This window comes from Rathayibacter sp. AY2B3, assembly GCF_002931755.1.
Classification (GTDB): domain Bacteria; phylum Actinomycetota; class Actinomycetes; order Actinomycetales; family Microbacteriaceae; genus Rathayibacter.
The window spans coordinates 51040-94623 of sequence record NZ_PSUG01000004.1; the positions used below are offsets into that span (position 1 = coordinate 51040).

Sequence of the window (43584 nt, forward strand, 5' to 3'; positions counted from 1 at the left end):
GTCGAGCGCGAGTGCGACGACTTCTGCACACTCGCGGGGGCGCCCGAGTGGCTGCTCGTCGAGTCTCCGAGAGTTGTCGTAGTCGAGCGCGAGTGCGACAACTCCTGCGCACTCGCGAGTGCGACGACTTCTGCACACTCGCGGGAGTGGGCGAGGAGCGCGCGCCCGCGAGTGGGCGCGCACCCGCGAAGGGCCTCACACAGGAGCCGCGGCAGAATGTGGACATGCGCAGCCTCGAAGTCCTCCTCGATCCGGAGTCGGAGGCTCGCGTCCGCAGCCAGTGGGAGGCGCTCGAGGCGGCCGGCATCCCGAGCCTCGCGCTGCACACGTCGGCCAGCAACCGCCCGCACCTCACCCTGGTCGCCGGGCCCGAGCTGACCGCCCCGGAGCCGGGCGCGCTCGGTCCGCTGCCGGCGACGGCCGACCTGGGCGCCGTCCTCCTCTTCCCGCACGCCGGGCGCTTCGTCCTCGCCTGGGGAGTGGTCCGCTCGCCCGCCCTCGACGCTCTGCACGACCGCGCCACGCGCCTCGTTCCGGGCGGCGTCGACACCTCGCTGCCGAGCGCCTGGACGCCGCACATGAGCGTCTCGCGGCGCCTCCGCGCCGAGCAGCTCGGCGACGCCGTACCCGTCCTCGGGGAGCCGGTCACCGTCGGCCTCGCGGGCGTCCGCTTCTGGGACGGCGACTCGCGCACCCTCACCGACCTCTGAGCCGGACGCCGCAGAAGCGCCCGACGTTCCCTGCAGCAGCCTCCCCAGCCCCCTCCCTCCAGCCCTTCTCCACCGTTCCGCGGACCCCCGGGGCCGCGTCGGAGGCGGCGGGTAGAGTTCCCCGGGTGACAGAGCCCACCGCGACAGCCCTCCCCGCCCCGCCGCTCGCCGACCCCTCGGCGGAGTCCCGCGGCGGCGTCCGGAGCGACGCGGCGAGCGGCGCCCCGGGATCCGGATCCTCCGAGGCGCAGGCGATCCTCGAGAAGGTCTTCGGCTACGGCTCGTTCCGCGGCGAGCAGCAGGCCATCGTCGAGCAGGTCATCGGAGGCGGCGACGCCGTCGTCCTGATGCCCACCGGCGGCGGCAAGTCCCTCTGCTACCAGATCCCCGCCATCGTGCGGCCCGGCACCGGCGTGGTCGTGTCCCCGCTCATCGCACTGATGCAGGACCAGGTCGACGCCCTCCGCGCGAACGGCGTCCGCGCCGAGTTCCTCAACTCCACCCAGGACGCGGGCGAGCGCGGCCGCGTCGAGCGCGCCTACCTCGACGGCGAGCTCGACCTGCTCTACGTCGCCCCGGAGCGCCTGGGCAGCGAGGGCATGAAGCAGTTCCTCGCCCGGGGCCGGATCGCCCTCTTCGCCATCGACGAGGCCCACTGCGTCAGCCAGTGGGGCCACGACTTCCGCCCCGACTACCTCGCACTGGGCGAGCTCGCCGAGCGCTGGCCCGACGTCCCGCGCATCGCCCTCACCGCGACCGCCACCGAGGCGACCCACCGCGAGATCACCTCGCGCCTGCACCTCGGCGCGGCCCGCCACTTCGTCTCGAGCTTCGACCGCCCGAACATCCAGTACCGGATCGTCAACAAGGTCGAGCCGCGCAAGCAGCTGATCGACTTCCTGCGGCGCGAGCACGCGCACGACGCGGGCATCGTCTACGCCCTCTCGCGCAAGAGCGTCGAGGCGACGGCCGAGGCGCTGCGCTCGGCGGGCTTCGACGCCGTCGCGTACCACGCGGGCCTCGACTCGCGGGTGCGCGCCGCCGCCCAGTCGCGGTTCCTCCGCGAGGAGGGCGTCATCGTCTGCGCGACGATCGCCTTCGGCATGGGGATCGACAAGCCGGACGTGCGGTTCGTCGCGCACATCGACCTGCCCAAGTCGGTCGAGGGCTACTACCAGGAGACGGGTCGCGCCGGCCGCGACGGACTGCCCTCCACCGCCTGGCTCGCCTACGGCCTGCAGGACGTGGTGCAGCAGCGCCGGATGATCGACGAGTCGCCGGGAGACCTGGCGCACCGTCGGCGGATGTCCGCGCACCTCGACGCGATGCTCGCGCTCTCCGAGACGGTCCAGTGCCGCCGGGTGAACCTGCTCGCCTACTTCGGCCAGGAGAGCACGGCCTGCGGCAACTGCGACACCTGCCTCGAGCCGCCCGCCTCCTGGGACGGCACCGTCGCGGCGCAGAAGTTCCTGTCGACGGTCGTCCGCCTCAAGCGCGAGCGCAACCAGCAGTTCGGCGCCGGGCACATCATCGACGTCCTCCGCGGCAAGACCACGCCGCGCACCACCCAGCACCAGCACGACGGCCTGGCCAGCTGGGGCATCGGCGCCGATCTCAGCGACACCCAGTGGCGCGGAGTCGCCCGCCAGCTCCTCGCGCAGGGCCTCCTCGGCGTGAACGACGACGGCTTCGGCACGCTCGTGCTCACGCCCGCGTCCGGCTCCGTCCTCAGCGGCGAGCGCAAGGTCGAGCTGCGGCAGGAGCCGGAGAAGCCGGCCCGCTCCAGCGGATCCTCCCGCTCCGGGCGGTCCACCGTCGCCGAGCTGTCGGGTGAGGCTCAGCCGCTGTTCGAGCGGCTCCGGGAGTGGCGCGCCGCGCAGGCCCGCGCGCAGGCGGTCCCGGCCTACATCGTCTTCAACGACGCGACCCTCCGCGAGATCGCGACGGCCGAGCCGGCGACGATGGACGCGCTCAGCATCATCGGCGGCGTCGGCCAGAAGAAGCTGCTCACCTACGGAGAGGCCGTGCTCGCCGTCGTCGCGGGGGAGAGCCCCGAGATCGCCGTCCCGGAACCCGGTGAAGAGGCTCCCGCTCCGCGCCGTGCGCCGGCCGCCCGTGGCGGGTCCTCCCGCTCGGGAGGAGCGAAGCCCTCGTTCGGCCGCGAGTCGTCCGGTCCGCCGGTGTCCGCCGCTCAGCCGCCGGAGGACGACTGGGTGCCGCCGGACGAGCCCGACTGGGAACCCGGCTGGGACAGCTACTGATCCGGTCCTGAGACACGGCCGCCGCGCTGTCGGCCGTGGCGGGCGTCCGCCCTTCGTCGGCGGCGAGCGGGATCGTCCTCAGCCGGCGGCGCCCGTCGACGCCATCCACCCGCCGATCAGCGTGCAGCCGAACGAGACCGCCAGACCCGCGACCGGTACCCAGAACGCCAGCCGGCGGCGCACCAGCAGCACGATCGAGACGACGACTGCCGCGAGGAACGGCACCCACACTCCTCCCGCAGCGAGGACCATCCCGCCCTCGATCAGGCCGATGTCGCAGGCGCTCGATCCGCCGCACGAGTCGCTGGCCATCGCGAAGAACAGCCCGAAGAACGACAGAAGCAGCGTCACCGCGGAGGCGACGAGGATCAGGACGATCGTCAGCACCACGTCCCACACGCGGGCGGGGGGCCGGGTCGGGGCCGCCGTGCCCGGCGCATCCGGCGTCCCGGAGCCCGGTACCCGGGTACCCGACGCTCCCGCCGTTCCTGAGGCCGCCGCACCGACAGGAGCTGGGGGGCCGGCCGTGGGCGACGCGGGCACCGGAGGCCGGGCCGGCGGAGGGGGAGGCAGTGGCGGCTCACTCATGACGAGAGACTAGCGATGCGGTGCCCGCGGAGGCGCCCCTTCCTCCGCACCGAGCCGCACCCTCCTCCGCTCCGCACGCCGCCGCCCGGAACCTCCGCGCGCCCCGCCTCCGCCTGGTCGGTTCCGACAACGCGCTTCCGCCTCCACCCGGCGCCGTTTGTGCCCGGGCGACGGAACGTTTCCGCCGCGCCGCCGCGCGTCCTACCGTGCGAGGACCGCCTCCGCTGCCGCACCCGCCGGCGCACGACGCACCGGGAGCGGCCCGAACCGCAGACGGTCGAAGGGACACGAACACCATGGTCAGCACCGCTCCCCACCCCCGCTCCGCCGCCGACGCCGCCGATCGGGCGGCCACCGGACGCACGCGGGCCCGGCGCTCCGGCTCGGGCCCCATCGCGCCCACGCCGCCGGTCGACTCCCTCGGCTCCGAGGTCGACGCGCGCCTGGACGAGGACGGCGCCCCCGCCGTCGACGTCGCCGCCCTCGGGGAGACCCTGCTCGGCGCCTGGCGCGAGCAGCGCCTCGCCAGCCGCGCCCTGACCGCCCGCCCCGAGCTGCACCGCACCGACGGCCTCCCGATGAAGGAGCACCGCCTCCGCGTCTCGGAGCAGATGCGCGTGCTCGCCGCCGAGGGCGGCGTGCACCGCGCCTTCCCGGTCGACCTCGGCGGGGAGGCCGACCACGGCGGGAACATCGCCGGCTTCGAGGAGCTGGTCACCGCCGATCCCTCCCTGCAGATCAAGTCCGGCGTGCAGTGGGGGCTCTTCGGCGCCGCGGTCCTGCACCTGGGCACCCGCCCGCACCACGAGAAGTGGCTGCCGGGGATCATGAGCCTCGAGATCCCGGGCGCCTTCGCGATGACCGAGACCGGGCACGGCTCCGACGTCGCATCGATCGCCACGACCGCCACCTACGAGGACGGCGAGTTCGTGCTGAGGACCCCGTTCCGTGCGGCCTGGAAGGACTACCTCGGCAACGCCGCGGTGGACGGGCGCGCGGCGGTCGTCTTCGCGCAGCTGGTCACCCGGGGCGTGAACCACGGGGTCCACGCCTTCTTCGTCCCGATCCGCGACGAGCAGGGCGCGTTCCTGCCCGGTGTCGGCGGCGAGGACGACGGGCTCAAGGGCGGTCTGAACGGGATCGACAACGGCCGCCTCCACTTCGACGGCGTCCGCGTCCCGCGCGAGAACCTGCTGAACCGCTACGGCGACGTCGCCGCCGACGGCACCTACTCCTCGCCGATCGCGAGCCCGGGCCGCCGCTTCTTCACCATGCTCGGCACGCTCGTGCAGGGCCGCGTCTCGCTCGACGGAGCCTCGGTCGCCGCGGCGAAGATCGCGCTGACGGTCGCCGTCACTTACGGCGACCAGCGCCGCCAGTTCACCGGCGGCGGTGAGCGGGAGGAGGTGCTGCTCGACTACCAGCGGCACCAGCGCCGCCTCCTGCCGCGCCTGGCCACCACCTACGCCGCCGCCTTCGCGCACGAGAAGCTGCTGAGGGCGTTCGACGAGGTCTTCTCCGGCGCGAACGACACCGAGCAGTCGCGGCAGGACCTCGAGACCCTCGCCGCCGGGCTGAAGGCGCTCTCGACCTGGCACGCTCTCGACACGCTGCAGGAGGCGCGCGAGGCCTGCGGAGGCGCGGGCTTCCTCGCGGAGAACCGGCTGACGCAGCTGCGCGCCGACCTCGACGTCTACGCGACCTTCGAGGGCGACAACACCGTGCTCCTCCAGCTGGTCGCCAAGCGCCTGCTGACCGACGTCGGACGCCGCTTCAAGGGCGCCCAGCCCGCGGAGCTGGCGCGGTACGCCGCCTCGCAGGTCGCGGGGGCGACCGTCGACAACTCCGGTCTGCGCCGTCTGGCCCAGGTTGTCGCCGACCGCGGATCGACGGCCCGATCGGTCGGCCAGCTGCGGGAGGACCAGCGCGAGCTGCTCACCAGCCGCGTCGAGAGCATGGTCGCGGGGATCGCCTCACGGCTGCGTCCGGCGTCGAAGCTGCCCGCGGACGAAGCGGCCCGCCTGTTCAACGCGCACCAGAGCGAGCTGATCGAGGCGGCCCGCGCGCACACCGAGCTGCTGCAGTGGGAGGCGTTCACGGAGGCCCTCGCCGGCGTCGAGGACGCGGGCACGCGCACCGTCCTCACGTGGCTCCGCGATCTGTTCGGCCTGGGCCTGATCGAGAAGCACCTCGACTGGTACCTCATCCACGGGCGCCTGTCGTCGCAGCGCGCGGTCGCGGTGACGTCGTACATCGACCGCCTGCTCGCCCGCATCCGCCCGCACGCCGCCGACCTGGTCGCGGCGTTCGGCTACGGGCCCGAGCACGTGCGCGCGGCGATCGCGACCGGCGCGGAGGCGGAGCGCCAGGAGGAGGCGCACGCCTGGTACGAGGCCGCCCGGGCCTCCGGCACCCTCCCCACTCCGGAGAAGCGCCGCTGACCCCCTCCGCGAGATGCCACCTGTGGCGGTCGCCCCCGGCGTGTCGCAATCACAGGTGGCATCTCGCGGGGAGGGGACGGGCAGGGGCGCGTCAGGACGCGAGGAACGCCAGCGCCTGGTCGCGCTCGGCGCGCAGCTCGAGCACGGACTCGTCGATCCGCGCGCGGGAGTGCGCGTCGATCTCGAGCCCCTCGACGATCCGCCACTCGCCGTCGACGGAGCGGACCGGGAACGAGGAGATCAGCCCCTCCTCCACCCCGTAGGAGCCGTCCGACTCGACGGCGGCCGAGGTCCAGGACGTGCCGTCGACCCAGTCCCGCACGTGGTCGATCGCGGCGGAGGCGGCGGACGCGGCCGAGGAGGCCCCCCGGACCTCGATGATCTCGGCGCCGCGCTTGGCGACGCGAGGCTCGAACTCCGTGTGCAGCCACTCGGGGTCGACCAGCTCGGGCACCGGCCGCCCGCCGACGGTGGCGTGCGTCGCGTCGGGGTACTGCGAGGCGGAGTGGTTGCCCCAGATCGCGACGCCCTCGATCGCGTCGACGGGGGCGTCGAGCTTCGCGGCGAGCTGCGCGAGCGCCCGGTTGTGGTCGAGGCGCGTCATCGCGGTGAAGCGGCCGGCGGGGATGTCCGGAGCGCTGCGCCGCGCGATCCAGGCGTTGGTGGGCCGGGTTGCCGACGACCGGCACGGGGATGTCGGAGGCGGCGTGCGCGTTCAGCGCGGCACCCTGGGGTCCGAAGATTTCTGCGTTCGCGTCGAGCAGGTCGGCGCGCTCCATGCCCGCGCTGCGCGGCCGGGCGCCCACGAGGAGGGCGACGCTCGCGCCGTCGAACGCGGCGGCCGCGTCGTCCGTCGCCTCGATCCCGCGGAGGAGGGGGAAGGCGCCGTCCTGCAGCTCGAGCGCCGTGCCCGCGGCCGCGCGGAGGCCGGAGGGGATCTCGAGCAGGTTCAGGCGGACGGGGACGTCCGGCCCGAGGAGCTGACCCGAGGCGATGCGGAACAGGAGCGCGTAGCCGATGGCGCCCCCCGCTCCCGTGACCGTGACCGTGACCGGAGTGCGCTGCTGGTTCATGCGCCGAGCGTATTCCCGCCGGCTGGGGGAGGGGGAGGAGTCAGCCCGACTCCGGGCCGTCGGCGGGCGGCGCCGTCGACCCGCGGAGCACGAGCTTGTTGCGCAGCCGCATGTGCGGCTCGGCCACGCTCCCGCCGTCGATCAGGGTCAGGAGAGCCCGGGCGGCCGCGCGCCCCACGCGGTGCAGCGGCTGCCTCACCGTCGTGAGCGCGGAGACCACGCAGGAGGCGTCGGGCACGTCGTCGTAACCCACGACCGACAGCTGCCCGGGCACCGAGAGGCCCAGCGCCCGGGCCGCCTCGATCACGGCGATGGCGGAGGCGTCGTTCGCGGCGAAGACCGCCGTCGGCCGATCGGGCAGCAGCAGCAGCTCGTGGGCGGCGACGAGGGAGGGGTCGTGCCGGTAGTGGCCGACCCGCACGAGCGCGGGGTCGTAGGGGAGGCCGGCGTCTGCGAGCGCCCGCTGGTACCCCGCGCCGCGCCGGTGCGACGACTCCAGGTCGGGGCGGCCCGCGACGAAGCCGATGCGGCGGTGGCCGAGCCCGATCAGGTGGCTCGTCGCCAGCTGCGCGCCGCCGAAGTCGTCGGTCGCGACCGAGTGCAGCTCGGTCTGCGCGGTCAGCGGATCCACGACCACGAGCGGCAGGTCCGACGAGGGGATCACGCCGGAGGGCGTCACCAGGATCGCTCCCGATACGTGCGCCTCGGTGAAGCGCCGCAGGGACTCCTGCTCCCAGCCCGCCCTGCCCGGGCGGCTCGCCCCGCTGCCGGCGAGGAGGTCGAACCGGGTCCCCCGGAGCGCCGTCGCCACTCCCTGCAGCACCTCCGTGCCGAACGGCTCGAAGTCGCCCAGGAGCACGCCGATGACGCCCGAGCGCTCCGCGCACTCCGTCGTCAGAGCCTCGTGCTCGGCCTCCGCCGTCGCCGCCCCTGCGGACATCCTCGTCCCCTCCCGCCGTCCCCGCCCGGCCGCGGCGGAACGCGGTGATCGCCTCGCTGCGCTGCTCCGGTCGGTTGAGAACACGTCCTTGCAATCGGGTATGTTCCCGGTAACATTGCCCGCAAGACTAGCTGAGGGAAAGCTCAGCAGTCGAGAGCGACAAGTGTCGAGCAGCCTTTCTCCCCTCAGTGCTGAGGGGGTCGAGAGCTGGAGCTCGCGTGGCCACGCTGTGGAAGCCGCCGCGCACGAGCCGTCCGCCACTCTCCGCGCGTCCTGCGCACCAGGCGCGGCCGAACGCCCCTCGGGCTGCGCCGTGCTCCGTCCTCTCGCGGCCTCGAGCCGCGCCACCACTCCGCGCCGTCCGGCGCTCGACCTGATCGGCGACGATGCCGATCGAGTGAGGAACACCATGTCCACGCGACGCACCCCCCGACCCCTCTGGCTCGTCCGCTCGGGCGCCGCTCTCGCCGGCTGCCTGCTCCTGTCCGGCGTCGCCGCCGCGGCCGCGGCCGCCGACACCGAGTACGGATCCGAGGACGTCGACGTGAACGTCAGCATCGAGGAGCTGGAGCAGCCCGGCGCCCTCTCGATGTCGATCGACGGCACCTCCGCCACGCTCGCCGAGGAGGGCTCCACCCCGACGGTGCGCGCCTTCACCGGGCAGCTGCCCGACGTGACCGTGACGGACACCCGGACCGTCGACGAGATCCCGGACGGAGCCGGGTGGTACGTCCTCGGCTCGGCGAGCGCCTTCACCGGCGACGCGGACCAGGAGGACATCTCCTCCGACCACCTCGGCTGGACGCCGGTCCTCGTGGACGGCGGCGAGTCGGGCCTCGTGTCCGAGGGCGACCCGGTCGACACGATCCTCGACGAGGGCGCCGACGCCGTGGGCCTGTTCGACCAGGAGCTGCTGGCGCTGTCGCTCGACTCGCAGGAGACCGCGACGGACGGGTCCTGGACCGTGTCCGCGGGCCTCACCCTGAAGACCGAGGCCGACGTCGCCCCCGGCGACTACTCCTCCGTCCTGACGCTGTCGCTGTTCGAATGACCCCGATGCGCGCAGTCGCCTCCACGGCGATCGGCGCCCTCCTCGCGGCGGGCCTGCTCGCCTCCGGTGCAGCTCCGGCGACCGCGGCCGGCGCGTGGTCGCCGAAGGCCTCGTACACGTCGACGGACCGCGGCGACGGCACCTACTCCGTGCCGCTGCTGAACGCCGACGTGCCCGACGTCAGCGTCGAGCGCGTGCCCGCGTCCGAGAACGACGAGGGCCGCGACATCTACTACATGATCAGCACCACGATGCACCTGAGCCCGGGTGCTCCGATCATGAAGTCCTACGACCTCGTCAACTGGGAGATCGTCAACTACGTCTTCGACCGGCTCGAGATCGGCGACCGCTTCTCGCTCCGCAACGGGCAGAACTCCTACGGCAACGGCCAGTGGGCCTCGTCGCTGAGGTACCACGACGGCCGCTACTACGCGGTCTTCAACACCAACAACCTCGGCGGCTCCTACCTCTACTCGACCGACGACATCGAGGACGGAGCCTGGACCCGCACGGCCCTCGGCCGCGCTTTCCACGACCCGTCGCTCTTCTTCGACGACGCGGACGGCGGCACGCCGTACATCTTCTACGGCTCCGGATCCACCAGCGCCGTGAAGCTGAGCGAGGACCTGACGACCGTCGTCGCCGAGTACCCGAACATCCTCCGCACCTCCGACTACCCGGGGGCCGGCTACCTCGGCGGCCTGTTCGAGGGCGCGCAGGTGCAGTACATCGACGGGCAGTACTACATCGTCATCATCACCTGGCCCTCGGGCCAGGGCCGCCAGGTGGCGCTGTTCCGCTCCTCCGAGCTGCTGGGCCGCTACGCGACCGCCGACGGCAGCAACCCCTACGAGGGCAAGGGCGTGCTGAACTCCAGCGGGTTCGCCCAGGGGAGCCTCGTGCCGATCGCGAAGGAGGACGGCTCGACCGCCTGGCACGGCATGTTCTTCCGCGACAGCTTCCCGACCGGCCGCATCCCCGGGCTCATCCCGGCGACGTGGAAGGACGGCTGGCCGACGTTCGGGACGAACGGCTCGGTGCCGGTGGGCGGGAGCTTCCCGAAGCCGATCCGCCTCAGCCCCGAGGAGGAGCTGTTCGAGCGGCAGAAGAGCATCGTCGTCTCGGACGACTTCGACAACGACGCCCCGGCGAAGGCCTACCAGGACGAGTCGTGGACGATCCCGCCCGCGCCCTCCTACGACGCGTCGCTGCTCGGCGTGCAGCTGCTGCAGAATCCGGGAGCGGAGTCGGGGACGGCGTCGTGGGCCGGCCAGTTCGGCGCGACGCTGTCGGCCGACACGACCGACCCGGCGTCCGGCACCGCCGCGCTCCGCGTGGGCACCCGCACGCTCAACGGCTCCGGCCCGAGCCAGGTGCTCGCGAACACGCTCCAGCGCGGCGTGACGTACACCGTGTCCGCGAAGGTGAAGTACACGACCGGCCCCGCGTCGGTCCGCTTCAACCTCTGCGCCGACTTCGGCGCCGGACCCGTGACGATGGCCTCCGCCGCCGTCGCGCAGGGGCAGTGGACGACGATCACGGGGACCTACACGGTGCCCGAGACCGCGAACGTCGGCAGCGTGAAGTTCGCCGTCGAGACGCCGTGGGGCAACCCGCAGCCGGCGTCCTCGAGCACCGAGTACCTGCTCGACGACGTCTCGCTCGTCGGCGCCGCTCCCACCCTCGAGCGCCCGACGGCTGCCGAGATCGAGCCGAACGGCTCGACCCTCGCCCTCCCCTGGCAGTGGAACCACGCCCCCGACAACCGCTACTGGTCGCTGACCGAGCGCGAGGGCTGGCTCCGCCTCACCAACGGGAAGGTGCTCAGCGGAACGGCCGCGCACACGCGTCTCTCGGGCTCGCCCGAGATGACGTACCTGGAGGAGGCGCGCAACACGCTCTCCCAGCGCATCGTGGCGCCGAAGCAGTCGGCGGAGGCGGCGTTCGACGTCTCCGGGATGAAGGACGGCGACGTCGCCGGGCTCGCGGCCTACAACCGCGGCTTCGCCTACGTCGCGGTCAAGCGCGAGGACGGCGTGAACACCGTCGGCGTCGTGAACCGCAGCCAGCCGTTCGCGACCACGTTCGACCAGGCGGCCGTCGAGTCCTTCCTCCCCGGCAGCACCGCCGCCCTCGGCGACGCCTCGCAGGTGCGCCTGAAGGCCGACCTCGAGCTCTCGGCTCCGGCCGGACAGCTCTGGACGACCTTCTCGTACAGCCTCGACGGGACGAGCTGGACGAAGCTCGGCAGCCGCGTCGGCCCGCAGACCCTCGACGGTCAGCTCACGCACTTCATGGGCCACCGCCTCGGGCTGTTCAGCTACGCGACGAAGACCGCCGGCGGCCACGTCGACGTCGACGAGTTCCTCCTGAGCGACACCCTCTCCTCGGAGGGGAAGGCGCTCGACCGCTCGCAGCTCGACGCGGCCGTCGCTCACGCGGCGACGCTCCGCTCCGACGACTACCCGGCCGACGCCTGGTCCGACCTCCAGTCGGTCCTCGCGAAGGCGCAGGCGGTCGGCACCGCGGGAACGCAGAACCAGATCGACGCCCCGGAGCGCGCGCTCAGCTACCAGCTGGCCCGCCTCGGGACGCTGAAGGAGGCGTCGCTCGATGTGACCGCCGCCGCCGCGACCCGCTGCATCGCGGGGAAGGTCGTCGTGACCGTGCGGGCGACCAACGCCGACGACGTGCCCGTCGCCCTCCGGATGGAGAGCGCCTCCGGCACGAAGACGGTCGCCGCGCTCGCACCCGGCGCCACGACGAGCCACGCCTTCACCACGCGGGCGGCCTCGGTCCCCGCCGCCGAGGTGGTCGTGACCGCGACCGCCACCCTCGACGGCGAGCCGGTGACGACCACGGTGAGAGCGCCCCACCCGGCCGCGTCCTGCGGCTGAGCACTCCGGGGGCGGCCCGCGCGGCCGCCCCCGCCCCCGAACGCGTCAGCGGCACCCGTCGCCGACGATCTCCTGCACGACACGATCAAGGAGGATCCGTGAGATCACCACAACGAGAAGCCGCTCCGAAGGGGCGGTTGCGGCTGAGGCTGCTGGCCACGGCCGCGCTGACCGCGCTCCTGGTGGCCCCCTTCGCCGCCCAGACCTCGTCCGCCGCTGAGGCGGAGCTCATCGTCAACGGCGGCTTCGAGAGCGGCATCAGCAGCTGGTTCGTCAACAACGGCAACGCCGCCGACGCCGGCACCATCGCGACGACCACGGATGCGCGCACCGGCACCGCCGCAGCGCTCGTCACCGGCCGCACGACCACCGGCGCGGGCGCCATGCAGGACCTCAGCGGCAAGGTCGTCGCCGGCCAGACCTACCAGGTCAAGGCGCAGATCAAGTACGAGAACGCCGCGAGCCCCGCTACCAAGCAGTTCTTCGCCACCATGCACTACGGCGGAGGCACCTACACGAACCTCGCGAGCGTCACCGCCACCAAGGGCCAGTGGGCGACGATCAACGGATCGTTCACCATCCCCGCCGGGCAGAGCGTCGCCACCGCGCGCCTCTTCTTCGAGACGCCGTGGACCGCGACGCCGTCGGCCGCGCCCGAGACGCACCTGATGGACTACAAGCTCGACGACGTCTCGCTGGTCGGAGCGGCGCCTCCTGCGCCCGCCTCGCGCACCATCGAGGTCGTGGGCAAGATCCCGGGCGACCACAACCCGCTCATGGGCTGGAAGTTCGGCGCCGACGGCTTCGGCTTCGTGGAGAACGGCCGCGTGTACATGTACATGACGAACGACACCCAGGGCTACGCGCCGAACCCCGCCACGGGCGTCTCGGCCGGAATCGACTACGGCAAGATCAACCAGATCACCGTGATCTCCTCGGACGACCTCGTCAACTGGACCGACCACGGCGAGATCCAGGTCGCCGGCTCCACCGGAGTCGCGCCCTACACCGGCAACTCGTGGGCTCCCGGCATGGCGAAGAAGACCGTGAACGGCGTCGACAAGTACTTCCTCTACTACGCCAACGGCGGCGGCTCCAGCAACGTGATCACCGGCGACTCGCCGGTGGGCCCGTGGACCAGCCAGCGCACCTCCACGCTCATCAACGCGTCCACCCCGGGCGCCGAGGCGGTCGCGTGGAAGTTCGACCCGGCACCGCTCGTCGACGACGACGGCCAGGGCTACCTGTTCTTCGGAGGCGGACCCGCCTCGACCGCGCTCCCCGCGGCCGAGCGCTTCAACAACCCGAAGAACATCCGAGTGATCGAGCTCGGCGACGACATGATCTCGACCCAGGGCACCTCCGCCGTCGTGGACGCGCCCGTCGCGTTCGAGGCGGCCCAGGTGTTCAAGCGCCAGGACAAGTACTACCTCTCGTACTCGTCCCACTTCGGCGGCAACGACTTCGGCGGCAACCAGACCCGCGAGCCCGGCTACCCGGGCGGCGGCGAGATCGGCTACATGATCTCGGACGACCCGATGTCCTGGCCCAAGGAGAACTACGCCGGCGTGATGTTCCCGAACCAGAGCCGCTTCTTCGGAAACGGCACCGGCGGCAACAACCACCAGTCGGTGTTCGAGCTGGGCGGCAAGTACTACTTCACCTACCACGCGCCGACGCTCAACAAGCGGATCAACGGCGACACCACCCAGGGGTACCGCAGCCCGCACATCCAGGAGCTGCAGTTCAACGCCGACGGCACGGTGCAGCAGGTGGTCGGCGACTACAAGGGCGTCGACCAGGTGAAGGACTTCGATCCGTACCGCACCTTCCCGGCCGAGACCATCGGCTGGAGCAAGGGCATCGCGACCGCGCCGCTCGGCACCCCCGCCGCGGGCGCGACGCAGAACCTCGTGCTGAAGGACCTCGACAACGGCGACTGGACCGCGCTGTCCGCCGTCGACTTCGGGGACACCGGAGCCGCGACGTTCACCGCGAAGGCCAAGGCGCTGCAGGCCGGCGGCACCGTCACGGTCCGCCTCGACTCCGAGACCGGGCCCGTCGCGGGCACCGTCGCGGTGAACGGGACGACCGGCGAGTGGACCGACGTCAGCGCCGCGCTGACCGGAGCGACCGGAGTGCACGACGTGTTCTTCAGCTACTCCGGACCCGCCGGCGACCTGTTCGAGCTCGACACCTTCGCCTTCACCGAGGGCGAGGCGGCTCCGGCGCTCGACATCACGGCGAGCGCGGCGACCCGCTGCATCGCGGGCAAGGCGATCGTCACCGTCCAGGCGAGCAACGGCTCCGACGTCCCGGTCGGCGTGACCTTCACGTCGACGTCCGGCACGAAGACGTTCACCTCGGTGGCGCCCGGCAAGACCGTGTCGCACGCCTTCACCACCCGTCAGGCGGACCTGCCGGCCGGTGCGGTGACCGTCGAGGCCACGGCCACGAGGAACGGCGCCCCCGTCGAGACGGAGGTGAGCGCTCCGTACGCGGCGCGCCCGTGCTCGTAGCGCACGGCTGAACCACCGGGGAGCGCCCCCGGCCCTGCGGGGTCGGGGGCGCTCCTGCGCGAGGGAGGGGGGATCTCGACACGCCCCGTGCGGGGCTGCTCGATCAGCGTGCAGGGAGGGCGCGGCCCGCCGTCGGCGGGTGCTCCTCGTGCCGGCCCCGCAGCGGCGTGTCGGGACCCCCGCTCGATCAGCCGCTGCCGGCCAGGCGCATCGTGCCGCCGGCCTGGGCGGCGAAGGCGCGGGCGGTCGCCGCGACGGTGCCCTGCATGACCCGCGCCGCGGCGGTCGGCGCGAGGTCCGCCGGGCGCGCGAGGCTGATCGTCCGGGTCAGGGTGGGCTTCTCGAGCGTCGGCTCCTCGATGCGGATCGAGCGCAGGCCCGGGCGCCCCTGCAGCACCATCGCCGGCACGACCGCGACGCCCAGGCCCCGCTCGGCGAAGCGCAGCACCGCGTCCATCTCGGCGCCCTCCAGCACCACGTCCGGCTCCAGGCCCGCGGCAGCGAACGCGGCGTCGGTCGTCCGGCGCAGGTCGTAGCTGGAGTTGAACACGATCTGCGGGAGGCGGGCGACCGCCGCCAGGTCGAGCGCGCCGGTCGCGGCGAGGGGAGGCTCCGCGGCGGAGGAGACCACGACGAGCTCCTCGACGAGCAGCGGGGTCACCGTGAAGGCGCCGGGAGCGGCCGCGGTCGAGGTCGTCACCAGCGCCAGATCGAGCTCGCCGCGGGCCAGCCGGTCGAAGAGGCTCCGCGACCCGTCCTCGGCGAGGTGCAGCTCCACGGCGGGATGCGCGGAGTGGAAGGCGTGCAGCACCTCCGCGACGAGGCTGATGCAGAGCGTCGGCGTCGCGCCGAACCGGACCCGGCCGCGCTCGAGCCCGGCCAGCTCGGCCAGCTCGCGGCGCACCGATCCGGCGTCGGCGAGCATGCGCCGGGCGAGCGGCAGCAGCAGCTCGCCGGCCGGCGTGAGGGTGCTGCCGGAGCGCGCCCGGTGGAAGAGCTCCGAGCCGAGGTCCTGCTCCAGCGCGGCGATCCGGCGGCTCAGCGAGGGCTGCGCGAGGTGCAGCTCGTCGGCGGCGCGGGTGAAGCTGCCGAGGCGGGCGACCTCGACGAATCCGGTCAGCTGCTCGAGATCCATGACCATACCCTACGTGCATGGCGGTGCCCAGCATTATGCATTGGAGTAATCGAAGCGCGGTGCCTAGCGTGGAGGCATGACCACTTCAGAGACCACCGCACCGGAGCGTCGGATCTCCACCTCCGTCCTCGTCATCGGCACCGGCGGATCGGGCCTGCGCGCCGCGATCGAGCTCGCCGAGGCGGGCGTCGACGTCCTCGCGCTCGGCAAGCGCTCGAAGTCGGATGCGCACACCTCCCTCGCCGCCGGCGGCATCAACGCCGCCCTCGCCACGATGGACCCCGACGACAGCTGGCAGCAGCACGCGGCCGACACCATCACCGAGTCCTACCAGCTCGCCAACCCGCACACGGTCGAGATCGTCACCTCCAACGCTGCCCGCGGCATCCAGGACCTCGAGCGCTACGGCATGCCGTTCGCCCGCGAGGACGACGGCCGCATCTCGCAGCGCTTCTTCGGGGCGCACACCTACCGCCGGACCGCCTTCGCGGGCGACTACACCGGCCTCGAGATCCAGCGCACGCTCGTCAACCGGGCCGCCCAGCTCGAGATCCCGATCCTGGACACCGTCTACGTCACCCGCATCCTCGTCAACGAGGACGGAGCCGTGTTCGGCGCCTACGGCTTCGACCTCGTCGACGGCACCCGCTACCTGATCCATGCGGATGCGGTGATCCTCGCCGCGGGCGGCCACAACCGCATCTGGCGCCGCCCCTCCTCCCTCCGGGACGAGAACACGGGCGACTCGTTCCGCCTGGCCGTCGAGGCCGGCGGGCGGCTGCGCGACCCGGATCTGGTCCAGTTCCACCCGTCGGGCATCATCGAGCCCGAGAACGCGGCGGGCACGCTGATCTCCGAGGCGGCCCGCGGCGAGGGCGGCATCCTCCGCAACGGCCTCGGCGAGCGCTTCATGGGCAAGTACGACGCCGAGCGCCTCGAGCTCTCGACCCGTGACCGCGTCGCCCTCGCCTGCTACACCGAGATCAAGGAGGGTCGCGGCACGCCGAACGGCGGGGTCTGGCTCGACGTCTCGCACCTGCCGCGCGAGACGATCATGACCCGGCTGCCGCGGGTGTACCAGACGATGCTCGAGCTGCAGATGCTCGACATCACGAAGGACCCGATCGAGATCGCGCCCACGGCGCACTACTCGATGGGCGGGGTCTGGGTGCGCTCGGACGACCACAGCACCGACGTCCCCGGCCTCTACGCGATCGGAGAGGCCTCCAGTGGACTGCACGGCGCCAACCGCCTCGGCGGCAACTCGCTGATCGAGCTGCTGGTCTTCGGCCGGATCGTCGGGCAGGCGGCGGCGGAGTACTCCGCCTCACTGACCGCCCAGACCCGCTCGGCCGCGTCCGTCCAGGTCGCCCGCGACGAGATCGCCGGCCTGCTCGCGGCCGACGGCACCGAGAACGTCCGCGCCCTGCAGCGCGCGATCCGCAACACGATGACCGAGCACGCCGGAGTCGTCCGCGACGAGGAGGGCCTGCTCGCCGGGCTCGCCGAGCTGGACGCGATCGAGGCGCGCATCGCCGACATCGGCGTGCACCCGGACATCGCCGGCTTCCAGGACCTCGCCCACGCCTTCGACCTCAAGTCGGCCGCGATGGCCGCGCGGGCCACCCTCGAGGCCGCCCTCGAGCGCCGGGAGAGCCGCGGCTGCCACAACCGCAGCGACTACCCGGACCTCGACCCGGCCCTCCAGGTGAACCTCGTCTGGTCGCCCTCCACGGGGATCACCCGCGAGGAGATCCCCGCGGTGCCGGAGGAGATCCAGGCGCTGATCAGCGGCGAGGTCGCCACCGCGGGCAAGCTGCTCGAGTAGCAGGAACCGCGACGGCACGACGCCGGTCGCCCTCACCGCCTGCTCGCCGGGCACCACCGGCGCCCAGGCGCCCCCCGGGATCCTCCTGGGGACCACGGACAAGGTCACCGCCCTGGATCCCGCCGGCTCCTGGGATCTCGGCTCGGCGACGCTGCAGAACCAGGTCTTCTCCTGGCTGCTGACCTCCGCCCCCGGATCGACGGATCCCGTGCCGGACCTCGCGGCCTCGGCCGAGTTCACCGACCCGACCCACTACCGCGTCGCCCTGCGCGAGGACGCCGCCTTCGCCAACGGCAATCCGCTCACCGCCTCGGACGTGGTCTTCACCTTCGAGCGCCAGGTGGCGATCGCCGCTCCGACCGGCCCCTCGTCGCTGCTCTCGGACCTGGTCTCGGTCGAGGCGGAGGACGACTCCACCGTCGTCTTCACGCGGGCCACCCCGGACAACGCCCTCTGGCCCCAGATCCTCACCAGCCCCGCCGCCGCGATCGTCGACGAGGACGTCTTCTCGGCCGACTCCCTCACCACCGACGACGACATCGTCGCCGGCGACGCCTTCAGCGGGCAGTACTCCATCACGAGCTACACGCTGAACTCGCTCGTGCAGCTCACCCGCAACGACTCCTATGACGGCCTCCTCGGCGCCGCCGCCAACGAGTCCGTGATCGTCCGCTACTACGCGGACGAGAGCAACCTCAAGCTCGACATCCAGCGCGGCGAGATCGCGGTCGCCTACCGCACGCTGAACGCGACCGACACCGAGGACCTCCGCGGCGAGGAGGGCCTGACGGTGCACTCCGGTCCCGGCGCCGAGATGCGCTTCCTCGTCTTCAACCCCGAGACCATGCCCTACGGCTCCGCGACCCCCGAGGCCGACGCCGACAAGGCGCTCGCCGTCCGCACCGCCGTCGCCGACCTGATCGACCGCGACGAGCTGTCGGACCAGGTCTACAAGGGCACCTACGCGCCGGTCTACTCGATCGTCCCCAGCGCCCTGACCGGATCGACGCCGGCTTACGAGCAGGCCTTCGGCGACGGGAGCGGCGGTCCCAGCGCGGACGAGGCCGCCGCCGCGCTCCAGGCCGCCGGGATCACCGGTCCCGTCGATCTCACGCTGCAGTACAACACCGACCACTACGGCTCCAGCACCTCGGACGAGTAGGCGCTCATCAAGAACCAGCTCGAGCGCAGCGGGCTGTTCACGGTCGACCTGCAGTCGACGGAGTGGACGCAGTACGTGAAGGAGAAGTCGACGTGCTCCCCGTTCTACCAGCAGGGCTGGTTCGCGGACTACCCGGCCTCGGACAACTACCTGAACCTGCTCTACGGCACCGACGAGGCCCCCTCCATCCTCGGCGCCGCCGTGAAGGACGACGCCTACAACGAGGTCGTGCTGCGCGAGCGGAGCCTGGCGCCCGGCGACGAGCGCACCGCGGCGATCGAGGAGGCGCAGCGCCTCGCGGCGGAGAAGGCGATCACCGTGCCGCTCCTCGAGGGCACGGAGACCGTCATCGCCTCCTCCACGATCTCGGGCATCGACGACACGCTCGACGGCTCCGGCCGATTCCGCTTCGGGCTGCTCCGGAGCGAGTGATCGGGGCGCGCTGATCGGCCGGACGGGCCGCGGCGCCGCAGGAGGGGGAGACCCTCGGCGGCCGCCGCGGCCCGTCCGTGCGTCCGGGGGCGGCACTGCGAGGGCGGCTCTGCCAGGACGGGGCACCCGGATCGATCAGCGCGCCAGCGCCGCCAGCTCCGCCCGGGTGCGGGCGCCGGCCTTGCGCAGCAGGTTCGACACGTGGAACTTCACGGTGTTGCCGCTGATGCCGAGGTCGTCCGCGATCCGCTGGTTCGAGGCGCCGAGCGTGATCAGGTTCAGCACCTCCCGCTCGCGGGCGCTGAGCTCGGCGAGGTCGAGCCCGTCGGGCTGCGCCGGCGGATCGAGGGGGAGGCGGATCGACAGGGTCGACCCCCAGCCCGCGGTCGACGCGACCGAGAGCTCCCCGTCGAGCCCGCGGACGCGCTCGGCGATCGGGCGCAGGGCGTCGTCGCGGGTCGTCAGCTCGCCCCGGCCGTCGTCGCGGATCTCGATGAGCAGGTTGAGCCCGTCGCAGTCCCACTGGATCCGCACCCGGCGCGTCTGCTCCGACTCCACGAACGCCAGCACGGCGCTCCGCACGATCGCGCGGGCCCCGTGCGCCACTTCGCCGGGGAGGGCGCGCCCGGTGGCGGGCGGCTCGACGAACTGCACGTCGAGGTCGCCGAAGCGGACGAGCGGGCGCAGGTCGCTCCGGAGCCGCGCGAACGCGCCCACGACGGGCTCCACCATCGCGCTGCGCTGCTCGTCCGAGGCGGTGCGCAGCTCGACCAGGGCGTTCGCGGCGATGTCGATCGCGACGGTGCGGGCCGCACGGTCGTCGAGGCGCTCGGCGCGCAGGGCGGCGAGCACCGACTCCAGCGCCACCGCGTGCCGGTCGGCCTGCTCGGCCACCGTGCGGGCGTGCTGCTGCAGCAGGGTGCGGGAGGCGGGGGACTCGGCGGGATCCATCCTCCGAACCTACCCGTCCTACCCGCGAGCGGCATCGCCCACCCGATCGGGTAGGCGGACCTCCTCGATCAGGTGGCGCGCGGATCCGGTCGCCGGGCTCACTGTGGACCCATGCCCGCTGACGACCGCACCACCGACCCCGCAGAGGCGCTCGCCGTGATCGCCGCCGAGGTGTCCGCCGCGACCGCCTCGCTGACGACCGACCGGCTCGAGCCCGTCCTCGAGCTGCTCGCCGGCGCCGACCGCGTCTTCGTCCACGGCGCCGGCCGCTCCGGCCTCGCCCTGCGGATGACCGCCATGCGCCTCATGCACCTCGGACTCGTCGTGCACGTGGTCGGCGACGTGACGACCCCGGCGATCCGCGGCGGCGACGTGCTGCTCACCGCGAGCGGCTCCGGCACCACCGGGGGCATCGTCCGCGCCGCGCAGGCCGCCGTCGACGCCGGAGCGCGGGTCGCGGCGATCACGACCGCCGCCGACTCCCCGCTGGCCGGGCTCGCCTCCGCCGTGGTGGTCGTGCCCGCCGCCGACAAGCTCGACCGCTCCGGGGCCGCCTCGGCGCAGTACTCCGGCGGGCTCTTCGAGCAGGTCGTCGTGCTCACCGGCGACGCCCTGTTCCACGCGCTCTGGCAGCGCCGCGGCGACAGCGCCGACGAGCTCTGGCCGCGCCACGCGAACCTCGAATGACCCGACTCCCCACCTCGACAGGAAGAAGAACCCCGTGAAGCTCCAGTTCGCCATGGACACCCTCAGCACCGACGCCGCCCTCGAGCTCGCCGCTGCCGCCGCCCCGCACGTCGACATCCTCGAGCTGGGCACCCCGCTCATCAAGAGCGCCGGCCTCTCCGCCATCACCGCCATCAAGGAGGCGCACCCCGACAAGACGGTCTTCGCCGACCTCAAGACGATGGACGCGGGCGAGCTCGAGGCCGACATGACCTTCGCGGCCGGCGCCGACCTCGTGACGGTCCTCGGCGTCGCCGGCGACAGCACCATCGCCGGCGCGATCGCCGCCGGGAGGAAGCACGGCAAGGGCGTCGTCGTCGACCTCATCGGCGTGCCCGACAAGGCCGCCCGCGCCCGCGAGGTCTTCGCCCTCGGCGCCGAGTTCGTCGAGATGCACGCCGGTCTGGACGAGCAGGCGGAGGAGGGCTTCACCTTCGAGACCCTGCTGCGCGACGGCGAGTCCTCCGGCGTGCCGTTCTCGGTCGCGGGCGGCGTGAGCACCGCCACCATCGAGTCGGTGCAGCGCGCCGGCGCCCTCGTGGCCGTCGCGGGCGGGGCCATCTACGGCGCCCCGGACGTCGGCGAGGCCGCCGCGGCCCTCCGCGCCGCCATCGTCTGACCCGTCGGCGCCGCCGCCCCCGAGGCCCGCTGATCCGGGTCGCGAGGGCGGCGGCGCCCTCGTTCCGCGCGGGAGGCGGCAGCGCATCCCCGCCGGACGCCCGGCCCCTCTCGACTCGCCGACGGCGCGGTCCTACAGTGGCTGCGACGACCCCCGACTCCCGCCGCGGGACCGACGGCGCCGTCGCGAGCGGAGGGAAGCCGTGTCCTCGACCGCCCCGGTGCCCGGAGCCCGCGCCGACGCCTCGTCGAGGCTCCGCGACTTCCACCAGATCCTCCTCAACACCGCCGTCGCGAACGTGACGACGAGCTTCCTCTGGTTCGCGCTCACGTTCTGGGTGTACCTCGAGACGCGCTCCGTCCTGGCGACCGGGATCATCGGCGGCGCCTACATGCTGCTCGTCGCGGTCTTCGCGATGGCCTTCGGCACGATCGTGGACCGGCACCGCAAGTTCCGCGTCATGGTCTTCGCCGGGGCGGTCACGCTCGTGTCGTTCGGCGTCGCGGGCGGTCTCTTCCTCGCGCTGCCCGAGGCGGCGCTCCTGGACTTCCGCGTCCCCTGGTTCTGGGTGTTCTCCGGAACGATCCTCTTCGTCACCGTCATCGAGAACATGCGCAACACCGCCCTGACCACGACGGTGACCCTGCTGGTCCCGGTGGAGGGGCACGCCCGCGCGAACGGCCTCGTCGGCACGGTCCAGGGCCTCGCCTTCGTGGTGACGAGCGTCTTCAGCGGGCTCGCCATCGGCCTGCTCGGCATGGGGTGGACGCTGGTGATCGCGATCGGCCTCTCCGCCGCCGCGCTCGTGCACCTGCTGTTCCTCCGCATCCCGGAGGAGCGGCCCGTGTCGACGGGGGAGAGGGCGCCGCTGATCGATCTGCGCGGCAGCCTCACCGCGGTGCGGGCGGCGACCGGGCTCTTCGCGCTCCTCGTCTTCTCGACGTTCAACAACCTGATCGGCGGCGTCTACATGGCGCTGATGGACCCGTACGGCCTCGAGCTGTTCCCGGTCGAGCTGTGGGGCGTGGTGCTCGGAGTGACGGCGACCGGCTTCGTCATCGGCGGTCTGCTGGTGGCGAGGTTCGGCCTCGGGAGGAACCCGATCCGGACGATGCTGCTGCTCGTGATGGCGATGGGCCTGATCGGCGCGGTCTTCACCCTCCGCGACTGGTGGTGGCTCTACGCCGGCGGCATCTGGATCTACATGACCCTGATCCCGGCGGTCGAGGCCGCCGAGCAGACGGTGATCCAGAAGGTCGTCCCCTTCGAGACCCAGGGGCGCGTCTTCGGCTTCGCCGCGGCGTTCGAGTCGGCCGCCGCTCCGATCACGTCGTTCCTCATCGCCCCGATCGCCGAGTTCGCGCTCATCCCGTACATGGAGTCGCCGGCCGGGCGCTCGGCTTTCGGCGGGCTGCTCGGCGACGGCATCGGCCGGGGGATCGCGCTGGTGTTCCTGGTCGGCGGAGTCGTCATGATCATCGCGGCCGGCGCGGCGATGCTCACCCGCACCTACCGCGTCATGTCGGCGCAGTACCTGCGGGAGGCCGCGGCGAGCGGGGAGGCGGAGCCCGTCGGCACGGAGGCGCCGGAGACGCACCGGACCGCGCCGAGCACCGTCGAGCAGAACCGCTAGCGCCCGCAGACGCCGCCCGTCATGCGCCTCCGGGGGGTCCGGCGGACCGGACGGCGCTGACACGAGGAAGACGTGCCGGACGCCCCCTCCCCAGGGTGCGGCGTCCGGCACGTCGGCTGCGACCACCCGGTCGAGGGGCCCTCCTCGACTCCCGAGCGCTCCGCTGCCCCGCGCCTCCGGAGGGAGACATCGGGGCCTGCGGCGCCGGCGGGGGGGAGGGCTCTGGTTCCCCGCCCCGCCGGCGCCGGCCGCCCGCGAGGGGCGGCGAGGATGCTCGTTCGGGCGTGCCTCGAGTGACGGCTACATGCCGTCACTGAGCATGGACTGCACCAGCTTCACGTGGCGCTCGAGGTTCAGCTGGCTGAACTCGCTGTTGTAGTTGAGGCCGTAGTTCAAGATGTGACCCGGGGTGCACTGGATCGTCGCGTCCGGTCCGTCCCAGGTGCGCAGCAGTGCCAGGGCCGAGTCCCAGCTGCTGTTCTCGCAGTTCGTGTTGAAGGTGGTCGACGTGCCCAAGCCCACGGTGTGCGAGATCTCGTGCATGGCGGTGCCCTCCACCATGTAGACGCGCTCCTTGCCGAAGCGGATCTGGCCGTAGATGTTCGCATCGGCCGTCGGGGTTCCGGGGCTGTACGAGACGGTCAGGGAGCGGGAGATGTTGCTGAGGCGGTTGTAGCGGGCCACGGCGCGGTCCATCGCGTCGGTGATGCGGGCGTAGGCGTCGGCCTCGTCAGCGGTCGGGCTCGCGACGCGGTTCAGCGTCCAGGTGATCTTCTGCACGGTCGGATCGGTCAGTGCCCAGCGCTGGGCCTTGGAGCCGGTGCAGGTCCACTGCTGAACGGGGGAGCCGTCGAGCTGGCGGAAGTCCTTGTTGTCGAGGCAGAGGTCGCTGTGCCGATTGGCGATCTCGGCGTAGCCTCCGCCGACGGAGGTGATCCGCCACTGCTGGGCGGTGCTGCCGTTGCAGCTCCACTGCCGCACCTCCGAGCCCGGGGTGGTGCCGAAGTCGAAGTTGTCGAGGCAGAGGTTGCTGAAGGTGTTCTTGATCTCGGCGTAGCCTGTGCCGAGGTCGGTGACCTGCCAGCGCTGGTTGCTCCCCTCGGTGCAGCTCCACTGCCGCACCTCGGCTCCGGGCTGAGTCCCGAAGTCGAAGTCGTCGAGACACATGCTGCTGTGCTGGTTGCGGATCTCCTGCGCCGATCCGAGGCCGACCGGGGCGGTGGCCGCAGAGGCGGGCGAGCTGATGCCGAAGGTCGTGATGCCGACGACGGCCGCGATCACGGCGCCGATCAGGCGCTTGGACGGGTGGGACTTCGTTGTCCGGGACATGGGTGCCTTTCACAGACATCCGGCGTCCCCGAAGGGACGCGGGTGAGGGTCGCAGGAAGAAGCCGTGTCCGAAGGGATCGGAGCACGGCAGAGAATGCGCCGGAGCGACCGGGATGGTGATCCGGTCGTCCCGCCGCGGGACGCGTCAGCGCCGACGCTCCGTGTGGGAGGGGAAGCTGATCACGACCTGCATGTTGACGTGGACAACGATCGACCGGTCCCGGAGCCGGTGTCAAGTGCCGGGCTCGAGCGGATCAGGTTCGAGCCCCGCCGTGCGCGGGTGATCCGTCGACGCGGATCCCCGTGCTCGCGGGGAGAGAGCGCTCACACTCGCCGCTGCTGCGGCATCCCCCGGGAATCCGCCATTGTTACCGTTAACAAAAGTCGGTACGGTGTCCCCTGAAGTGGGCGAGCGCGTCCTCGCGGCTCGCGTCCCACTCCGACCGGTTCGAAGGCGAACCTGAGAGGAACGTCGATGATGACGACAGCACCACCCTCCCGCCGCATCCACCCGCCGCAGGCCCACGCCCGGCCCCGACGGCTGCCGACCCCGCCGACACCTCCCACGCGGTGACCGCTGTCGGCGCCCGCACCGCGCGACGCCACATCCTCGCCCGCACGTCGGTGTCCGCCTCCCGATCGCGGGTCGCCGGGCCCGCGTCCCGGGCCGCCTCCCGGCGATTCCCTCCCCGCCAGACGAACGCCGGACTCACCACTCCGCCGGCCGGTCACGCGGGCTCCGTCCTCCCCCTCCGACCCCTCACCTGAAGGACCCCCTCATGTCACGAACCCCCCGGCAGGAGCGCACCCGGCGCTCACGCCTCCCCCGAGCGGGCGCCGCGCTGACGCTCGCCATCGCCTGCCTCGGCGGCGTCCTCGGACCGATCGGTGCCGCCGGTGCCGCCGAGACCGTTCCCGCTCCCGCGCTGCAGTACTCGTTCGACGGCATCGGCGCGACGCTCGCCAACGGAGCCGTCGTCGCCGATTCCGCTCCGGGCAACCACCCCGGGACCCTGATCAACGCCGGCGCGACCAGCGTCGCGGGCCCCTCCGGCGCCTCCACCGACCGCGCTCTCTCGCTCCCGGGCGGATCGAGCACGTCGGCCGCGCCGCACGTCCGGATCGCCCCGGGCCTGATCCCCGCCGGCACGCAGGACGTCACGATGTCCGCCTGGCTGCGCTGGAGCGGTGCTCCGGACTGCACCTGGCCCTTCACGCTCGGCTCCAGCGTCGACTCCCACGTCCTCTCCACCACGAAGTGCGGACCCGCGGGCTTCGGTGCGATCAAGAACGGCTCCGAGGTGCGGGCCGCAGGCACCACTCCGGTCGCTGCGAACCGCTGGGTGCACATGGCGGTCGTCGTCAAGGGCGGCCAGTCGGTCTCGACCTACTTCGACGGAACCCTCGTCGGCCAGGGCAGCACGACCTTCACCGCCGCCTCGGCGATCGGCACCTCCACGTTCTCCGGCTTCCTCGGCAAGTCCTTCTACGGCGCGGACGCCTACTGGGCCGGGGCCATCGACGACATGCAGGTGTGGACCTCCGCGCTCACCGCCGGCCAGGTGCAGCAGAGCGCCGCGTCCGTGCACTCGGTGCTCGCGAACCAGGACGCCGCCGTGTCGCTCGGCGACACCTCGAACGTCACCTCGAACCTCACTCTTCCCACGACCGGCGCCAACGGCTCCACGATCACCTGGACGTCGAGCGCCCCCGGCGTCGTCAGCACCAGCGGCGTCGTCACCCGGCCCGCCGCAGGCAGCCCGGACGCCACCGTCACGCTGACCCCGACCGCCGTCCACGGCGGCATCACCGTCGTCGGCCGTGCGACCACCGTCTTCGTCCCGGCGTACGCCGCCGGTGACAGCGCCGAGGCCGAGCTCGCCCGGGCCGTCGCCGACGGCATCACCAACGATCCCGCCCTCGCCGGACCGGTGCGCGGCAGCCTGAACCTGCCCTCGACCGGAGCCGACGTCGCCACCACCGCCGCGCGCGCGAACAGCTCCAGCGCCGTGGTGACCTGGACCTCGTCGAACGAGGCCGTCATCACCTCCGCCGACAAGGGCACCGCGCCGAACGTCGTCGCGAAGGGCTCGCTCACGCGTCCGTCCGCCGACACCACCGTCACCCTCACCGCGACGATCACCGTCCCCGGCACCACGCCCCTCGTGCGGACGCTCACGCGCACCGTTCCGGCCGCGGCCCCCGTGGCCGCGAGCGACCTCGACGCGTACCTGTTCGCGTACTTCACCGGCGACAGCATCGAGGGCGAGAAGATCCGCTTCGCGACCTCCGACGGCAACGACTCGCTCAGGTGGAAGACCCTGAACGACGCCCAGCCGATCCTCACCTCCACCCTGGGCACGAAGGGCCTGCGGGACCCGTTCATCTTCCGCTCGAAGGAGGGCGACCGCTTCTTCCTGATGGCCACCGACCTCTCCGTCGGCACCACCGGCTTCGGCGGATCGACCAACCGCGGCAGCCGCTACCTCGAGATCTGGGAGTCCACGGACCTCGTCAACTGGGGCCAGCAGCGCCACGTCGAGGTCAACCTGCCGAACGCGGGCATGACCTGGGCGCCGGAGGCCACCTACGACCCCACCATCGACGCCTACGTCGTCTACTGGACCTCGGCCCTCTTCACCGACAGCACGCGCAACGTCGAGGACGGCAACGGACCGCAGATCCTCACGTCCACCACCCGCGACTTCCGCGACTTCACCACCCCTGAGGTCTGGTTCAAGGCCGCTGACGTCCCCTCGCTCAACAAGAGCAACGGACTGATCGACGCCACGATGCTCAAGGACGGCGACACCTACTACCGCTTCACGAAGGCGACCGAGACCAGCGGCTGCCCCTCGCCCGACATCATCGGACAGAAGTCGACGAACCTCCGTGCCACCACCGCCTCCGGCGCGTGGAGCCTGATCGACACCTGCATCGGCCGCACCGCCGGAACGCCGGAGGTCGAGGGTCCCGAGATCTTCAAGACCAACGAGGGCGACCGGTCCGGGTACAAGTACTTCCTCTGGACCGACAACTACGGCGGACGCGGCTACATCCCGCTCGGCACGAACTCGCTCGAGGGCGACATCCAGTGGACGATCCCCAGCAGCTTCTCGCTGCCGACCTCGCCCCGTCACGGATCCGTCGTCTCCATCACCGCGAAGGAGCGCGACGGGCTCGCCGCGAAGTGGAACCCGTCGCTCCTGGTGACCTCGATCGACGCCGTGGCGCGGACCGTGCAGGCCGGATCGACCACCGTCGACCTGCCCGCCACGGTGGGCGCGACGTTCAAGGACGGTCACCGCGAGACGGTCGCCGTGACGTGGGAGACGGCCGATCTCAGCTCGCTGAAGAAGGCGGGCGACACCGTGCAGGTGCGCGGACAGCTCGCCAACTCGGCAGCGACGTCGGCCATCGCCACCATCACCGCCACGGCTCCTCCCGGACCGTCGCTGACGGCCTCGGCCGCGAGCCGCTGCGTCGCCGGCAAGGTGACGGTCACCGCGACCGGCACCAACACGAGCGGCTCCACGGTCGAGATGACCGTCGGCTCGCAGTGGGGGAGCAGGACCTTCACCGGGGTCGCTCCCGGCAAGTCCGTCTCCGCCGCCTTCACCACCCGGGCGACCTCGGTCGCCGCGGGCGAGGTGAGCGTCACCTCGAAGGACGCGAACGGCACGAGGACGGCCGCCGCGCCGTACTCGGCGCTCACCTGCCGCTAGGCCGGTGACAGGGGAGGGGCGGCGTCGAGCCGCCCCTCCCCTGACCTCCTCCGTTCCGGGGCCTCCGGCCACCGGAGCAGGGGAGCACGGACCCTGGGTCCGTGCTCCCCGCATCCACCTCTCCCACGGAAGTAGACGAACAATGCGGTTCCGACGCACGACGGCCCTCCTGGTCGCCGCGAGCCTGACAGCGGGAGGGGCTGCGCTCAGCGCGGCACCCGCACAGGCCGCGGTGCCCAGCCCGGTCCTCTCCTACGACTTCTCCTCGTCCGCCGCCGTCGGCTCCGCCGTGGGCGCGGGCACGACCCTGACCGACTCCGCTGCCGGCCGCTCCGCCACCGTGCGCGGGACCGGAGCGACGACCGTCGTCGGCCCGCGCGGCGGCACCGACCGCGCACTCCGCCTCCCCGGTGGCGCTGCAGGCAGCTCCGCCGCCTACGCCGAGATCGCGCCGGGACTGACCACGGCGGCCACCACCGACGTGACCATGTCGGCCTGGCTGCGCTGGGAGGGGAACCAGAGCTGCAGCTGGGCGTACGCGCTCGGGCAGTCGACCGAGCGGTACCTCTTCACCACGCCCCAGTGCGGAGGCAACCTGATCGGTGCCGTGAAGAACGGCTCGGAGCAGCGCGCGGCCGACTCCGGTCCCGCCGCCACCGGCCGCTGGAGCCACGTCGCCGTGGTCCTGCGCAGCGGCGTCAGCGTCTCGACCTACGTCGACGGCCGGCTCGCCCAGACCACCCCGACCTCCGCGACCGGAGCGGCGACCGTCGGCACCTCCGCCTTCTCCGGCCTCCTCGGCAAGTCGTTCTACGGCCCCGACCCTCTCTTCGCCGGGGCGATGGACGACGTGCACGTCTACTCCTCCGCACTGACCCAGGACCAGGTGCGCGAGGACGCGGCTCCGGCCGCCGCCGCGATCGCCGCATCGGACGCCGCCGCGGCGACCGTCTCCGTGACCGGACCCGTCACCAGCGACCTCTCCCTGCCGACCCGCGGCGCGGGCGGCTCCGTCCTCACCTGGGCGAGCAGCGACCCCGCTGTGATCGGCACCGACGGCTCCGTGCGCCGCCCGGCACCCGGCTCGGCGAACGCCACCGTGACCCTGACCCCGACCGCGACCTTCGCCGGATCCGCCGCCACCGGCACCGCGCGCAGCGTCACCGTCGCCGCGGACACCGAGGCCGACGCCACGGCGCGCCTGCGCACCGCCCTCGTCGTCCCGCCGACCGTCGCCTCCGGAACCGCTCTTCCCACGCTCGCCGGCTATACCGTGTCGTGGAGCGCGGACGGCGCCGGCCTGTCCGGCGGACGCCTCGTGAACGACACGGCGACCGACCGGGCGCTCGCGCTCACCGCCTCCGTGAAGGTCGGCACCACCACGCTGACGAAGACCTTCCGCACCACCGTCCTCAGCGCCTCCACGGCGAAGACCGTGGTGTCGGACACCCGGACGCCGACCGGCGAGGACAAGGCGAACGAGGACACGATCGCCCGCGGCCTCCACCTGGCACTCGGCTCGTCCGTCGCCGACGCGGCACCGCTCTCGGGCAACTCGGGAGTCCTCTTCGCCGACGGGGTCTTCCTCGGGACCGACAAGGCCGACAACCGCGGCCTCGCGAACCCCTCGCTGTTCACCTTCGCCGACGGGACCGTCGGCGTGATCGCCACCCGCGTCCTGCAGTCGGGCGCGTCCGACGGCACCGGGGCCTCGAGCGCTCTGGTCTTCAAGGCCACGGACGCCACCGCGTCCGACTTCACCGAGCTCGGCCTCATCGACCTCGGCACCACCGGGGGCGTCGTCGCGCCGAAGGCCGTCTACGACACAGACCAGAACCGCTACCTCGTCTCCTGGACGGACTCCTCCGGGGCTGCGAAGTACACGACCGTCACGGACCTCGCCCGCACCGAGCTCCGCGCGCAGGCGTTCTGGCCGAAGGACGGCGGCCGTCGCAGCGTCGTCGTGACCGACGGGAACCGCGGTGCGGTCCTCGGAGGAAGCCCCGCTACTGTCGCCGCTCCCGACCTCTCCGGGGTCTCGGGCCGCGTCCCCGACGCTCTGCCGGGCGGCGCGCTGACCGTCTCCGGCTCCGTCGCCGACTCGCTCGCCAAGAGGTTCGGCCGCACGGTCAACACCGGATCCTCGGTCGCACCGCAGACGATCGATCAGGGCGACACCTCCGCCCTGTCCGGAGTGAAGGCGCAGCTCTCCTACAACGACGGCTCGACCGGCAGCCTCGGCATCGACTGGAACCAGCAGCAGCTCGCCGACCTCGCCGCGAAGGGCCCGGGAACGTACGACCTCTCCGGGACCGTCCGCCAGCGCCAGTACAACGAGCCGTTCGCCTACAACCGCGCGGATCCGACGATCTACCGCTACGAGCGCAACGGGAAGACGCAGTACCTCTTCACCGCCACGGACGACACGAACAACAACAACGTCGCCTCGCAGCACCTGCCGATCCGGGTCGCCGACAGCATCGACCAGCTCAGCGACGACAACGGCGGACGCGCGCGTGAGGTGGACCTCCTCGACCGCACCACGCGGATGGACCGCACCGCCGAGGGCAAGGTGATCGCGGGCTGCTACTGGGCCCCCGAGATCCACGAGATCGGCGGCAAGCTCTCCATCCTGTTCGCCCCGTGCTTCAACCCGGACAACGACCAGTCGAACCAGAACGGTCAGTGGTTCACGGTGCAGGCGCACATCATGCAGCTGCGCGACGGCGGAGACCCCGCGAACCCCTCCGACTGGAGCGCGCCGCGCGCCGTCCTGAAGAGCGACGGGAGCGCCCTCGGACGCCCCGGCACGGGACGCAACATCAGCCTCGACATGACCTACTTCGAGTCCGGTGGAACCGGGTACTACGCGTGGTCCCAGCGCTACGTCGACAACGGAGTGAGCGACCCGGCGACCTGGATCGCCAAGGTCGATCCCGCGAACCCCACCCGCGTCATCGGCGAGCCGACCCCGATCATCGTGCCCTCGCTGACGTTCGAGGACCACCTGTCCGAGGGAGCGTTCGCGATCCAGCGCGACGGGAGGATCACGCTCGTCTACTCCAGCAGCGGTGTCAGCCCGAAGTACATCGTGGGAGGCGCCTGGGCGGAGGAGGGCAGTGACCTGACCGACATCGCGAGCTGGACGAAGTACGACGGCCCGCTCCTGCAGAGCGTCCCCCTGCCCGACGGCGTCGTAGACTACCGCGCCTACGAGCAGGGTCCCGGCCACGGAGCCGTCACCCAGGACGAGGACGGCAACGACCTGTACGTCTACCACACCTGGGGCAACGGAGTCGGGGGTGACGGCCGCGACACCCGTCTCGCCCGCATCCACTACGCCGCCGACGGCCGACCGGTCTTCGACCTGACGCCGACGGAGGAGGTCGCGCCTGCGAACCGGACCGTGACCGCGAAGGTCACCGTCACGTCGCCGCTCACCGTGACCGCCACGGCGTCGACCCGCTGCGTCAGCGGGAAGGTCGTCCTGACCACTGTGGTCAAGAACGACAGCCGCTCGATCATGGACATCACGACCGTCACCGCCTTCGGCTCGAAGACCGTGACCGGAGTCGCGCCGGGAGCATCCGCGTCGGGCGCCGTCACCACCCGCGCGGTCTCGATCCCCGCCGGGACGGTGGCCGCGACAGGGAAGGCCGTCGGCGACGGGAAGACGGTCACCGCGCAGACGAGCGTCGACTACCCGGAACGCAGATGACGCTGAGAAGGCGGGGGAGCGGCCGACACGATCGCCCGCTCCCCTGCGGTACCGCCCCGACCGGCACTGCGCCCGACCTGCAGTGCCGCCACCTCTGAAGGACGACCGACGAGATGCATCACAGCGTGAGAACCGGGACTGTCCCGACCGCCGGGCTCGTGCTGGCGAAGGCCGCGCAACCGCACGGCCTCGCCGAGGAGAAGGACGACGGAGCGGCCGGAAGCGCAGCTGCGGTCGGAGCGCACGACCTCCTGCTGATCAACGGCAACGCCCTCCCTCTCTCCTGAGCGTTCCCCTGCAACGTCCGGATGAGCCCACGACCCGATCGTCCGACGACCATGTCGAGCCTCCGCACCTCTGGAGCTGCCCTGGCTACGATGCCCGGACGCGCACGCCGGCCGTGACCGGCCCACCCGGACCCTCCCGTTGCAGCAGGAGGCCGCCGTTCCCCAGGAGACATCCGTGATGCGCCTCGATCGATTCCTCGTGTCCCTGGCACGCCCTGCGCGGTGCACGAACCGCTGCGGAGCCTGCGGGCTCGACTGCAGCATCGACGTCTTCATCCTGATCGCGCTCGCGACCGGAGAGAACCGAGACGAGTCCCGCCTGCGAGCAGTTCTCGACCTCCGCTCCGGCGACCGCGTCGATGTCGTCGAGGTGCGCAAGCGCCTCCTCCGGCTCTCACGCCGGGGTCTGGTGCTCCTCGAGAGAGGCAGGAGGACCGCGCTGCAGCGCATCGAGCGCTTCTCGATCACGCGCGACGGCCGGGCCTTCCTGGCGTCCCACGCCAGAGCACTCGACCTCCTCGCCGAGGAGATCCACGTCGCGCTGCTGTCCCGCTGACGAGCGGAGTGCCTGTGCGGGCGCACGCGGGACGTCTCCTGGTCGGCCGTCGTCGGATCGGTCGTGTCGGTGACGTTCGCGACCGTGCTGCCGTGGTGCGAGGCGATGGCGGCGCTCCTCGAGGAGGCCGTCCCTGCTGCATCCTCAGCAGTGTGAGGCCGGCCTGGGGCTCGGCTCGACCCAGGAGCCGGGTCCGGGGACAGGCCTGTCCTGATCCTCGACCGCAGAAGGAAGAGTCTCGGTCCCGGTCGGGCTCCTCCCGGCCGGGACCCGCCTCGCGCCGGAAAGTGCCCTTCGTGCATCACCCCGGGCTGGAGAGCTGGATGATCTCGGAGATCACCGCGGCTCGAGTGTCGTCCGGTATCCGATCACCTCCGAGGGAGTGGTGCGACCACAGGCCGTCCGCAGCAAGACAGGCGATGAACTGGCGGAGAGCGATCGGATCGGCCGCGGTCTCCTCTGCGGAGGGCGTCCACCGTCGGCGCACCTCCGCTACCGGCGCTCGGAGAGCGGTGTCGCTGCCCGTGGCCTGGAGGAGTCCGATCTGCATGCGCGTCGACGGCGTCAGGGCGACGGTGACGTAGGCGGTCACGCGCTCCGTCAAGGTGGCCTCGTCCGCCGTCTTCCCCGCGACGTCGATCAGCTGGGCTTCCCAGCCGGCCGCGACGTGCTCCTGGAGAGCACGGGCGAGATCGGCTCGATCGCGGAAGTGGTACATCATTCCACCGCGTGTCAGCCCAGCCTCTTCGGCAGTCGCTTCGAGCGTGACGCGGACAGATCCTTCCCGTGCCGCGACGCGGACCGCTGCGTCGAGGATCCGAGTCCGGTTGTTGGGTCGCGTCGCGCGAGGAGACGTCCGAGGAGAAGGCAGGACCTCCTCACCGCTGGGCGGGTTCGATTCCATGTCGTGATCGATTCCGCCGCTCCCTCGGTCCGAGTGAGCGGCTAGGGATGGTGGGTGCTGAGGCGGCCCGGAGGGTGGCGACGCGTCGCCGCACGAGCGGGTGCGACAGCGTCGGCCGCTAGTCTGCCGTTCTCTCCTTCAGACGTCGGAAGGTGAGGCTCGACCCTCTCGGTGCGGGTCGTCCTGACGACGGACCGCACCCGGAGGGATGGCTCTCACGGTCGACGAATCAGGGAGAAACTGTACATTCATGATTGTAAACTTGTGGTACCGTGATCGCCTGCCCAGCTTCAGAGCTGCGGGCGGTCAGGTGCACTGCCGGTGCGGGATCCGAGGCTGAAAACCTCCAGCGACTTCATTCCTCAGAAGCCTGGAGGTTTCTCCATGTCCAGAATCGCGGACAAGCCGAACGCCCGCTGGTGGGCGCTCGCCGTTCTCGCCATGACCCAGCTCGTCGTCGTCCTCGACACGATGATCGTCACCATCGCCCTGCCTCAAGCCCAAGCAGATCTGGGGATGAGCGACAGCCTGCGCCAGTGGGTCGTCGCCGCCTACGCCCTCGCTTTCGGAGCACTTCTCCTTCTCGGCGGTCGGATCGCCGACTACGGGGGCCGGAAGCGCACCTTCATGGTGGGGATGACCGGTTTCGGAGCCGCCTCGCTCTGGGCCGGACTGGCTCAGAGCGGTATGGAGCTCGTCATCGCCCGCGGTGTCCAGGGCGCGTTCGCAGCGCTGCTCGCCCCCGCCGCGCTCGCCATGCTCACCGTCACGTTCACCCACGGCAAGGAACGCAATCTCGCCTTCGCCGTCTTCGGCACGGTCGCCGGATCCGGAGCCGCCATCGGCCTGATCCTGGGCGGCGTGCTCACCGAATTCACCGACTGGCGCTGGTGCCTCTTCGTCAACCTGCTCTTCGTCGCCTTCGGCCTCGTCGGCGGGGCTCTCGTGCTTCGCGAGAGCAAGGCGGACGGAGACAATCGCCACGACGTCTGGGGAACCGTCACGGTGACCCTGGGACTGGGCGCGATCGTCTACGGGTTCACGCGGGCCGAGCACGGATGGGGCGCGATCGACACCGTCGCCTTCCTCGCACTCGGCATCGTCCTGCTGACCGTCTTCGTGCTCATCGAACGCACGGTCGACCAGCCCCTGCTGCCCCTGCGCGTCATCCTGCGTCGCGTGCGAGGCGGCGCGATCCTGATTCAGGCCGCGAACGGCGCCGTGATGATCGGGGCCATCCTCTACCTCGCGTTCTACTTCCAGATCGTCCTCGGAATGGGGCCGCTGACGGCCGGGCTCGCGAACCTCGCCATGACCGTCGCGATCATGGCGTTCTCGCCCGTCACCACGAAGATCCTCAACACGTTCGGCCCCCGACCCCTGATGATCGTCGGGCCGCTCGTCTCGGCAGCAGGGCTCTTCCTGCTCCTCGGCATCACCCCGGACGGGAACTACTTCCTCCAGGTCCTGCCCGCCATGGTCGTGCTCGGGATCGGACTCTCCATGCTCTTCGTACCCGTCCAGAACCTCGCCCTTCTCGGGGTCGAGAACGAGGACGCCGGAGTGGCCTCAGCCGTCGTCAACTCCGTGTTCCACATCGGCGGATCCATCGGGCTCGCGGTGTTCACCGTGTTCTACGCGAGTACCGCGGACTCCGCCATGGCGTCCGGAACGGCCGAACTCGCCGCGTTCACCGACGGCTACAAGGCGGTGTTCCTGGCTGCCGCAGTGACCATGGTCGCCGCCTCCGTCATCGGACTCCTCCTCATCCGAGGGAAGAAGGAGGACCTCGACCCCGCCTGGGACGAGGCGGAGGTCGCCCTCGTCCACTGAGACGATGCCGAAGGGGCGGGCCGGTTCGTGCAGCAGCGACAGACCGGCTCGCCTCTTCCCGTCCGACTCACGACACCCCGTACCTCGTCGACCGACGACCTCCCCTCGATGAGGGAGTCGGTCGTGGATCGCAACGGTCCGGTCGTCCGACGCGGCCGCGTCATCCGGTGGGTCTTCTCCCGCGATGCCGGCTGCACCGCCGAGATCATCGAGGGCCGCGACCCGTTCGCCCGGCACATCACCACAGAGAGGAACGACGACGCCCGGCCGCCCTCAGATGAGGGGCGGCCGGGCGTCGTCGGTCGAAGGAGCCGGTCAGGTCATCCGCAGCGGAGCGCCGGGTAGGCGGCGCTCACGGGAGCGGAGGCACTGCCGACGGTGGCGACCCCCTGGACGGTGCCGGCGGTGACCGAGGCGGCCCGCGTGGTCACGGCCAGCGAGGCGGTCCGGCCTGCGTCGATCTGCTGCGTCTTCGCGCCCCACAGGGTGTTCCAGCGGAGGTCGGCGGTCGACGCGGCCTTGTTGACGGTGGTCAGCGTGACCACCACCTTGCCCGCGACGCAGCGAGCCGCCGCCGTGGCGGTGACGGGCACAGCCGGCGCCTTCACGGTGATCGTCGCCGTGACGGTGCGGTTGGCCGAGGCCACCTCCTGCTCCTTCGAGAGCGAGAGGTCGAGCCGGCCGCTCGCGCGGATGTTCACGCCCTTGAACCAGGTGTTGCGGTCCGAGTCGAACAGGCCGCCCGCGTTCTGCGGGTCGGTCGCCGTGTGCGGGTCCGGGTAGGGGCGGGCGTGGTAGGCGAGGAGCAGGTTGCCCGACTCGTCCTCGACGAACGAGTTGTGCCCGGTGCCGGCCTGCTGGCGCGAGAAGTACTGCGTCTCGTCCGCGCCGAGACGGCCCAGGTAGGTGTCCTCGGTGTCCAGTACGGGGAACGCGGTCTGCGTCCACGTCGCGGGGTTGAGGAGGTCGGCACTCGCATCGGCCGTGAGCATGCCGAGCGAGTAGTACTTGTCGACCGTTCCGCCCGAGTAGGTGAGGTACATGCGTCCTCCCTCGGACACGATGAACGGCGCCTCGACGACGCCCTGGTCGCTGCCCTCGGTGGTGTCGGACGGGGTCGGCGAGCGCTTGCCCGACTCCCACGGCTGGCTCTCGCCGTAGATGCGGCTGACCGCACCGGAGACCAGCGGGACGGTGCCCTTGGGTCCCATCGTCGCCTTGGCGAGTGAGAGCGTGTTGCCGTTGGGCAGGATCCAGTAGCCCTGGGTGGCGCCGTTCTCCTGGCGGTCGATGTAGCTGACGTCGAAGGCCGCGCCCTCGAGGACGACCGGCTCGCCCCACTTCGTCTTGTCGAGGAAGCCGCCCGCGGCGATCGAGGCGTCGGTCCCGGTGTAGGGGATCAGGACGGTGTTGTCGCACCAGCCGCCCACCGGCGCGTAGCCCTTGTTCATGCCGGCGACGATCCACCAGGTGCCGTTGATCTTGTGGAACTCCTGCGCCCAGATGTATCCGCCCCAGCCGTAGAAGGTGTTCGGGTACTGGCTCTGGAGGCCGGGCGTGCCGGCGTCGGGGTCGATCACGATCTGCTCAGGAGCGGAGTCGAGACCGGCGATGGTCTTCGAGCGCTTGAGGCCGATCTTGCGGTAGCTGGAGCTCTCCTCGATCGGGCCGAGGGAGTCCTGTCCGTAGTGCGAGCCCGTGAGGTAGTAGTAGCCGTCGTCCTCGTTGAAGAAGACGTGCGGATCCGCGCGGGCCTCGTTGACCATCGCCTCGGGGTCCTGCTGGACGGCGCCGGTGACCTGGTAGGTCCCGGGACGCGAGGTGTCGACGGCGGTGGTCAGATCGTCCTGCCAGTCGACGTTGAGCGACTTGGTCGAGCCGTCGTTGTACTCCATCACGGCCTGCCCCGGGAGCGCTGCGGCGATCGCAGCGGATCCGGCGCCGGCGTCGACGGAGCCGCTGAGCGACTTCACACCGGTGTTCTTCAGGTCGACGTACTCGCGGTAGAACGTGCCGAACTCGGACGAGGTCAGCGTCGTCTCGCCGGCCTGGCCCTGGGTGAACCAGGCGGGGAGACCCGAGCCCTGGACACCGGGGACGCGGGCGTCGGCGCGGGTGGTCGCTCCGGGAGCGGTGCCGGAGGCGAGGTCCGTGAACAGCGTCACGCGGCCCTCGGTGGTGAGCAGATCGGTCCAGAACAGCTTGTAGACGCCGAGGGCGGAGTCGAAGACGATCCGCGGGTCGGTCACGACCGAGCCCGGCGCGACCCGGAGGACGCGCTGGTCGCGGAAGGTGCGGCCGTCGGCGGAGCTCCAGAGGTAGACGGAGTCCGTCGCGTTGTTCTGCGACGAGACCGCGCCGAGCGAGCCGTCCTTCGAGCGGAACAGCAGCGGCGAGCCCATCTGGGCGTTCGGGCGCTGCGCCTGGTCGCCGTCCTTGAGGACGGAGAGGATCGACTGCGAGCGGTTCAGCGGCTCCCAGGTGGTCGCGCCGGCGGGCAGTGCGGCCGTGAAGAGCGAGTCCGCGCGACGGTCGTCGTTGTAGGCCAGCGGGTCGTCCTTCACTCCGTTCGTCGTGGTGACGGTCTTGACGGAGGTGGCGATGCGCCCACCGGGCACGGCGAGGGTGCTGTCCCACGCGTAGGTCTGCCCGGCGACGGCTGCCTGGAGGCGGACGGCGACGGGAGCGGTGAGGCCCGAGAGGTTCACGGCGCCGGTGGAGGAGACGCGCGCGGCGCCGGCGCCGGAGGCGGTCCAGGTCACGGTGTTCCCGAGCACCTGCGCGGGCAGGTCGCCGAGCACGGTCGTGGGGACGTCGAGTGCTGCGCGCAGGTCGGTCGCCACGGTGCTGCTGGTCGCGCCCAGCTCGGCCCCGGTCAGGGCGCGGTCGTAGACGCGCAGGTTGTCGAGGAGACCGGTGAAGTACTCCCCGCCGCCCCAGTTGGCCTTGCCGACCTGCAGGACTCCGCCGGTCGATCCGAGGACCGTTGCGAGCGAGGGGCCGGCCGTCGTGACGGCCACGGGCTTCGCGTCGACGTAGAGGCGGGCGGTGCCGGCGCTCAGGACGAGGTCGACGTGCTTCCACTCCGTGCTGCTCGGGCCGGTGAGGTTGCCCGAGGAGTCGCGGGCACCGCTGTTGGCGTACCGCTCGACGGTGATGCCGGTCGTCCTGTCGAGGACGCCGACGTACTTCTCCTGGGCGTAGTCCTGGGTCGCGGCCGAGCGTGCGGCGAAGACCGACCAGCCGACGTTGTCCGCGGCGGCGGGCTTGGAGTCGTACGACAGGGTGACGGAGTCGCGCCCCTTCAGCAGCGGCTGCCCGTCGGTCCCGGTGAGATCGAGCCAGAACGAGGAGGACAGCGAGACGGCGCTGCCCTGCCCGGTGCGCCCGGCGACGAGGGTCGGCGTCCCCTTCACGGCGGCGCGGGTCGACCTGTCGGTGAAGGCGCCTCCGCTCGGGGCGGTGTCGAAGGTGAAGTCCGCGAGCAGGCTCTGCGCGGGGGTGGTCGCCGCTGTCGCGGCGACGGCGACCGGCACGGCGGCGCCGGCGGCGAGGGCGATCGTCGCGGAGGCGGCGAGGGTGGCGGCGAGCAGGCGCGAGCGCCTGCCTCCGCCCGGGGGTCGTGACGTCATCGTCGACGTGTCCTCTCGGGTTCTGCAGCGAACCGGTGGGCGGACGGGGGATCCCGCCTGCGGTGTGGTCTCCGCACGGTACCGGCGATTGTTCACGGTAACAAGAGAGCACGACCTACCTGTTGCGAAATACCCACACCGAGGCGAAGGCCCGGATGAGCAGAACGCCGCAGAGGGTGGGCCGACAGCGCGCGCGCCTGCCCCCCCCGCCCGGTCAGTGCCCGCGCGCGATCCACTCCTCGCGGTGCGGGGCCTCCGCTCCGATCGTCGTCGAGTCGCCGTGGCCGGTCCGGACGACCGTCTCGGCGGGCAGCGTCAGCAGGCGATCAGTGATCGAGTCGATGATCGTCGGGAAATCGCTGTAGGAGCGGCCGGTGGCCCCCGGGCCGCCCTGGAAGAGCGTGTCGCCGGTGAACACCGTCCCCAGCGCCTCGGCCACGAAACAGACCGCTCCGGGGGTGTGGCCCGGGGTGTGGCGCACCTCGAGCGCGATGCCGGCGACGGTCACGACCTGACCGTCGACCAGACCGCCGCTCGGGGCCGTGCCGGGGTGCACGGCGTCCCACAGCATCCGGTCGGCCTCGTGGAGCAGCACCGGGGCGCCGGTCGCCGCGCGGACGCCCTCGACCGCGTCGAGGTGGTCGTCGTGCCCGTGGGTCAGCAGCACGGCGAGGAGCCGGCGCTCGCCGACGGCCGCGAGGATCGCCTCCGCGTCGTGGGCCGCGTCGATGACGACGCACTCGGAGTCGTCGCCGACGATCCAGACGTTGTTGTCGACGTCCCAGGTGCCGCCGTCGAGGCTGAACGTGCCGCTCGTGACGAGTCGCTCGATCCGTGCGCCCATCAGAGCACCACCACCGAGCGGAGCACGTCGCCGCCGGCCATCGTGGTGAAGGCCTCCTCGATGTCCTCGATCCCGATCCGCTCGCTCACGAACTCGTCCAGCGGCAGGCGGCCCTGGAGGTAGAGGCCGGTCAGCATCGGGAAGTCGCGCTCGGGCAGGCAGTCGCCGTACCAGCTCGACTTCAGCGAGCCGCCGCGGCCGAAGACGTCGAGCAGGGGGATCTCGAGGGTCATCTCGGGAGTCGGCACCCCGACCAGCACCACGGTCCCGGCGAGGTCGCGGGCGTAGAACGCCTGACGCCAGGTCTCGGGGCGGCCCACGGCGTCGATGACGACGTCCGCTCCGAAGCCGTTCGTCAGGGCCTGCACCGCTGCGACGACGCCCGCCTCGTCGAGGCCGCTGGAGTCGATGACGTGCGTGGCGCCGAGCTTCTCGGCCACGACCAGCTTCTTGGGGTCCCGGTCGATCGCGATGACCGTGCCGGCGCCCGCGAGAGCGGCGCCGACCACGGCCGCCGTGCCGACTCCTCCGCAGCCGATGACCGCGACGGAGTCACCGCGCGTCACGTTCCCGGTGTTCATCGCCGCGCCGAGGCCGGCCATGATCCCGCAGCCGAGCAGGCCCACCGCGGCGGGGTCCGCCTCCGGATCGACCTTCGTGCACTGCTTCGCGTGCACCAGGGTCTTCTCGGCGAACGCCCCGATCCCGAGGGCGGGGCTGAGCTCGGTGCCGTCCTCCAGGGTCATCCGCTGCGTCGCGTTGAAGGTGTTGAAGCAGTACCAGGGCTCGGCCCGGGTGCAGGCCCGGCACTCGCCGCAGACCGCGCGCCAGTTGAGGACCACGAAGTCGCCGACCGCGACGTGGGTGACGCCCTCGCCGATCGCGCTGACCCGACCGGCCGCCTCGTGCCCGAGGAGGAAGGGGAAGTCGTCGCTGATCCCGCCCTCGCGGTAGTGGAAATCGGTGTGGCAGACACCGCAGGTCTCGATGTCGACCACGGCCTCGCCCGGGCCCGGGTCGGGGACGACGATGTCGACGAGCTCCACGGGAGCGCCCTTCGACCGGGCGATGACGCCGCGCACAGTGGTGGGCATGGGGGCTCCTTCGACGGGGGCGTGCAGGTCCGCTCCACAGTAACGACCGCGGGAGGCGGGTGCGCCGGGTGGACGCGGGCGCTCCCGCCCTCTCCGGGGCCGGGCCGCCCGCCTCGCGGACCGCGACCCTGACAGTCGGTAGGGTGCGGGCCATGCGCACTCTGTACCCCGAGATCGAGCCCCACGACTCCGGCATGCTCGACGTCGGCGACGGCCACTCGCTCTACTGGGAGGTCTCGGGCAACCCCGAGGGCAAGCCCGTCGTGTTCCTGCACGGCGGCCCCGGAGCCGGCACCTCGCCCGCCCACCGCCGACTGTTCGACCCCGAGAAGTACCGCATCGTGCTGTTCGACCAGCGGATGTGCGGCCGCTCCACGCCGCACGCCGGAGAGCCGGAGGCCGACCTCTCGACCAACACCACCTGGTACCTCGTCGCCGACATCGAGCGCCTCCGCGAGCACCTCGGCGTCGAGCGCTGGCTCGTGCTCGGCGGCTCCTGGGGCTCGACCCTCGCCCTCGCCTACGCCGAGACCCACCCGGAGCGGGTCAGCGAGATCGTCCTCCGCGGCATCTTCACCCTCCGCCGCGCCGAGCTCGAGTGGTTCTACGAGGGGGGCGCCGCCGCGGTCTACCCGGATCTCTGGGAGGGCTACACCTCCGTCGTCCCGGCCGGCGAGCGGGGCGGCCTCATCGAGGCGTACTACCGCCTCCTCCACGACGCGGACCCCGCGGTGCACGGTCCCGCCGGCGTCGCCTGGACCACCTGGGAGGCGTCGACCATCACCCTCCTGCAGAAGCCGGAGCTGATCGCGGACTGGTCCGATCCCGTCTTCGCGCTCGCCTTCGCCCGAATCGAGAACCACTTCTTCGTGCACAAGGGCTGGCTGGAGGAGGGGCAGCTCATCCGCGACGCCGGCGTCCTCCGCGACATCCCGGCCGTCATCGTGCAGGGCCGCTACGACATGTGCACGCCGGCCTTCACCGCCTGGGACCTGCACCGGGCCTGGCCCGAGGCCGACTTCCGGATGATCGCCGACGCGGGCCACGCCTTCGACGAGCCGGGCATCCTCGACGCGCTGATCGAGGCGACGGACCGCTTCGCGTCGTGACGGTCGGCCCGTCCGCGGCTCGCGGCCGGGAGGCGCGGGGCGTCAGCGCCTGAGTGTCCCGCGCCCGGTGCCGTCGCGCCCCGGGAGCGGGTCTACCCTGATCAGATGCGCGCGGACGACTCCTCCGGGATGGAGGACTGGCCCACCGGCCGGCTGCTCTCCACCGCCTCCCGGATGGTCGAGCACGCCTGGCACGGCGCCCTCGCCGAGATCGGCCTCACCCACGCCGGACTGATCGTGCTGCACCTCCTGCAGGCGGGCCCCGTCGCGCAGAAGGAGCTGGCCGCCTCGGCCCACGTCGAGGTGCAGACCATGTCGCGCACCATCGAGCGCCTCGAGCGCGAGGGGCACGTCTCGCGCACCACGGATCCGTCCGACCGCCGCCGGCAGCTGGTCGCGCTCACCGCCGCGGGCAGCGAGGCCTGGCGCCGGGCGCACCGCCTCGAGGTCGACATGTTCCCGGGCTCGCTCGAGCACGGCCCCCTGCGCGAGGCGCTGCTCGAGATCATCCGCTCTGCCAGCGAGTCGCGCTGGGGCTGACCGCAAGCCCGAGCGGCGCCCTTCCGCGGAGCGCTAGCTTCGTCCGCATGACCTTCAACGACGACTCCCAGCTCAGCGGCGGCAAGGTCCGCCGCCGAGGCCGCACCACCGGCATCGCCGTCGGCGGAGGCGCGGTGGGTGTGGTCGTGCTCGCGCTGCTCTCCCAGCTGCTCGGCGTGAACCTCTCGGGCCTCGGCGAGGTGTTCGGCGGAGGAGGCTCCTCGCCGGAGGGCGTCACCTCCACCGCGGTGGCCTGCGACAGCGGCGCCGACGCCAACACGCAGGTCGACTGCCGCCTCGAGGGCGCGGCCGAGTCGCTCGACCGCTACTGGGGCGAGCAGACGCTCACCCTCGGAGTCGCCTACACGACCCCGACCGGCGTCGACCTGTTCGAGGACCAGACCACCACCGGCTGCGGGAGTGCGTCCGCCGCGGTCGGCCCGTTCTACTGCCCGCCGGACCGGACGATCTACCTCGACACCGACTTCTTCGACGAGCTGCGCACCCGGTTCGACACCTCGGGCGGATCGCTCGCGCAGATGTACATCCTCGCCCACGAGTGGGGCCACCACATCCAGAACCTGACCGGCGCGATGGAGTCGGCGGACCGCTCCGGCACCGGCCCCGAGTCGGATTCGGTGCGCCTCGAGCTGCAGGCCGACTGCTTCGCCGGCGCCTGGGTGGGCGACGCCTCGACGGTGCCCGACGAGACCGGCACCCCCTACCTCAAGCCGGTGACGGCGCAGGAGTACCAGGACGCGCTCGGCGCCGCGGCCGCCGTCGGGGACGACCGCATCCAGGAGCAGGCCACCGGCACCGTCGACCCGGAGGGGTGGACGCACGGCTCGGCCGAGCAGCGCCAGCGCTGGTTCCAGGCCGGCTTCGAGGGCGACGCCACCAGCTGCGACACCTTCAGCGCTTCGCAGCTCTGACCGCGCGGCGCCGCTCCCGCGCGTGCGCTCTGCAGGCTTCCGTGCGATCTGCAGGCCCGCGTGCGCTCTGCAGGCTCCCGGAGTGCGATCTGCAGGACGCGGTGCGTTGTGCAGG

29 protein-coding genes and 1 pseudogene are annotated in these 43584 nt (G+C 72.0%); 20 read left to right on the plus strand and 10 right to left on the minus strand.

Going from position 1 to position 43584, the window contains the following annotated elements:
- The first annotated feature begins 224 nt into the window (after positions 1 to 224).
- The gene (locus tag C5C24_RS02600; protein WP_104304238.1) at positions 225 to 710 is read left to right on the plus strand and encodes a 2'-5' RNA ligase family protein; all 486 of its coding nucleotides are present in this window, start codon (positions 225 to 227) and stop codon (positions 708 to 710) included.
- A gap of 125 nt (positions 711 to 835) precedes the next feature.
- Positions 836 to 2971, plus strand: a complete 2136-nt coding sequence (gene recQ / locus C5C24_RS02605) for a DNA helicase RecQ (protein WP_104304239.1) — start codon at positions 836 to 838, stop codon at positions 2969 to 2971.
- Between the two features lie 78 nt (positions 2972 to 3049).
- On the opposite strand, the gene C5C24_RS18205 is transcribed toward recQ, so the two are convergent.
- Positions 3050 to 3559 (minus strand): DUF6264 family protein, encoded by a 510-nt coding sequence (locus C5C24_RS18205; protein WP_219812817.1) that lies wholly within the window; start codon positions 3557 to 3559, stop codon positions 3050 to 3052.
- A 296-nt stretch (positions 3560 to 3855) separates the two neighbouring features.
- Here C5C24_RS18205 and C5C24_RS02615 point away from each other — a divergent pair, with 296 nt between their 5' ends.
- Positions 3856 to 6000: an acyl-CoA dehydrogenase gene (locus tag C5C24_RS02615; protein ID WP_104304231.1), complete on the plus strand. Its 2145-nt coding sequence runs from the start codon at positions 3856 to 3858 to the stop codon at positions 5998 to 6000.
- 91 nt (positions 6001 to 6091) lie between these two features.
- On the opposite strand, the pseudogene C5C24_RS02620 reads toward C5C24_RS02615, so the two are convergent.
- Positions 6092 to 7073, minus strand: a pseudogene (locus C5C24_RS02620) (malate dehydrogenase).
- Positions 7074 to 7113: 40 nt separating this feature from the next.
- Positions 7114 to 8013 (minus strand): LacI family DNA-binding transcriptional regulator, encoded by a 900-nt coding sequence (locus C5C24_RS02625; RefSeq protein ID WP_104304240.1) that lies wholly within the window; start codon positions 8011 to 8013, stop codon positions 7114 to 7116.
- Positions 8014 to 8422: 409 nt separating this feature from the next.
- On the opposite strand from C5C24_RS02625, the gene C5C24_RS02630 reads away from it, so the two are divergent.
- The 3 genes from C5C24_RS02630 (at position 8423) to C5C24_RS02640 (ending at position 14480) form a co-directional block, all read left to right on the plus strand.
- Positions 8423 to 9064, plus strand: coding sequence for a hypothetical protein (locus tag C5C24_RS02630; RefSeq protein ID WP_104304253.1), 642 nt, complete (start codon positions 8423 to 8425; stop codon positions 9062 to 9064).
- A gap of 5 nt (positions 9065 to 9069) precedes the next feature.
- Positions 9070 to 11961, plus strand: a complete 2892-nt coding sequence (locus C5C24_RS02635; RefSeq protein ID WP_258065017.1) for a family 43 glycosylhydrolase — start codon at positions 9070 to 9072, stop codon at positions 11959 to 11961.
- 98 nt (positions 11962 to 12059) lie between these two features.
- Complete coding sequence (locus C5C24_RS02640) at positions 12060 to 14480, plus strand: family 43 glycosylhydrolase (protein WP_219812816.1); 2421 nt, start codon at positions 12060 to 12062, stop codon at positions 14478 to 14480.
- Positions 14481 to 14667: 187 nt separating this feature from the next.
- Here the strand turns inward: C5C24_RS02640 and C5C24_RS02645 are convergent, their stop codons facing one another.
- Positions 14668 to 15621 (minus strand): LysR family transcriptional regulator, encoded by a 954-nt coding sequence (locus C5C24_RS02645; protein ID WP_104304228.1) that lies wholly within the window; start codon positions 15619 to 15621, stop codon positions 14668 to 14670.
- A 70-nt stretch (positions 15622 to 15691) separates the two neighbouring features.
- Here C5C24_RS02645 and C5C24_RS02650 point away from each other — a divergent pair, with 70 nt between their 5' ends.
- The 3 genes from C5C24_RS02650 (at position 15692) to C5C24_RS02660 (ending at position 19037) form a co-directional block, all read left to right on the plus strand.
- Positions 15692 to 17443, plus strand: coding sequence for an L-aspartate oxidase (locus tag C5C24_RS02650; RefSeq protein WP_104304242.1), 1752 nt, complete (start codon positions 15692 to 15694; stop codon positions 17441 to 17443).
- 208 nt (positions 17444 to 17651) lie between these two features.
- Positions 17652 to 18605: an ABC transporter substrate-binding protein gene (locus C5C24_RS02655; RefSeq protein ID WP_181135460.1), complete on the plus strand. Its 954-nt coding sequence runs from the start codon at positions 17652 to 17654 to the stop codon at positions 18603 to 18605.
- Positions 18606 to 18680: 75 nt separating this feature from the next.
- Positions 18681 to 19037, plus strand: coding sequence for a hypothetical protein (locus C5C24_RS02660; RefSeq protein ID WP_104304244.1), 357 nt, complete (start codon positions 18681 to 18683; stop codon positions 19035 to 19037).
- A gap of 135 nt (positions 19038 to 19172) precedes the next feature.
- On the opposite strand, the gene C5C24_RS02665 is transcribed toward C5C24_RS02660, so the two are convergent.
- Positions 19173 to 19988, minus strand: coding sequence for a response regulator transcription factor family protein (locus C5C24_RS02665; RefSeq protein ID WP_104304227.1), 816 nt, complete (start codon positions 19986 to 19988; stop codon positions 19173 to 19175).
- Positions 19989 to 20099: 111 nt separating this feature from the next.
- On the opposite strand from C5C24_RS02665, the gene hxlB reads away from it, so the two are divergent.
- The 3 genes from hxlB to C5C24_RS02680 all read left to right on the plus strand — a co-directional run bounded on the left by hxlB (position 20100) and on the right by C5C24_RS02680 (position 22966).
- Positions 20100 to 20675 carry a 6-phospho-3-hexuloisomerase gene (gene hxlB / locus C5C24_RS02670; protein ID WP_104249685.1) on the plus strand — a complete coding sequence of 192 codons (576 nt, stop codon included), beginning with the start codon at positions 20100 to 20102 and terminating at the stop codon, positions 20673 to 20675.
- Between the two features lie 34 nt (positions 20676 to 20709).
- On the plus strand, positions 20710 to 21333 hold the full coding sequence (hxlA, locus tag C5C24_RS02675; protein WP_104304245.1) for a 3-hexulose-6-phosphate synthase: 624 nt from the start codon (positions 20710 to 20712) through the stop codon (positions 21331 to 21333).
- A gap of 202 nt (positions 21334 to 21535) precedes the next feature.
- Entirely contained in the window at positions 21536 to 22966 is a 1431-nt protein-coding gene (locus C5C24_RS02680) for an MFS transporter (protein WP_104304246.1), read from the plus strand.
- 300 nt (positions 22967 to 23266) lie between these two features.
- Here the strand turns inward: C5C24_RS02680 and C5C24_RS02685 are convergent, their stop codons facing one another.
- The gene (locus C5C24_RS02685; protein ID WP_104304247.1) at positions 23267 to 24295 is read right to left on the minus strand and encodes an RICIN domain-containing protein; all 1029 of its coding nucleotides are present in this window, start codon (positions 24293 to 24295) and stop codon (positions 23267 to 23269) included.
- Between the two features lie 779 nt (positions 24296 to 25074).
- On the opposite strand from C5C24_RS02685, the gene C5C24_RS02690 reads away from it, so the two are divergent.
- From C5C24_RS02690 to C5C24_RS02700, 4 genes are all read left to right on the plus strand, one after another.
- Positions 25075 to 28020 (plus strand): immunoglobulin-like domain-containing protein, encoded by a 2946-nt coding sequence (locus C5C24_RS02690; RefSeq protein ID WP_104304248.1) that lies wholly within the window; start codon positions 25075 to 25077, stop codon positions 28018 to 28020.
- Between the two features lie 142 nt (positions 28021 to 28162).
- The gene (locus C5C24_RS02695; protein WP_104304249.1) at positions 28163 to 31738 is read left to right on the plus strand and encodes a LamG-like jellyroll fold domain-containing protein; all 3576 of its coding nucleotides are present in this window, start codon (positions 28163 to 28165) and stop codon (positions 31736 to 31738) included.
- Positions 31739 to 31863: 125 nt separating this feature from the next.
- Complete coding sequence (locus C5C24_RS17805) at positions 31864 to 32025, plus strand: hypothetical protein (protein WP_181118478.1); 162 nt, start codon at positions 31864 to 31866, stop codon at positions 32023 to 32025.
- A gap of 178 nt (positions 32026 to 32203) precedes the next feature.
- Positions 32204 to 32581 (plus strand): hypothetical protein, encoded by a 378-nt coding sequence (locus tag C5C24_RS02700; RefSeq protein ID WP_104304222.1) that lies wholly within the window; start codon positions 32204 to 32206, stop codon positions 32579 to 32581.
- 301 nt (positions 32582 to 32882) lie between these two features.
- On the opposite strand, the gene C5C24_RS02705 is transcribed toward C5C24_RS02700, so the two are convergent.
- Positions 32883 to 33485, minus strand: a complete 603-nt coding sequence (locus C5C24_RS02705) for a TetR/AcrR family transcriptional regulator (protein WP_104304250.1) — start codon at positions 33483 to 33485, stop codon at positions 32883 to 32885.
- A gap of 384 nt (positions 33486 to 33869) precedes the next feature.
- Here C5C24_RS02705 and C5C24_RS02710 point away from each other — a divergent pair, with 384 nt between their 5' ends.
- Positions 33870 to 35318, plus strand: a complete 1449-nt coding sequence (locus tag C5C24_RS02710; RefSeq protein WP_104304220.1) for an MFS transporter — start codon at positions 33870 to 33872, stop codon at positions 35316 to 35318.
- 320 nt (positions 35319 to 35638) lie between these two features.
- Here the strand turns inward: C5C24_RS02710 and C5C24_RS02720 are convergent, their stop codons facing one another.
- From C5C24_RS02720 to C5C24_RS02730, 3 genes are all read right to left on the minus strand, one after another.
- Positions 35639 to 38950, minus strand: coding sequence for a family 43 glycosylhydrolase (locus C5C24_RS02720; protein ID WP_104304251.1), 3312 nt, complete (start codon positions 38948 to 38950; stop codon positions 35639 to 35641).
- A 214-nt stretch (positions 38951 to 39164) separates the two neighbouring features.
- Entirely contained in the window at positions 39165 to 39794 is a 630-nt protein-coding gene (locus tag C5C24_RS02725; protein WP_104277178.1) for an MBL fold metallo-hydrolase, read from the minus strand.
- The gene (locus tag C5C24_RS02730; RefSeq protein ID WP_104304252.1) at positions 39794 to 40888 is read right to left on the minus strand and encodes an S-(hydroxymethyl)mycothiol dehydrogenase; all 1095 of its coding nucleotides are present in this window, start codon (positions 40886 to 40888) and stop codon (positions 39794 to 39796) included. The genes C5C24_RS02725 and C5C24_RS02730 overlap by 1 nt, the downstream gene beginning before the upstream one ends.
- Positions 40889 to 41040: 152 nt before the next feature.
- Between C5C24_RS02730 and pip the strand changes: the two genes are divergently transcribed.
- The 3 genes from pip to C5C24_RS02745 all read left to right on the plus strand — a co-directional run bounded on the left by pip (position 41041) and on the right by C5C24_RS02745 (position 43469).
- On the plus strand, positions 41041 to 41997 hold the full coding sequence (pip, locus tag C5C24_RS02735; protein ID WP_104277180.1) for a prolyl aminopeptidase: 957 nt from the start codon (positions 41041 to 41043) through the stop codon (positions 41995 to 41997).
- Between the two features lie 105 nt (positions 41998 to 42102).
- Complete coding sequence (locus C5C24_RS02740; RefSeq protein WP_104277181.1) at positions 42103 to 42537, plus strand: MarR family winged helix-turn-helix transcriptional regulator; 435 nt, start codon at positions 42103 to 42105, stop codon at positions 42535 to 42537.
- A 47-nt stretch (positions 42538 to 42584) separates the two neighbouring features.
- On the plus strand, positions 42585 to 43469 hold the full coding sequence (locus C5C24_RS02745; RefSeq protein ID WP_104304217.1) for a neutral zinc metallopeptidase: 885 nt from the start codon (positions 42585 to 42587) through the stop codon (positions 43467 to 43469).
- Positions 43470 to 43584 lie beyond the last annotated feature (115 nt).

What these genes read in the sequence shown, in the direction of transcription:
- C5C24_RS02600 (WP_104304238.1), top strand. Translation starts at nt 225, where the DNA reads ATGCGCAGCCTCGAAGTCCTCCTCGATCCGGAGTCGGAGGCTCGCGTC.
- C5C24_RS18205 (WP_219812817.1), bottom strand. Translation starts at nt 3,559, where the DNA reads ATGAGTGAGCCGCCACTGCCTCCCCCTCCGCCGGCCCGGCCTCCGGTG.
- C5C24_RS02615 (WP_104304231.1), top strand. Translation starts at nt 3,856, where the DNA reads ATGGTCAGCACCGCTCCCCACCCCCGCTCCGCCGCCGACGCCGCCGAT.
- C5C24_RS02625 (WP_104304240.1), bottom strand. Translation starts at nt 8,013, where the DNA reads ATGTCCGCAGGGGCGGCGACGGCGGAGGCCGAGCACGAGGCTCTGACG.
- C5C24_RS02630 (WP_104304253.1), top strand. Translation starts at nt 8,423, where the DNA reads ATGTCCACGCGACGCACCCCCCGACCCCTCTGGCTCGTCCGCTCGGGC.
- C5C24_RS02635 (WP_258065017.1), top strand. Translation starts at nt 9,070, where the DNA reads ATGCGCGCAGTCGCCTCCACGGCGATCGGCGCCCTCCTCGCGGCGGGC.
- C5C24_RS02645 (WP_104304228.1), bottom strand. Translation starts at nt 15,621, where the DNA reads ATGGTCATGGATCTCGAGCAGCTGACCGGATTCGTCGAGGTCGCCCGC.
- C5C24_RS02650 (WP_104304242.1), top strand. Translation starts at nt 15,692, where the DNA reads ATGACCACTTCAGAGACCACCGCACCGGAGCGTCGGATCTCCACCTCC.
- C5C24_RS02665 (WP_104304227.1), bottom strand. Translation starts at nt 19,988, where the DNA reads ATGGATCCCGCCGAGTCCCCCGCCTCCCGCACCCTGCTGCAGCAGCAC.
- hxlB (WP_104249685.1), top strand. Translation starts at nt 20,100, where the DNA reads ATGCCCGCTGACGACCGCACCACCGACCCCGCAGAGGCGCTCGCCGTG.
- C5C24_RS02685 (WP_104304247.1), bottom strand. Translation starts at nt 24,295, where the DNA reads ATGTCCCGGACAACGAAGTCCCACCCGTCCAAGCGCCTGATCGGCGCC.
- C5C24_RS02690 (WP_104304248.1), top strand. Translation starts at nt 25,075, where the DNA reads ATGTCACGAACCCCCCGGCAGGAGCGCACCCGGCGCTCACGCCTCCCC.
- C5C24_RS02695 (WP_104304249.1), top strand. Translation starts at nt 28,163, where the DNA reads ATGCGGTTCCGACGCACGACGGCCCTCCTGGTCGCCGCGAGCCTGACA.
- C5C24_RS02700 (WP_104304222.1), top strand. Translation starts at nt 32,204, where the DNA reads ATGCGCCTCGATCGATTCCTCGTGTCCCTGGCACGCCCTGCGCGGTGC.
- C5C24_RS02705 (WP_104304250.1), bottom strand. Translation starts at nt 33,485, where the DNA reads ATGGAATCGAACCCGCCCAGCGGTGAGGAGGTCCTGCCTTCTCCTCGG.
- C5C24_RS02710 (WP_104304220.1), top strand. Translation starts at nt 33,870, where the DNA reads ATGTCCAGAATCGCGGACAAGCCGAACGCCCGCTGGTGGGCGCTCGCC.
- C5C24_RS02720 (WP_104304251.1), bottom strand. Translation starts at nt 38,950, where the DNA reads ATGACGTCACGACCCCCGGGCGGAGGCAGGCGCTCGCGCCTGCTCGCC.
- C5C24_RS02725 (WP_104277178.1), bottom strand. Translation starts at nt 39,794, where the DNA reads ATGGGCGCACGGATCGAGCGACTCGTCACGAGCGGCACGTTCAGCCTC.
- C5C24_RS02730 (WP_104304252.1), bottom strand. Translation starts at nt 40,888, where the DNA reads ATGCCCACCACTGTGCGCGGCGTCATCGCCCGGTCGAAGGGCGCTCCC.
- pip (WP_104277180.1), top strand. Translation starts at nt 41,041, where the DNA reads ATGCGCACTCTGTACCCCGAGATCGAGCCCCACGACTCCGGCATGCTC.
- C5C24_RS02740 (WP_104277181.1), top strand. Translation starts at nt 42,103, where the DNA reads ATGCGCGCGGACGACTCCTCCGGGATGGAGGACTGGCCCACCGGCCGG.
- C5C24_RS02745 (WP_104304217.1), top strand. Translation starts at nt 42,585, where the DNA reads ATGACCTTCAACGACGACTCCCAGCTCAGCGGCGGCAAGGTCCGCCGC.